This is a genomic window from Streptomyces albicerus, from assembly GCF_008905045.1.
Lineage (GTDB): Bacteria > Actinomycetota > Actinomycetes > Streptomycetales > Streptomycetaceae > Streptomyces > Streptomyces albicerus.
Window position 1 is genome coordinate 1 of sequence record NZ_VWMY01000016.1, and the last position, 57,671, is coordinate 57,671.

Annotated in this window: 46 protein-coding genes, 1 tRNA gene and 1 pseudogene; 17 read left to right on the forward strand and 31 right to left on the reverse strand. The window is 68.5% G+C overall.

The features are described from left to right. Positions 1 to 198: 198 nt before the first annotated feature. From GAS53_RS15705 to GAS53_RS15730, 6 genes are all read right to left on the reverse strand, one after another. A complete protein-coding gene (locus GAS53_RS15705; protein WP_151478211.1) occupies positions 199 to 1,209 on the reverse strand; it encodes a helix-turn-helix domain-containing protein in 1,011 nt (336 codons plus the stop codon). Positions 1,210 to 1,384: 175 nt separating this feature from the next. Next, the gene (locus tag GAS53_RS15710) at positions 1,385 to 1,660 is read right to left on the reverse strand and encodes a DUF1876 domain-containing protein (protein ID WP_151478212.1); all 276 of its coding nucleotides are present in this window, start codon (positions 1,658 to 1,660) and stop codon (positions 1,385 to 1,387) included. Between the two features lie 70 nt (positions 1,661 to 1,730). After that, positions 1,731 to 2,576 (reverse strand): DMT family transporter, encoded by an 846-nt coding sequence (locus GAS53_RS15715; RefSeq protein ID WP_151478213.1) that lies wholly within the window; start codon positions 2,574 to 2,576, stop codon positions 1,731 to 1,733. Beyond that, on the reverse strand, positions 2,573 to 3,085 hold the full coding sequence (locus GAS53_RS15720; protein ID WP_151478214.1) for a YbaK/EbsC family protein: 513 nt from the start codon (positions 3,083 to 3,085) through the stop codon (positions 2,573 to 2,575). The genes GAS53_RS15715 and GAS53_RS15720 overlap by 4 nt, the downstream gene beginning before the upstream one ends. A 146-nt stretch (positions 3,086 to 3,231) precedes the next feature. After that, positions 3,232 to 5,487 carry an MMPL family transporter gene (locus GAS53_RS15725; RefSeq protein ID WP_151478215.1) on the reverse strand — a complete coding sequence of 752 codons (2,256 nt, stop codon included), beginning with the start codon at positions 5,485 to 5,487 and terminating at the stop codon, positions 3,232 to 3,234. A 138-nt stretch (positions 5,488 to 5,625) separates the two neighbouring features. Continuing rightward, positions 5,626 to 6,216 (reverse strand): TetR/AcrR family transcriptional regulator, encoded by a 591-nt coding sequence (locus GAS53_RS15730; protein WP_151478216.1) that lies wholly within the window; start codon positions 6,214 to 6,216, stop codon positions 5,626 to 5,628. 506 nt (positions 6,217 to 6,722) lie between these two features. Between GAS53_RS15730 and GAS53_RS15735 the strand changes: the two genes are divergently transcribed. Continuing rightward, positions 6,723 to 9,974: a S41 family peptidase gene (locus GAS53_RS15735; RefSeq protein ID WP_151478348.1), complete on the forward strand. Its 3,252-nt coding sequence runs from the start codon at positions 6,723 to 6,725 to the stop codon at positions 9,972 to 9,974. Positions 9,975 to 10,144: 170 nt separating this feature from the next. Here GAS53_RS15735 and GAS53_RS15740 read toward each other — a convergent pair whose 3' ends face one another. The 4 genes from GAS53_RS15740 to GAS53_RS15755 all read right to left on the reverse strand — a co-directional run bounded on the left by GAS53_RS15740 (position 10,145) and on the right by GAS53_RS15755 (position 13,787). Then, positions 10,145 to 10,372 (reverse strand): hypothetical protein, encoded by a 228-nt coding sequence (locus GAS53_RS15740; protein WP_151478217.1) that lies wholly within the window; start codon positions 10,370 to 10,372, stop codon positions 10,145 to 10,147. 87 nt (positions 10,373 to 10,459) lie between these two features. Further along, the gene (locus tag GAS53_RS15745) at positions 10,460 to 11,344 is read right to left on the reverse strand and encodes an SDR family oxidoreductase (protein WP_151478218.1); all 885 of its coding nucleotides are present in this window, start codon (positions 11,342 to 11,344) and stop codon (positions 10,460 to 10,462) included. Next, entirely contained in the window at positions 11,341 to 12,264 is a 924-nt protein-coding gene (locus GAS53_RS15750) for an alpha/beta fold hydrolase (RefSeq protein WP_151478219.1), read from the reverse strand. Before GAS53_RS15750 ends, GAS53_RS15745 begins: the two co-directional genes overlap by 4 nt. Then, positions 12,261 to 13,787, reverse strand: coding sequence for a flavin-containing monooxygenase (locus GAS53_RS15755; protein WP_151478220.1), 1,527 nt, complete (start codon positions 13,785 to 13,787; stop codon positions 12,261 to 12,263). Before GAS53_RS15755 ends, GAS53_RS15750 begins: the two co-directional genes overlap by 4 nt. 155 nt (positions 13,788 to 13,942) lie before the next feature. Here GAS53_RS15755 and GAS53_RS15760 point away from each other — a divergent pair, with 155 nt between their 5' ends. Further along, positions 13,943 to 14,572, forward strand: coding sequence for a MerR family transcriptional regulator (locus tag GAS53_RS15760; protein ID WP_151478349.1), 630 nt, complete (start codon positions 13,943 to 13,945; stop codon positions 14,570 to 14,572). 125 nt (positions 14,573 to 14,697) lie between these two features. Here the strand turns inward: GAS53_RS15760 and GAS53_RS15765 are convergent, their stop codons facing one another. Next, on the reverse strand, positions 14,698 to 15,501 hold the full coding sequence (locus tag GAS53_RS15765; protein ID WP_225858939.1) for an exodeoxyribonuclease III: 804 nt from the start codon (positions 15,499 to 15,501) through the stop codon (positions 14,698 to 14,700). A gap of 80 nt (positions 15,502 to 15,581) precedes the next feature. Between GAS53_RS15765 and GAS53_RS15770 the strand changes: the two genes are divergently transcribed. The 5 genes from GAS53_RS15770 (at position 15,582) to GAS53_RS15790 (ending at position 23,553) form a co-directional block, all read left to right on the forward strand. After that, positions 15,582 to 16,058, forward strand: coding sequence for a GNAT family N-acetyltransferase (locus GAS53_RS15770; RefSeq protein WP_151478222.1), 477 nt, complete (start codon positions 15,582 to 15,584; stop codon positions 16,056 to 16,058). A 109-nt stretch (positions 16,059 to 16,167) separates the two neighbouring features. Further along, positions 16,168 to 16,536, forward strand: coding sequence for a hypothetical protein (locus tag GAS53_RS15775; RefSeq protein WP_151478223.1), 369 nt, complete (start codon positions 16,168 to 16,170; stop codon positions 16,534 to 16,536). A gap of 149 nt (positions 16,537 to 16,685) precedes the next feature. After that, positions 16,686 to 19,736, forward strand: coding sequence for a TnsA-like heteromeric transposase endonuclease subunit (locus tag GAS53_RS15780; RefSeq protein ID WP_151478224.1), 3,051 nt, complete (start codon positions 16,686 to 16,688; stop codon positions 19,734 to 19,736). Beyond that, positions 19,733 to 20,899 (forward strand): AAA family ATPase, encoded by a 1,167-nt coding sequence (locus GAS53_RS15785; RefSeq protein ID WP_225858940.1) that lies wholly within the window; start codon positions 19,733 to 19,735, stop codon positions 20,897 to 20,899. Before GAS53_RS15780 ends, GAS53_RS15785 begins: the two co-directional genes overlap by 4 nt. Beyond that, on the forward strand, positions 20,896 to 23,553 hold the full coding sequence (locus GAS53_RS15790) for a TniQ family protein (RefSeq protein WP_151478225.1): 2,658 nt from the start codon (positions 20,896 to 20,898) through the stop codon (positions 23,551 to 23,553). Before GAS53_RS15785 ends, GAS53_RS15790 begins: the two co-directional genes overlap by 4 nt. Positions 23,554 to 23,594: 41 nt before the next feature. Here GAS53_RS15790 and GAS53_RS15795 read toward each other — a convergent pair whose 3' ends face one another. Next, positions 23,595 to 24,809, reverse strand: a complete 1,215-nt coding sequence (locus tag GAS53_RS15795; protein ID WP_151478226.1) for an MFS transporter — start codon at positions 24,807 to 24,809, stop codon at positions 23,595 to 23,597. A 317-nt stretch (positions 24,810 to 25,126) separates the two neighbouring features. On the opposite strand from GAS53_RS15795, the pseudogene GAS53_RS15805 reads away from it, so the two are divergent. Next, a pseudogene (locus tag GAS53_RS15805) lies at positions 25,127 to 25,984 on the forward strand (PhoX family protein); the annotation flags it as partial. 94 nt (positions 25,985 to 26,078) lie between these two features. On the opposite strand, the gene GAS53_RS15810 reads toward GAS53_RS15805, so the two are convergent. The 8 genes from GAS53_RS15810 to GAS53_RS56280 form a co-directional block, all read right to left on the reverse strand. After that, positions 26,079 to 27,587 carry an FAD-dependent monooxygenase gene (locus GAS53_RS15810; RefSeq protein WP_151478228.1) on the reverse strand — a complete coding sequence of 503 codons (1,509 nt, stop codon included), beginning with the start codon at positions 27,585 to 27,587 and terminating at the stop codon, positions 26,079 to 26,081. A 295-nt stretch (positions 27,588 to 27,882) separates the two neighbouring features. Continuing rightward, entirely contained in the window at positions 27,883 to 29,397 is a 1,515-nt protein-coding gene (locus tag GAS53_RS15815) for a UvrD-helicase domain-containing protein (protein ID WP_151478229.1), read from the reverse strand. Between the two features lie 70 nt (positions 29,398 to 29,467). After that, positions 29,468 to 29,950: a hypothetical protein gene (locus GAS53_RS15820; protein ID WP_151478230.1), complete on the reverse strand. Its 483-nt coding sequence runs from the start codon at positions 29,948 to 29,950 to the stop codon at positions 29,468 to 29,470. Next, a complete protein-coding gene (locus GAS53_RS15825) occupies positions 29,947 to 30,831 on the reverse strand; it encodes a DUF6083 domain-containing protein (protein ID WP_225858941.1) in 885 nt (294 codons plus the stop codon). The genes GAS53_RS15820 and GAS53_RS15825 overlap by 4 nt, the downstream gene beginning before the upstream one ends. 159 nt (positions 30,832 to 30,990) lie before the next feature. Further along, complete coding sequence (locus GAS53_RS15830; RefSeq protein WP_151478231.1) at positions 30,991 to 31,254, reverse strand: helix-turn-helix transcriptional regulator; 264 nt, start codon at positions 31,252 to 31,254, stop codon at positions 30,991 to 30,993. A 1,293-nt stretch (positions 31,255 to 32,547) separates the two neighbouring features. After that, positions 32,548 to 33,291: a hypothetical protein gene (locus GAS53_RS15840; protein WP_151478232.1), complete on the reverse strand. Its 744-nt coding sequence runs from the start codon at positions 33,289 to 33,291 to the stop codon at positions 32,548 to 32,550. A gap of 199 nt (positions 33,292 to 33,490) precedes the next feature. Next, the gene (locus tag GAS53_RS15845) at positions 33,491 to 34,015 is read right to left on the reverse strand and encodes an ImmA/IrrE family metallo-endopeptidase (protein ID WP_225858942.1); all 525 of its coding nucleotides are present in this window, start codon (positions 34,013 to 34,015) and stop codon (positions 33,491 to 33,493) included. After that, positions 34,008 to 34,316: a helix-turn-helix domain-containing protein gene (locus tag GAS53_RS56280; protein WP_151478234.1), complete on the reverse strand. Its 309-nt coding sequence runs from the start codon at positions 34,314 to 34,316 to the stop codon at positions 34,008 to 34,010. Before GAS53_RS56280 ends, GAS53_RS15845 begins: the two co-directional genes overlap by 8 nt. Positions 34,317 to 34,437: 121 nt before the next feature. Here GAS53_RS56280 and GAS53_RS15855 point away from each other — a divergent pair, with 121 nt between their 5' ends. The 3 genes from GAS53_RS15855 to GAS53_RS15865 are packed head-to-tail and all read left to right on the forward strand — an operon-like array spanning position 34,438 to position 36,440. Continuing rightward, entirely contained in the window at positions 34,438 to 35,463 is a 1,026-nt protein-coding gene (locus GAS53_RS15855; protein WP_151478235.1) for a nucleotidyltransferase, read from the forward strand. Positions 35,464 to 35,466: 3 nt separating this feature from the next. Further along, positions 35,467 to 36,000 carry a hypothetical protein gene (locus GAS53_RS15860; protein ID WP_225858943.1) on the forward strand — a complete coding sequence of 178 codons (534 nt, stop codon included), beginning with the start codon at positions 35,467 to 35,469 and terminating at the stop codon, positions 35,998 to 36,000. 32 nt (positions 36,001 to 36,032) lie between these two features. Next, positions 36,033 to 36,440 carry a hypothetical protein gene (locus GAS53_RS15865; protein ID WP_225858944.1) on the forward strand — a complete coding sequence of 136 codons (408 nt, stop codon included), beginning with the start codon at positions 36,033 to 36,035 and terminating at the stop codon, positions 36,438 to 36,440. 65 nt (positions 36,441 to 36,505) lie between these two features. On the opposite strand, the gene GAS53_RS15870 is transcribed toward GAS53_RS15865, so the two are convergent. Together GAS53_RS15870 and GAS53_RS15875 are read right to left on the reverse strand one after the other, a co-directional pair. Continuing rightward, positions 36,506 to 40,957 (reverse strand): hypothetical protein, encoded by a 4,452-nt coding sequence (locus GAS53_RS15870; RefSeq protein ID WP_151478237.1) that lies wholly within the window; start codon positions 40,955 to 40,957, stop codon positions 36,506 to 36,508. A 205-nt stretch (positions 40,958 to 41,162) separates the two neighbouring features. Then, on the reverse strand, positions 41,163 to 41,576 hold the full coding sequence (locus GAS53_RS15875) for a hypothetical protein (RefSeq protein ID WP_192583127.1): 414 nt from the start codon (positions 41,574 to 41,576) through the stop codon (positions 41,163 to 41,165). A 207-nt stretch (positions 41,577 to 41,783) separates the two neighbouring features. On the opposite strand from GAS53_RS15875, the gene GAS53_RS15880 reads away from it, so the two are divergent. After that, on the forward strand, positions 41,784 to 42,596 hold the full coding sequence (locus GAS53_RS15880) for a hypothetical protein (RefSeq protein WP_151478238.1): 813 nt from the start codon (positions 41,784 to 41,786) through the stop codon (positions 42,594 to 42,596). Between the two features lie 25 nt (positions 42,597 to 42,621). On the opposite strand, the gene GAS53_RS15885 is transcribed toward GAS53_RS15880, so the two are convergent. The 8 genes from GAS53_RS15885 to galU all read right to left on the reverse strand — a co-directional run bounded on the left by GAS53_RS15885 (position 42,622) and on the right by galU (position 48,842). Continuing rightward, the gene (locus GAS53_RS15885) at positions 42,622 to 43,068 is read right to left on the reverse strand and encodes a GYD domain-containing protein (RefSeq protein WP_151478239.1); all 447 of its coding nucleotides are present in this window, start codon (positions 43,066 to 43,068) and stop codon (positions 42,622 to 42,624) included. Between the two features lie 85 nt (positions 43,069 to 43,153). Further along, a tRNA-Ala gene (locus GAS53_RS15890) sits at positions 43,154 to 43,227 on the reverse strand. Positions 43,228 to 43,357: 130 nt separating this feature from the next. Further along, positions 43,358 to 44,662 carry a divisome protein SepX/GlpR gene (sepX, locus tag GAS53_RS15895; protein WP_151478240.1) on the reverse strand — a complete coding sequence of 435 codons (1,305 nt, stop codon included), beginning with the start codon at positions 44,660 to 44,662 and terminating at the stop codon, positions 43,358 to 43,360. A gap of 177 nt (positions 44,663 to 44,839) precedes the next feature. Beyond that, entirely contained in the window at positions 44,840 to 45,469 is a 630-nt protein-coding gene (locus GAS53_RS15900; RefSeq protein ID WP_151478241.1) for a GNAT family N-acetyltransferase, read from the reverse strand. 26 nt (positions 45,470 to 45,495) lie between these two features. Then, positions 45,496 to 46,041 carry a MogA/MoaB family molybdenum cofactor biosynthesis protein gene (locus GAS53_RS15905; protein WP_151478242.1) on the reverse strand — a complete coding sequence of 182 codons (546 nt, stop codon included), beginning with the start codon at positions 46,039 to 46,041 and terminating at the stop codon, positions 45,496 to 45,498. After that, a complete protein-coding gene (moaC, locus tag GAS53_RS15910; protein ID WP_151478243.1) occupies positions 46,038 to 46,550 on the reverse strand; it encodes a cyclic pyranopterin monophosphate synthase MoaC in 513 nt (170 codons plus the stop codon). Before moaC ends, GAS53_RS15905 begins: the two co-directional genes overlap by 4 nt. 62 nt (positions 46,551 to 46,612) lie before the next feature. After that, positions 46,613 to 47,935 carry a molybdotransferase-like divisome protein Glp gene (gene glp / locus GAS53_RS15915; RefSeq protein WP_151478244.1) on the reverse strand — a complete coding sequence of 441 codons (1,323 nt, stop codon included), beginning with the start codon at positions 47,933 to 47,935 and terminating at the stop codon, positions 46,613 to 46,615. Positions 47,936 to 47,939: 4 nt separating this feature from the next. Continuing rightward, a complete protein-coding gene (galU, locus tag GAS53_RS15920) occupies positions 47,940 to 48,842 on the reverse strand; it encodes a UTP--glucose-1-phosphate uridylyltransferase GalU (protein ID WP_151478245.1) in 903 nt (300 codons plus the stop codon). A 94-nt stretch (positions 48,843 to 48,936) separates the two neighbouring features. Between galU and GAS53_RS15925 the strand changes: the two genes are divergently transcribed. Continuing rightward, the gene (locus tag GAS53_RS15925; RefSeq protein ID WP_151478246.1) at positions 48,937 to 49,551 is read left to right on the forward strand and encodes a 5-formyltetrahydrofolate cyclo-ligase; all 615 of its coding nucleotides are present in this window, start codon (positions 48,937 to 48,939) and stop codon (positions 49,549 to 49,551) included. An 89-nt stretch (positions 49,552 to 49,640) separates the two neighbouring features. Here the strand turns inward: GAS53_RS15925 and GAS53_RS15930 are convergent, their stop codons facing one another. Continuing rightward, on the reverse strand, positions 49,641 to 52,403 hold the full coding sequence (locus GAS53_RS15930; protein ID WP_151478247.1) for a penicillin acylase family protein: 2,763 nt from the start codon (positions 52,401 to 52,403) through the stop codon (positions 49,641 to 49,643). Between the two features lie 193 nt (positions 52,404 to 52,596). Between GAS53_RS15930 and GAS53_RS15935 the strand changes: the two genes are divergently transcribed. The 4 genes from GAS53_RS15935 (at position 52,597) to GAS53_RS15955 (ending at position 57,263) form a co-directional block, all read left to right on the forward strand. After that, positions 52,597 to 54,141: a potassium/proton antiporter gene (locus tag GAS53_RS15935; protein ID WP_151478248.1), complete on the forward strand. Its 1,545-nt coding sequence runs from the start codon at positions 52,597 to 52,599 to the stop codon at positions 54,139 to 54,141. Between the two features lie 342 nt (positions 54,142 to 54,483). Beyond that, positions 54,484 to 55,779: an MFS transporter gene (locus GAS53_RS15945; protein WP_151478249.1), complete on the forward strand. Its 1,296-nt coding sequence runs from the start codon at positions 54,484 to 54,486 to the stop codon at positions 55,777 to 55,779. 199 nt (positions 55,780 to 55,978) lie between these two features. Beyond that, on the forward strand, positions 55,979 to 56,320 hold the full coding sequence (locus GAS53_RS15950; protein ID WP_151478250.1) for an FmdB family zinc ribbon protein: 342 nt from the start codon (positions 55,979 to 55,981) through the stop codon (positions 56,318 to 56,320). Positions 56,321 to 56,420: 100 nt separating this feature from the next. Next, positions 56,421 to 57,263: an S-methyl-5'-thioadenosine phosphorylase gene (locus GAS53_RS15955; RefSeq protein ID WP_151478251.1), complete on the forward strand. Its 843-nt coding sequence runs from the start codon at positions 56,421 to 56,423 to the stop codon at positions 57,261 to 57,263. Positions 57,264 to 57,671: the final 408 nt, after the last annotated feature.

Sequence of the window (57,671 nt, forward strand, 5' to 3'; positions counted from 1 at the left end):
GGGGCGTGGCCAGGACTCCCCCGCGGTCCTGGCCACGCCCCCGATCCCCGGCCGCCGATCCCCGATCCCCGGTCCGCTCGTATGCACTCGTGTCACTTGTCACTCGTGTCACTCGCGGTGATCACAAGGATGCGCGGCAGGCGGCCCGCTGTCGTTGGCGGACGGTCCACACCTACTTGGCGGAGAGTCCACAGTCTTCTACTCGGCGGAGAGTCCACGGTCTGCCGCCTGTGCCCGGCGGTGCTCGGACACCGCCTGCCGGCGGAGTTCGCTCGGCGGAAGGCCGTAGGCGGTGCGGAAGGCCCGCGTGAACTCGGCGGGGCGGGGGAAACCCCAGCGGGCGGCGACGGCATGGACCGGCATCGCGCGCAGGGCCGGGTCGATGAGGTCGCGGTGGGCGCTCCGCAGCCGCTGATCGCGGATGTAGGAGGCCACGGTGACGCCCTCGGCCTGGAAGAGGCGGTACAGATAGCTGCGCGAGATGTGGTGCGCGGCGGCGATCCCGGCGGGTGTCAGCTCGTGGTCGCCCAGGTGCCGGTGGATGAACGCCTTGATGCGCAGGGTCAGCGTCCGGCCATGGGTCTCCGGCGGCAGCAGGGGGTCGGCGTCCACGGCGTGCGCGAAGACGGCCGTGACCAGATCGGCGACGACCGTTCCCAGCCGGGGCGCGTCGGACGGCTGGTAGGAGCTCGTGTCCGAGGCCAGCTGGACGAGGAACTGCCCCAGCAGGGCGCCGACTCCCTCGCGGCCCGATATCCGGCGCCCGATCACCTGGTCGGCCCGGCGCTCGGGCAGCGCCACCAGCGCCCGCGGGATCTCGACGCCCAGGATGGTGACCGGTTCGGAGCCGGTGACGATGTCGTACGACCGCGAGGACGAGTTCGTGTGGAAGTCGTTGATCCCGTACGCGGCTTGCTGTCGGCCCCAGCTGGCCGCGCCCTCTCCCCGCAGCAGGAGGGAGAGGTGGTAGACCTCGGGATCGGACTGGCGGACGAGCTTGGGTGTCCGGTGGAAGGCCAGGGGATCGAAGGTCGCCGGCCACACCGTCACGTCCCCGAGCCCGATCAGGCGCTGGTGTCCGCGGTAGTCCGCCGTGCGGTCACTGGTCAGCCGCATGGGCGCGTGCGTGTGCCCCAGTCGCTGCGACCATGCCTCGAACCGGTCGCCCGCCGACAGGTTCGCCGTCCGGAACACCGACTCCTGCAACACGGCCGTAGTCAACCACACGGCTCACGGCTCTCTTCGTGGGAAGCCGAGGGCCAGGACCCGCCCCGCGACCGCCATGTCAGAGCGTCGGCGTGACCGCGTGTCAGAACGTCAGGGTGACCGCCGTGTCGGAACGTCAGGGTGACCGCCGTGTCGGAACGTCAGGGTGGCCGCCCTGTCAGAGCGACAGGGAGTGCGACGTACGCCCCGTCTCCTCGTCGATCTCGTCGTGCGCCTTGGTCAGCATCTTCATCGCCAGCTCGTTCAGCGCCCGCGCCCCCGCGATCTCCTCCCCGACCCGGGGCTGGTTCCCGTCGGACCTGTGGCGGCTGGCGCGGCCGTGTGCCCGTATCTCGCTCCCGTCCGGAAGCCGTACGAGCGCCGCCGCCCTGGTGTGCTGCTCGTCCTCCTCGAATTCCAGCTCGACATGCCATCCCACCGCGATGTGCGTCATGACGATCACCTCCGGTACCGCTGCTTCCAGAGTGCCCCCGTCGGCGGGCACGCGCACGGTCTGTCCCGCGCTATCCCGCGTGCAGCATCAGCCCGATCCCGACCACCAGCAGCCCCGCGGCGGCAATCCGGGGCGCCCCGAAGCGCTCCTTGAAGAACACGGCCCCGATCGCCGCTCCGACGATGATCGAGGACTCGCGCAACGCCGCGATGGGCGCCAGCTCCGCCCTGGTCTGCGCCCACAGGACCAGCCCGTACGCCGAGACGGACAGTGCGGCTCCGAGGAGTCCGACGCCCGCGAACGGGCGTAGTACGCCGAGGAGTTGACCGCGCCACCGGTACAGCGCGTAGGCCGGGACCGCCACGCCCTCCACCGCCATCAGCCAGGCGATGTAGCCGAGGGAGGAGCCGGAGGCACGTACACCGAGCCCGTCGACGACCGTGTACGCCGCGATGGTCAGGCCGGTCGCCAGGGCGGCGCCGATCGCCGCCCAGTTGGGCCGGTGCCCGCGCAGGCCCCACAGGGCGACGCCGGTCAGGCCGGCGCAGGACACCGCGATGCCGGCCGCCGCCCAGCCGTCGGGGACCTCGTGCGCGAAGAGGGCGGCGAGGACGGTGACGACCAGGGGTGCGGTGCCGCGCGCGATGGGGTACGCCTGTCCGAAGTCCCCCAGCCGGAAGGACCGCATGAGCAGCACGTAGTACGCGACGTGGATGACGGCCGAGGCGATCAGATACGGCCACGCGGCGGCCGCCGGGAACGCCACGAACGGCACCATGGCCAGCCCGATGAGCGTCCCGCCGCCCGCGATCAGCGTGAACCCGACCAGCTTGTCGGTGATCCGATGTGCGATGGCGTTCCAGCTGGCGTGGGTGACCGCGGCGAGCAGGACGGCCGCGGTGACCAGCGGCGTCACGCGGGCTGCTCGCGTACGTCCACCGGCGTGCCGCCCGTGTGGGCGATCAGGGTCTTCGGGTCCATGGGGAAGACGGTGTACGGGGTGCCGGCCGCCGCCCACACCACGTCGTGGTCCAGCAGCGAACGGTCCGCGAGCACCCGCGTCTTCGTGCGGTGCCCGAACGGCGGCACGCCGCCGATGGCGTACCCGGTGGTCTCCCGTACGACGTCGGCCTTGGCCCGGGTCACCTTCTCGACGCCGAGTTCCCGCCGCACCAGTTCGACGTCCACGCGGGAGGCCCCGTCCATGAGGACGAGCACCGGGACACCGTCCGCCGCGAAGATCAGCGACTTGCAGATCTGGCTCAACTCGCACCCGATCGCGGCGGCGGCCTCGGCGGCGGTACGGGTCGCGTCCGGGAAGCGGCGTACCTGCGGCAGCAGGTCCTCGAGGCCCAGCTCCCGCAGGGCTTCGGCGAAACGGGGATGGGCTCCTGAGCCTTCGGTACCGATGTCGGTGGTCGTCATGAACCGCACGCTAGCGGTGGGTGTACGTGGCATGCGACCGGGTTACGCGGACGCCCCCGAAAGCGGACGCCCCCCGAAACACGAAGCCGGTGAGGGCGCCCGTCCCCACGGAGCCCTCACCGGCCGGCTTTTTCAGAGGCGGTGAGTCAGACCCGTACCAACTCCCGGTCCTCGTCCGCGTCCTTCGGGCTGTCGTTGTCGTGGGCGCGCAGGCTCTCGCCCTCGACATCGACGTTCGGCAGGGCGCGGTCCAGCCACTTGGGCAGCCACCAGGCCTTCTTGCCGAGCAGCGCCAGGACGGCCGGAACGATGGCCATGCGGACGACGAAGGCGTCGAAGAAGACGGCGATCGCGAGACCGAAGCCGATCATCTTGATCATGGACTCGCTGGAGCTGATGAAGCCTCCGAAGACGGCCATCATGATGACCGCGGCGGCGGCCACGACCCGGGCGCTGTGCCTGAAGCCGGTCACGATGGCCTGGCTCGGCGACTCGCCGTGGACGTACGCCTCCCGCATGCGGGTCACGAGGAACACCTCGTAGTCCATCGCGAGACCGAAGACCACGCCCACCATGAAGATCGGCATCATCGACATGATCGGCCCGGTCTCCTCGACACCGATCAGGCCGGAGAGCCAGCCCCACTGGAAGACCGCGACCACGGCACCGAGCGCGGCGAGCACGCTGAGCAGGAAGCCGAGGGCCGCCTTCAGCGGGACCAGGATGGAGCGGAAGACCACGATCAGGAGCAGGAAGGCGAGGCCGACCACCAGGGCCAGGTACGGGACCAGCGCGTCGGTGAGCTTCTGCGAGAAGTCGATGTTCATCGCGGTGGTGCCGGTGACCAGGACCTTCGCGCCCGTGTCGGCCTTGACGTCGACCCCCTTGTCACGGATGACCTGCACCAGTTCCTCGGTCTGGGTCGAGGACGGCTTGGAGTCCGGGATCACGGTGATCGTCGCGGTGTCGCCGGCCTTGTTGAACGCCGCCGGGGTCACCGTCACGACGTCCTTGAGACCCTTGATCCCGTCGGTGACCGTGCTGGCCGCCGCCTTGGGGTCGTCGCTGTCCTTGGCGTCGACCACGATCATCAGGGGGCCGTTGAAGCCGGGGCCGAAGCCCTCCGAGAGCAGGTCGTACGCCCGGCGCTGCGTCGTGGACGTCGGCTGCGAGCCGTCATCGGGCAGGCCCAGCTCCAGCTGGGTGGCCGGCACGGCGATCGCACCCAGACCGACCACGCCGAGCAGCAGCACGGCGACCGGACGGCGGATGACGAAACTCGCCCAGCGGGTGCCCATGCCGGGCTTGGCGGAAGCCGCGGGCTTGGCGGAAGCCTTGGACTTCTCGGGCTCCTCGGACTTGTCGCCGCCACGCCGCTTGCGCTTCTCGCCCGTCGGCCGGACCTTCCTGCCCGCGTATCCGAGCAGCGCCGGGATCATGGTCAGCGCGATGAGGACGGCGACCACGACCGTGCCCGCCGCCGCGAGGCCCATCTTGGTCAGCATCGGGACACCGACGACCGAGAGGCCCGCGAGTGCGATCACGACGGTGAGACCCGCGAAGACCACCGCGGAGCCGGCGGTACCGGTGGCCCGGCCGGCCGCCTCCTCGCGATCGCGGCCCTCGGCCAGTTCGCCGCGGTAGCGGGAGACGATGAACAGCGCGTAGTCGATGCCGACCGCAAGACCGATCATCAACGCGAGCGTGGAGGTGGTGTCGCCGAGGTCGAGTGCGTTGGCGAGGGCGGTGATGGTGGAGACGCCGATGCCGACACCGATGATCGCCGTCAGCAGCGGCAGTCCGGCCGCGACCAGCGAGCCCAGGGTGATGACGAGGACGACCGCGGCGATGGCGATGCCGACGATCTCGCCGGCCGCTCCCGGCTCGGCGCCGGCCTCCAGCGCGTCACCTCCGACGTCGACGGTCAGCCCGGTGGCCCGGGCCTCGTCCGCGGCCGTCTCCAGGGCGTCCCTGGTCGAGTCCGCCAGCTCCATGCCGGGGACCTCGTACTTCACCGACGTGTAGGCGACCGTTCCGTCCTTGCTCACGGCGTTCGTCGTGAACGGGTCGGCCACGGAGACGACTTCGGAGCCGTCGCCCAGTTCCTTGACGGTGTTCGCGACGATCGCCTTGTTGTCGGCGTCCGTCATCTTCTGGCCCTCGGGTGCCTTGAAGACGATGCGTCCGGTCGCTCCGTCGGCGCTGCCGCCGGGGAAACGCTGCTCCAGCAGGTCGAAGGCCTTCTGCGCCTCGGTGCCGGGGATGGAGAAGGACGTGGTGCCCGGGGCGGGCGCGGAGGCCGCGCCGACGCCCGCGAGCGTCAGCAGCGCCACCCATATCAGTGCGACGAAGTGCCGCCGCCTGAAGGCGAGTCGGCCGAGTTTGTAGAGAAACGTAGCCACGAGGGCGTACTCCCGGTCAGGTCGGTGATCATCAGGGCAGGGGTCATCGGCCCGACGACGTGAGCGGTCGCGTCAGGTGCAACTGGGGACTTGCTTGAGGGGGTTGAGGCTCGGGGCTTGAGCTTCGGGGCTTTGGGCTCAGGCGACGAGGGCGGGGATGACCACAGCGTCGACGTACGAGGACAGGAAGGCCTGTGTCGGTGGCTCGTTGTCGATGAACGACCGAGCCACGAAGGCACCGATCATCATGTGCAGCACGTAGTCGATCGCGGGGTTGTCCGCGCGGACCTCGCCCCGGTCGATGGCACGTTGCACCAGCTTCCGAACCTCCGCCAGCTCTGGTTCGATCAGCCATTCCCGGAGGGCGGCCAGCAGTTCGGGGTTCGTGTGCGCCGCCATGCCCAGGGCCCGCATCAGCGAGGAGTCCTGTTCCATCTGGCAGTCGTCGTTGCGGTGCGTCAGCCCTGCGAAGTCGCCGCGCAGGGACCCCGTGTCGACCTCGGCGAAATCGACCGGCTTGTTGTGCCGGATCGCCTTCGCGACCAGCTCGGCCTTGCCGCCCCACTGGCGGTAGAGGGTGGCCTTGCTGGAACGGGTGCGGGCCGCGACGGCGTCCATGGTCAGGGAGTCGTAACCGACCTCCCGGAGCAGGTCGAGCACGGCCCCGTACAGCTCGGCCTCGCGCTCGGGTGTGATCCGGCTGCGACGCGTCGCTGCAACCTCAGCCATCTCACTCACCACTTCCACTCCGAACGAAACCGTCTCGTACATCCATGAGGATAGCGTGGATGCGAACGAAACGAAACCGTTTCGTACGTGTGCTGAATCACGCGTCCTGCTCGCAACCACGAGTTGCCGGGCCCCGCCCACCGGAAAAGCATGGGTGGGTGAGCGACGAGTACGAGGACAAGGACGAGTACGGGCACGCGACCGGAGACGGATCCCCGGCCGGCGGCAACGGCACGGCCGGAGAGAGAGGCAACGGCACGGCCGGCGGCCACAGCACGGCTGGCGACAGGCGCTCGGCCGGAGAGGGCAGCACGACCGGAGGCACACGCTCGGCCGGAAGCGACAGCACGACCGGAGACGGCAGCACCGCCGGAGGCACGCGCCCAGCCGGAAGCAGCAGCACGGCCGGAGACAGCAGCACGACCGGAAGCGACAGCAGCGCCGGAGAGACACGCTCGGCCGGAAGGGGCAGCACGACCGGAGACGGCAGTGGCTCCGGCGCCTATCTGCGCTTCCCGCACCTCAGTGGTGACCGCCTCTGTTTCGCCGCCGAGGACGATCTCTGGCTGGCCCCGCTGGACAGCCCGGGCCGAGCCTGGCGGCTCACCGTCGACCGTACGAAGGTGGGCCATCCGCGCTTCTCGCCCGACGGGCAGCACATCGCGTACACGACCTGGCGCAGTCTCGTGCCGGAGATCCATCTGGCGCCGGTGGACGGCGGCCCGGCCCGGCGGCTCACCTACTGGGGGAACGCCGACACCCAGGTCTGCGGCTGGTCCCCCGACGGCGACATCCTCGCCGTCGCCTCGCACGGCGAGCCCTTCTCGTACTTCACCTGGGCCTACAGCGTGCCGGTCAACGGCGACCCCGGCGGCAAGCTCCCCTGGGGCCCGGCCTCCGCCATCGCGGTCGCGGACTTCGCCGGCGAACGCAAGACGCTGCTGCTCACCGGCACGGCCCCGCACGAGCCCGCCGCCTGGAAGCGCTACCGGGGCGGCGCCACCGGCCGGCTCTGGCTGCACGGGCAGCGCATCCTCGCCGACCTCGACGGCCATCTGAACTCGCCGATGTTCGTCGGCGACCGGATCGCCTTCCTCTCCGACCACGAGGGCATCGGCAACCTCTACTCCTGTCTGCACGACGGCTCCGACCTGCGCCGCCACACCGACCACGACGCCTTCTACGCCCGGCACGCGTCGAGCGACGGAACCCGGGTCGTCTACCAGTGCGCGGGCGACCTGTGGATCGTCGACGACCTCGCCGCGGACTCGCTCCCCCGCCGCCTCGACGTGCGCCTCGGCGGTCCACGCGCCGGACGCCGTCCCTACCAGGTGCCGGCCGCGCAGCACGTCGACGGCATCTCCGTGGACGAGACGGGCCGGGCCAGCGCCGTCGTCGTACGCGGCAGCCTGTACTGGCTCACGCACCGCGACGGCCCGGCGCGCACGATCGTGGACACCCCGGGCGTACGCGTCCGGCTGCCCGAGATGCTCGGTTCGGGCGGGCAGGTGGCGTACGTGACGGACGCGGAGGGCGAGGACGCCGTCGAGATCGCCTACCTGCCGCGCGCGACCGGCGAACGCGAGCCGCGCCGGCTGGCCTCCGGCGAGCTGGGCCGCGTACTGGAACTCGTCTCGGACCCGCAGGGCGAGCGTCTCGCGATCGCCTCGAACGACGGGCGACTGCTCCTGATCGACGCGACCGAGGAATCTGGGGGCACCTCCCGGACGGAGTCTGGGGGAGGCGAGGTCACGGAACTCATCCGGTCCATCAACGGGCCGGTCCGGGACCTCGCCTTCTCGCCCGACGGGACCTGGCTGACGTGGTCGCACCCGGGCATCGGCCGCACCCTCCGCCAGATCAAGATGGCGCGTATCGAGGGGCCGGGCGCGCGCACGATCGTGGACGTCACCAACGGCCGTTTCGAGGACGAGAACCCGGTCTTCACCCGGGACGGCCGCTTCCTCGCCTTCCTCTCCTGGCGCGGCTTCGACCCGGTCTACGACGTCCACACCGGCGACCTGTCCTTCCCGCTGGGCTGCCGCCCGTACCTCGTCCCGCTGTCCTCCGCGACCCCGTCCCCCTTCGCGGTGAACCCCGAGGGACGCCCGGCGGCCGGCGGCCTCGACCCGGTCGAGGACGACACGGGCGACGGCGGCACGGTGACCGTCGAGATCGAGGGCCTGGAGAGCCGTGTCACCCCCTTCCCGGTCACGGCGTCCAAGTACTCGGCGCTCTACCCCGTCGCGGGCGGCGGCCTCGTCTGGCTGCGCTGGCCGATCTCGGGCGCACTGGGCGAGACGTTCGCGAACCCCGACGACACCAGCGGCCGCCCCACCCTCGAGTACTTCAACATCACCAAGGCGAAGAAGTCCGAACTCGTCGAGCACCTCGACTGGTTCGCGCTCAGCGGCGACGGCAGCCGGCTGGTCGTGGTCGACGAGGGGGACCTGCGGGCCGTCCCGTCCACGGAGTCGGGCGACAGCGACACGACCGTCTGGATCGACTCGCGCCGCATCCTCCACGAGGCCGACCCGGCGGCCGAGTGGCGGCAGGCGTACGCGGAGGCGGGCCGCCTCATCCGCGCCTACTTCTGGGCGCCCGACATGTGCGGCATCGACTGGGACGGAATCCTCGACCAGTACCGTCCGCTGGTCGAACGGGTCGCGTCCCCCGACGAGTTCGCGGACCTGCTCCGCGAGGTGCTGGGCGAACTGGGCACCTCGCACGCGTACGTGTCCGCCGCGCGCCGCAACGAGGGGCCGCCGCACTATCAGCGGGCGCAGGGGCTGCTTGGGGCCAACTTCGTCCGGCGGGACGGAAGTTGGATCGTCAAACGCATCCTCCCCGGCGACTCGTCCGACTCCAAGGCCCGTTCCCCGCTGGCCGGTACGGGCATCCGCGAGGGCGCGGTGCTCACCCACGTGGACGGCCGCCCGGTGAACCCGGTCACGGGTCCGTATCCGCTACTCGCCGGCGCGGGCGGCACGACGGTGGAGCTGACGTTCACCCCGGCGGAGGGCGAGGGCCGCTCACGCAGGGTCGCGGTGGTCCCCCTGGTCGACGAGCGTCCCCTGCGCTATCAGGACTGGGTGGCCAAACGCCGGGAAGTGGTACGGGAGTTGAGCGGCGGCCGCTGCGGCTACCTCCACATCCCGGACATGGGCGGCTCGGGCTGGGCGCAGTTCAACCGCGACCTGCGCATGGAGGTGTCGCGGCCCGCTCTCATCGTCGACGTGCGCGGCAACGCCGGCGGCCACATCAGCGAGCTGGTCATCGAAAAGCTCACCCGTACGATCCTGGGCTGGGACCTGACCCGCAACGCCCAGCCGGTGTCGTACACCTCCAACGCCCCCCGTGGCCCGGTGGTCGCCCTGGCCGACGAAATGACGTCCTCGGACGGTGACATGATCACGGCGGCGTTCAAGTTGCTGAAGCTGGGCCCGGTGGTGGGCCAGCGCACCTGGGGCGGTGTGGTCGGCATGACCGGCCGCCACCGCCTCGGCGACGGCACCGTCATCACGGTCCCGATGAACGCGGCTTGGTTCGACGCGTACGGCTGGTCCGTCGAAAACCAGGGCGTCACCCCGGACTTGGAGGTCCTCCGCACTCCCCTCGACTGGGCAGAAGGCCGCCACGCCCAACTGGCCGACGCGGTCCACCTGGCCCTCGACCTCCTGACCACCCACCCGGCAGCCACCCCGCCGGGCTACCACCACACCCCGGACAGATCCCGCCCAAAACTGCCACAGCGCTGAGGCCTTTGGGGCCCGCAGGGGCCCTTCTTTTAGGGGCGCGGGGGGCGCCCTTCAGGGGCGCGGGGAACTACGCGACCAGCCACATCCGGCCCGCAGCCAACGAACAACCGACAACAAACACAAAGTTGGGGTGCCCTCACGAAAGAGGGCACCCCAAGTCACCGGCTCAGTCAGACGTCATAGTCCTGGTCGAACCGATCCTGAGCTTCCCGCTGCGCCCGCTCGGTCTCGTCCGGCGTCTGCCGGCCCCGCTGCTGACGCTCCCGCTGCAGCCGCTCGCGCTCCTCCGGCGACAGCTGCCCCCGCTCGCTCGTCTCGTGCTGACCCTCGCCGAACTTCTTCTTCGCGTTCTGCTGAAGCTGTTCAGACTTGTCCTTGAACTGGTCCTGCATGCCCATGCGGATTCACTCCCAATGTGGGTGAGGGGATCGGGCCGAAACCAGGCTTACACGCACGGACAAAGCACGCATTTCGATCAGTGACGGTCAGTGACCCAGAGTGCCCCGTGCCTGCTCATCGGCCTCCCCGCCGGCCCCGACAAGCCCCGTCCGCACCTGCCCCGCCCGCGGAGCGACCCGTCGCATCTCGCGCTGCCCGACCGTTCCGATGAGCCCCGGAAGATACCCGCGTACGCCCTGCATCCCCCGCAGCCACCACTGCCCGTACACATGGCTGGACCGCCGCTCGATCCCGGCCACGATCCGGTCGACGGCCGGCCCCAGCGGATACGTCTTGTTGGCCGGCCACGGCAGTCGCTGCCGCAACTCCCGCATGACGTCGTCCTGATCGGCTCCGCGCACCATGTCGGTGTCGGTCCACGACAGATACCCGACCCCGACGCGCACGCCCTTGTACCCGACCTCGGCACGCAGGCTGTGCGCGTACGCCTCGACGCCGGACTTGGAGGCGCAGTACGCGGTCATCATGGGAGCCGGGGTGATGGCCGCGAGCGAGGCGATCTGGAGCAGGTACCCGCGGCTCTCCATCAGCACGGGCAGGAACGCCCGGGCGGTCACCGCGGACCCGATGAGGTTCACCTCGATGACCCGCCGCCAGGCCCGGGGATCGGAGTCCGCGAAGGGCCCGCCGCTCGCGACCCCGGCGTTGGCGACCACGATGTCGACCTTCCCGAACCGCTCCTTCACCTCCGCCGCGACCCGTGCCATCGCCTCGTCGTCGGTGACGTCGGCGTACCAGTGGCCGCTCTCGCCGTGCAGCCGCTCGGCGACCTGCTTCAGCGCGTCCGGCTCGAGACCGACGAGCGCGACCGTGGCACCGCGGGCGGAGAGCTTGCGGGCGAGGAGTTCCCCGACACCGCGCGCGGCCCCCGTGACGACGGCGACCTGCCCTTCCAGACTGACCCTGCTCATGCGCCCTCCTTCAGACCGATCCGTACGTACGTGGAGACGAGTTCCCGGATCCGGCCGGTCACCAGTTCCGGCGCCTCGACCGGAGTCATGTGCCCCAGCCCGGGCAGCTCGGTGGCGCCGACGCAGTGCGGCAGCGCGGCGACGAGACCGCGCGCGTGCACGGCGGGGGTCAGCCGGTCGGCGGTTCCCACGACGACCGCGGTCGGCATGCTCAACTCCCGTACCCCGTGGTCGAGATCGAGTGTGTCGAGCACCTGCGACCAGGCGTACCGCACCCGCCGCGGACACGCGTGCACGATGCGCGCACACGCCTCCACCATGGCGGGCGCCGAAGCCGGCCCCATCGTCCCGTACTTGAGGATCCGCCGGGCGAGCGGCGTCACCGGCCCGAGCGGCGCCCGCGACCCGAGGATCTTCCTGGTCAGCCAGGTCCGCGGCCGCCCGGCCCGCATCGGCACCACCAGCGACTCGGCCACCAGCCGCGAACTGCCCGTACTGCACAGCAGCACGGCCGCCGCGTGCTCCCGGAACCGGGCCCGCCCGGCCGCCGCCATCAGCGTCATCCCGCCCATGGAGTGCCCGGCGAGGACGGCCTTCTCCCCCGGCGTGAGGGTCGCCGCGAGCACCGCCTCCAGGTCGTCGGCGAGCGCGTCCGCACTGCACGCGGGGCTCGCCGGACTGCGCCCGTGCCCCCGCTGGTCGTACGCGATCACGCGGTGGTCGGCGGCGAGGTCCCGTATCTGCGCCGCCCAGAAGGCGGTCGAGCACGTCCACCCGTGCGCGAGCACCACCGGGGGCGCGCCCTCGGGGCCGTGCACCTCGACGTGCAGCCGCGCACCGTCGGCGGAGACGGCGGTCAGCTCGCGGGCGGGAACGGGCGGGGCATAGGGGCCACTCGCCACATGCATGAGCCGGCTCACGCGCCCGCCTCCACCCTCTTCTTCGTGCGGCGCACGGGTGCCGCGTCGGGCACGGGCGCCCGGAGCAGGTCGTACTCGCCCAGGTCCACACGCCGCGTGGCGCTGCGGAACTCCGTCGTCGTGCCGGGCCAGATGGTCGTGTTGACGCCGTTGGCGTCGAGGTACCAGCTGGTGCAGCCGCCGGTGTTCCAGACCGTGCGCTTCATACGCTCCTGGACCCGGTGGTTCCAGGCGTCGACCGCGCCGGGGCGAGCGTCGAGGGCCACCCTGCCGCCGAGTACGTCCAACTGCCGTACGTAGTCGGCCATGTAGTTCAGCTGGGACTCGATCATCAGGATCATGCTGGAGTTCCCGAGGCCCGTGTTGGGCCCGATGATCGTCATCCAGTTGGGGAACCCGGCCGCGGTCGCGCCGCGCAGCGACTTCATGCCGGAGCTCCACACCTCGGCGAGGGTCCTGCCCTCGGCCCCGACGACCCGCTCGGCGATCGGCATGTCCGTGACGTGGAAGCCCGTGCCGAAGATGATCGCGTCGACCTCGGCCTCGCTCCCGTCGTCGGCGACGACGGTGGACCCGCGGATCTCGCTGAGGCCGCTCGCGACGACGTCCACATTGGGCTGGGCGAGGGCCGGGTAGTAATCGCCGGACAGCAGGATGCGCTTGCAGCCGATGCGGTACGTCGGGGTCAGTTTGGCCCGGAGGCCGGGGTCCTTGATGGAACGGGCCATGTTCCGCTTGGCCAACTGCTCGACCAGGCCCAGCTCGTTGGGATGCTTGGTGAACGCCTGGACCTGCAACTCCCGGATGCCCCACAGGAGTCCGCGCCTGAGTTGAGCGGTGAACGGGAGCATCCGGTGCAGCCGGCGCTCGGTCCCGCTGATGGCCCGGTCGACGCGCGGCAACACCCAGGGCGGGGTGCGCTGGAAGAGGGTGAGACCGGCGACCTCCGGCTGGACGGCCGGCACGATCTGGATGGCCGAGGCCCCCGTGCCGATCATGGCGACGCGCTTGCCGCGGAGGCCGTAGTCGTGGTCCCAGCGGGCCGAGTGGAAGACCTTGCCGGGGAAGGCGTCGATCCCCGGGATGTCCGGGATCTTGGGATCGGAGAGCGGCCCGGTGGCGGAGACGACGATGTCGGCGGTGAGGGTGCCGCTGCTGGTCTCGATCACCCAGAGCAGCTTCTGGCCGTCCCACGTCATCATCTTCACTTCGGAGTCGAAGCGGAGGTGCGACCGCAGCCGGAAGACATCGGTGATGTGCTCCAGATAGGCGCGGATGTGCTCCTGCCCGGAGAAGGTGCGCGGCCAGTCGGGATTGGGCGCGAACGAGAACGAGTAGAGGTGGGACGGCACGTCACAGGCGCAGCCGGGATAGCTGTTGTCCCGCCAGGTCCCGCCCACGCTGTCGGCCCGCTCCAGGACGACGAAGTCGGTGACGCCCTCCCGGCGCAACCGCACGGCGGCTCCCAGCCCGCCGAAACCGGAGCCGATCACAGCCACCCGTACATGCTCGTGCTCGGTCATCCCGACGCCTCCAAGCCACGTAGGACCATGCCAGTGAACACTGGCGCAATGGGGAGAGTAGAGCAGCTCCATACCGATGGGTAGGGGTCGGGCCCACGAAAGTTACCGGCGGTACAACATAGGCTGATCGCGTGGCGGACAAGCGGGAGTACCGGATGGAGGAGCTGGCCAAGGAGGCCGGCATCACCGTGCGCACACTGCGCTTCTACCGCGAGCGCAAACTGATCCCGCCACCCCGCCGCGAGGGCCGGATCGCCTGGTACGACGAGGACCACCTGGCCCGCCTGCGCACGATCGCCGCACTTCTGGAACGCGGCCACACCCTCAACGGCATCGCCGAACTCGCCGAGGCCTTCGACCACGGCCGCGACGTCGGCGAACTGCTCGGCCTGGGCGCACCCACCGAGGAGACCCCGGTCCGCCTCTCCCCCGAGGAACTGGCCGACGTCTTCGCGGGCCAGGCGACCCCGGAGAACCTCGCCGCGGCCCTCGACCTCGGCTACCTCGCCACCGACGGCACGGACCTCGTCCACATCAGCCGCCGGCTCCTCGACACCTCGGCGGCCCTCGTCCGCGAGGGCATCCCCCTGGCGGACGTCCTCTCCGCCGCCCGCCGCGTACGCGAACACGCCGACGCCCTGGCCGAGTTGTTCACCACCCTGGTCCTCACGGCCGACCGCACCCCGGAGGACCTCCAGCGGCTACGTCCGCTGGCGAAGAGCGTGGTGGAGGCGGAGCTGTCGATGGCTCTGGACCGGCTCCTCAGCCGACGGCCGGAATCCTGACCTCGGCGCATCGACGCCTCGGCACCTGGGCACCTGGGCACCTGGGCACCTGGGCACCTGGGCACATCGGAGCATCGGCGAGTCAGGGCCTCGGCGTATCGGCCCATAGGACGTCCCGGTCCGTGTCACATCTCGAAGACCGCCGTCACGGGGGCGTGGTCCGACCACCGTTCCCCATGACTGGCCGCGCGCTCCACGAACGCCTTGACCGCCCGCCCCGCGAGCCCGGCGGTCGCCGCGGCCAGGTCGATCCTCCACCCGGTGTCGTTGTCGAACGCCCGCCCGCGGTAGGACCACCATGTGTACGGCCCCTCGACATCGGGGTGCAGCGCGCGCATCACATCGGTGTATCCACCGTCCTCGGCGTCGAAGACCCGCCCCAACCACTCCCGTTCTTCGGGCAGGAACCCGGAATTCTTCTGGTTCCCACGCCAGTTCTTGAGGTCGGCCCGCTGGTGGGCGATGTTCCAGTCACCGCACACGACGACCTCACGCCCGTCTGCGGCGGCCCGCTCGCGCAGCCCCTTCAGATGGGCGAGGAACTCCTCCATGAACCGGATCTTCTCGTCCTGCCGCTCGGTCCCGACCTCACCGGAGGGCAGATACAGACTGGCCACGGTGACGCCTGGAAGGTCGGCCTCCACATACCGCCCGCTACCGTCGAACTCGGCCGACCCGAAGCCGACCTGGATCCGATCGGGCTCGCGGCGCGTGTAGAGGGAGACACCGGCCCGCCCCTTCGCGGCGGCGGGCGCGTGCACGACATGCCACCCCTCGGGCTGCCGCACGCCCTCCGGGAGCTGCTGGGGTTCGGCCCGTACCTCCTGAAGGCACAGCACATCGGCGGACGTGTCCGCCAGCCACTCCACGAAGCCCTTCTTGGCGGCGGCCCGGAGCCCGTTCACATTCACAGAGGTCACAGTGAGCACCCGGGCACGATACCGGCACACTGGACGAGCACACCGCACCCCTCTACTCCCGCCCACTGCATAGAAGTACGATACTCAGCATGGATATACGCCGGGTCGCCTTCGACCACCCCGACGCCGTGAAGCTCAACGACCAGGTCCAGGCCGAGTACGCCGCGCGCTACGAGGACGAGGGCGACGTCACCCCGCTCGACCCGACGATGTTCGAGCCGCCGCTCGGCCTGTATCTGATGGCGTACGACGCGGAGGGCCGCCCGGTGGCCACCGGCGGCTGGCGCACCCAGGACGAGAACGACGAGGGTTACTCGGACGGCGACGCGGAACTGAAGCGCATGTACGTGATCGAGGAAGCTCGCGGCAACGGCCTCGCCCGCCGCATCCTGGCGGCCCTGGAGGACGACGCCCGCGCGGCCGGCCGTGTCCGCATGGTCCTGGAGACCGGCGACAAGCAGCCCGAGGCCATCGCCCTCTACACCTCCAGCGGCTACGAGCCCTGCGCCAAGTTCGGCCACTACCGCTTCCACGAGAGCAGTTGCTGCTTCGCGAAGCTTCTGTGAGGACTCCGGCCCGGGGTCGCCGAGGCCACTAGCCTGTCGTGATCATCAGCCCGGAACCGCACCACCGGGCCACGCGATCACCGGACCACCGGACCACGACAGGGGACCCATGACTTCGCGCCATCGCACGCCCGGACTCGTACGAGCCGCCGTGCCCGCCACCGCACTGGCACTCGCTCTCACCGCGTGCTCCGACGGCGGGGGCGACGGACCGGACTCCTCCGGCGCGAGCGGCAAGGGCGGGTCCTCGGCGACGGCCGGCGTCATCTCCCTCAAGTCGGCGCAGGCCGTCCTCCTCAACTACGCGAAGGTCAACAACGCGGCCAACGCCGCGCAGGACCCGGAGAAGACGGCCGATGTGGAGGGCGGCGCTCTGCTGCAGCAGAGCCAGGCGACATTCACCCATGTAGGTTCCCATTCGATCAGTCCTTTTCTCGTGCTTGATGGCCCATGTACGGCCCATAGGACAAGAGAATGAGACGAACAGCTGTTTGACCGTTCGCTCGTACGGATGCTCATCGAACGGTCTACCTGTGCAGCGGCACTCCTCGGTGTGAACGTGATGGAGTCTTGGCTGGCAGGGAGTTCGCGGCTTCCGCTCCCAGCTCACGTTGCTCGGGGGTAGGCATGCCGCATGCATTGAGCGAGGTCTCGGTAAGTCATCGCCGCCTGGACGGAAAGATCGACGAGGACCGAGCCTGGTCGGCTACGGGCGGAAAGAATTTTCCGCCTGTCACCCCGTGGCGTACGTTCCGCTGGCGGTACGGACAGAAGCACTATTCGGGCACGTATTGGTCCTCAACGATGGGGGCACATGTCGTCTATGAGTCGCGACTTGAGCTGACCCGCCTGCTCTATGCCGACTTCGACCAGAACGTGACCGCGGTCTTCGCCCAGCCGTTCCTGCTCTCGGCCACGGTGGACGGTAGTGCGCGCCGCCGTCACGTCCCGGACTTCCTGCTTCTGCGTGACAACGACGTTCCCTTGGTAGTCAACGTCAAGCCGCGGCACCTGCTCACGCGGCCGAAAGTGGCTTTCTCCCTCAGGTGGGCACGCGAGGTCGTCATGTCGCGCGGCTGGGACTTCGAGGTGTGGAGTGAGCCCCAAGAAGCGGAGTTGGCAAACCTGCGCTTCCTCGCCGGCTACCGCCGGCATTGGCTCTTCGACCACCAGGTACTTACGGAAGTCCGCCAAGCCGATCTGCATGGGGCGACGCTGGGTGAGGCATTCGACGCGTTTCCGCACCGGCCCACCTGGCAGGTACGAGCCGCGGTGTTACGGCTGCTGTGGTGTCAGCACTTCGCAACCGATCTGAGCAGTCCGCTGTCCCTGCGCCACCAGCTGTGCCGAGGGCCGGTCACGGTGACGGGGGCCGCGATCAACACGCTTCCCGTCCCGCTCGAGGAATCGGAGCAGGAATCGGAGCACCACGATGAAAACTCAGCAGCACTGCTACGGCCATCGAGCACGGGAGGACGGGTGAACGGAGCCGCCGTACGTGTCGGCGTGGGAACGCGACTGAGGTACGACGGCGAAGTCGTCGTGGTGGAGGAGATGTTCGGCGCTCCGACCGGAAGCGAGGTCCTCGTCCGGGACGGCCCGGGCCGCCGGTTCCGGCTGGCCCTTCGTGAAGTTCTCTCTTCCGGTCGGGCCCAGGTGATTGCCGAGGAGCCCGGTCCGGCGTCCGATGATCCGTGTGAGACGGCTTCGGTGGTCCTGGCGCAACTGGGCGAGGAGGAACTGACCGAGGTCAGGGAACGAGCCGCTCACATCAACGAGGTCCTCTACGGCTTCCGATCGGGCACAGTCGAGCTGGCTGCACCCGACGAGCCACGGCCGGAGTACGCACCAACTATCCCCAAGATGCAGAGATATGAGGCCAAGGCTGTCGAGCTGGGCGTGAGTACCCGAACCATCAAGCGGTGGGTTCACGCGTTCCTCCTCGACCGGGAGGCTGGGCTGGTCCACGGAGGTCCTCAGCGGGCGGCGGACCTGGGAGGGGTGGGTCGGGCCGATCCGCGATGGGTGGAGATGGCCCTGGAGATCATGGCCGAGCACGAGGAGAAGTCGAAGCCGACCAGGGCCAAGGTGATCCGTAGCATCGGCCCGCGCCTTCAGGCCCGCTACGGTAAGGGCGAGGTAGAGCTGCCCACGCGGGCGACGGCGTATCGGTGGCTTCAGGAACTGGATCAACGATTGCCGACCTTCCGACTGAGCGCAAAACGCAACCGGGATATCGCCGCCCGGCCGGGCACCGCGTACGGGAAGTTACGGCCCACCCGGCCCGGCGAGTACCTGCTGATGGACACCACGCGCCTGGATGTCTTCGCTCTCGACCCGCTCACGCTCAAGTGGGTACAGGCGGAGCTGACGATCGCGATGGACTGGTACACACGCTGCATCACAGGGATCAGGGTCACCCCCGTATCGACACAGTCCATCGACGTCGCCGCAGCGTTGTTCCAGACCTACCGCCCTCGTCCGGCCGGGAAAGAGTGGCCGCCGCACGCGGTCTGGCCTGACCACGGCATTCCCCGCACGGTCTTCGTAGACCGTGAGGCGCTGGCCGGTCCGGAGGATGAGACGCGTGCCCGAGGTACGGGAGTTGCGAGCCCGGCCATGGTGCCGGAGACCATCGTGGTCGACCACGGCAAGGTCTACCTCTCTGAGCACATCACCAGCGTCTGCCAACGCCTGGGGCTGTCCGTACAGCCGGCCCGGCTGCGGACTGGCCGGGACAAAGGGCCGATCGAAAGGTTCTTCAAGACCCTACGCGAGGCGTTGCTGGAGTTGCTGCCCGGCTACAAGGGGCCGGACCTGTTCTCGCGTGGTCTCAACCCGGAGGGGGAGGCCTTCTTCTTTCTCAACGAGCTGGAAGCGATCATCCGTGAGTGGGTCGCCTGCACGTATCACCACCTGCCTCACAAAGGACTGGTGGATCCGAGGGTGCCGGGACTACGTCTGTCGCCCGCGATGATGTTCGAGCACGGCATTGCGCGCGCGGGCTACATCGAGGTGCCCCGTGACCCGGATCTTGGCTTCGAGTTCCTGAAAACCGTGTGGAAGCCGATCCACCACTACGGCGTGGAGACCCGCAAGTGCCGTTACAACGGACCTGGGCTGGACGGATACCGCAACACAACCAGCTCGTACGCCGGGCCGAGGGCCAAGGGTCGGTGGCCGATCCACGTCGACCCTGACGACATCAACCTCGCCTACTTCCGGCGCCCGGATACCCGCCGCTGGCACACCCTGACCTGGGAACATGCCCCGGCGCAGAAGTTTCCTATCAGCGAAGAGGCCATGGGCTTGGCTCGGACGCTGGCCGGGAAGAAGCATCGCTTCCCCGATGACGAGACCGCGGTTGCCGAGCTACTGGAGCGATGGAACCTCGGTTTGGGGCTGACCATGTCCGAGCGACGTATCGCGCTCAGGATGGCCCGTGAGCAGTCCGCCTTCGATCTGCCGGTGACGGACGAAGACGAGATCAAGGCCCTGCCGTCGGTTGCCCGGGTCCTTGCACTTGAATCCGGCCACACTCCGTCCGGCGATCAGGACGATGCCGAGGAGCCGGAGCCCTACGAGGGCCAGGCACTGGGTGATGACGACGAGGACGACGAACTCGATGCCCAGGACACTGCCGAAGACTTCTATGCCGACGCCCTGGAGGACGCGTGAGCCAGGCCCGTAAAGACAAAGCCGCCCAGCAAGCGCCGGTCAGGCTGGACAACCTCACTTTGTCCCGCAAAGAAGGCCTGCGGGCTATGGCCGATACACCTCCCCGTCGGCAGCCGGACGTGCTGACCGTCAAGCAGCTCGCCGGGCTGAGCGAAGCAGCCCACGAGGAGTACCAGGAGGCTCGTAGTGTCTGGCATGCCAACATCGGCCCGATTAAGACGCCCCAGCTCAAAGCCCTGCACGAGGACTTGTGGGACATCGTGGACAGCAACCAACAGGACGGCGACAAGGCGAAGGGCGCTGTGGCCGTGGATGCCTTCCCCGGGCTCGGGAAGACCACTGCGGTGCTGAATTTCGCACTGAAATACCACCGGCGCCAGATTCAGCGGGAAGGCGCCTTCACCGATGCCGGGCACGAGCGGTGGCCGGTCTGCCGGGTCGGGCTGACCAGCAACATCGGCATGAAGGACTTCAATCGGGCCCTGCTGGAGTATTACGCGCACCCGGGGCGGAACAGCGGCACCTCCGCCCTGTTTGTCCAGCGCGCGCTGGACTGCGTGCTGCAGTGTGAGACCAAACTGCTGATCATCGATGACCTGCACTTCCTCAAGTGGCAGGCCAAGAACGGCAAAGAGGTCAGTAACCACTTCAAGTACATCGCGAACGAGTTCCCGGTCACCTTGATCTTCATCGGAGTGGAACTCGAGCAACGTGGCCTGTACTCCGAGGTCGACGACAGCGGGGACATCGCCCTGGCCCAGACCGCACGTCGAACGACCCCGCTCACCTTGGACCCGTTCGACGTCGACAACGAGCAGCACCGCAAGCAATGGCGGAATCTTCTGCTGGCGCTGGAGCGGCGCATCGTTCTCAGCCGCGCCTTCCCCGGCATGCTCGCCGACGAGTTGAGCGACTACCTCTTCTACCGCACCACCGGTCACATCGGCTCACTGATGACTCTGATCAACAGGGGATGCCAACGCGCCGCACGAAGCAAGACCGAACGTCTCGATGAAGACCTTCTCGAGAACGTGAAGATCGATGCGGCCTCGGAGCGGGCGCGCAAGGCCATCGAGCAGAAGTTCAAGCAACACCGTCTGACCAGCAAACCTCGATCGGCCAATAAGCCGAGCACGAAGCCAGCGGGCGCCGGAGCAGCATGAGCGCGGTTCGTAGCCTGCCCATCCGCATTGCGCCGGTCCCGGGGGAAGCGCTGGACTCCTGGCTCGAGACCATGGCGCACTGCATGCGCACCTATCTGAGAGACCTCTCTCCCGCCCTGGGGCTTCTCCCGCGCCGCGGCAACGGGACCGATTTGGCGCATACCGCTCGGAACAAGACAGTGCTGCTGCATCCTGCCGAGGCTGAGGCCATAGCGGCTGCGACCGGTCTGGAAGTCGATCAGGTGCACCGGATGACGCTGAAGCACTACGACCAGAAGGCATTGTTGATCAGTCCCGAGGACCGGCACGTCAACCTGCATGCCGTGTGGGGACGAAGGCGAGGCTCTCGTTTCTGTCCCCAGTGTTTGTCCGAATCCGGCGGACGATGGCAATTGTCTTGGCGCCTGGGATGGTCCTTCGCCTGTCTGGCCCACAACAGACTGCTGGCCGACGAGTGTCCGGACTGCGGTCGCCCTCAGCGCATGCGGCAGCACAGCGCATACGGTGTTCCTGTTCCCGGCCTCTGTGTGAACACCAATCAGAGCAGTGGGAAACAGATCCGTTGCCGAGGAGATCTCACCCGAGCCGATACTCCTACATGGCCCGCGGGGGCCAGTGTTCTGGCGGCACAGCGGCTGCTTGACCGGTCCATCGCGGAAGGGAGAGCCAACTTCGGTATCTACGCCGAAGACCCACCGCCGACAGTGGTAGCACTCGCCGACGTCCGCGCGGTCGCAGCCCGCTTCCTGTCGGTGGCCTCACGCAACATCGACGTGTTGAAGGAGTCCGGTGTTCTTGCCGGGATTCCCGCACAACTCCTCGAAGATCTACCTGAATCCGATCGCGATTCACGTTTCCCTGCCCGGCCCGGGTCCATGACCCCGCGCCAAGCGTCGGCCACTGGGGCCGCCGTTCTCGCAGCCCTCGACATTCTCGGACAGCCCGACGTTCAGCAAGCGGGTGAGCGCATGCGTCCGCTCATCGATGCCACTAGCACCGCCCTCTCCATCGAAGCGGCGGTTCTTGTGCAGCACTGGGGTGGCGACATCAGCCCCCGCCTCAAGGCCGTTCACCTTGCCGCTTTGCGGCCCCTACTCACCCCCAACCTGCAACTTCGATATCGAACCGTCAGTAGCGCCCCAAGCCGACCGGCAACCGGCGTGATCGTGGCATCACGGCGAGCCCGCAAAGTCCCAACACTTCTCTGGCCACTGTGGTCGCTGCGGCTGTCGCCGCCGCAGGGTGCCTGGGAGTGGCACCTACGCCAGGGGCTGTCCGGCGCGCTCCTGATGGTCGGCAACAGGCTGGACGCTGGCGAAGCCCTCGCCCGGCTTGGCAGCACGACTGACCGGCAACGTGTAAGCCGTACGCTGCGACTCCTCGAACGTTCTGGCTCTTGGCTGGGGGTTCAGGAGGCCTTGGTTCGGCTTGCGGACTATCTCGATGCCACTGCCGTTCCCATCGACTACCACCGACGTCGCCGGTTGGACTATCGGGCCCTGCTGCCCGCCGAGCAGTGGAACGATCTATGCAACGAGAGGGGGATCAGAGCAGGCCGTCAGCGCCGAGCCCTAGTAGCTCGCGCTCTACTCACCGAACGGCTGAGCGGACTGCCTCCGTCCTCTCCGGATACCTCGTCCAGAAGCTCTTTCCGAAACCAGATGATTAAGTTCCCCTCTTGGCAGACGCCTGCTCTGGCCGAAGCTCTTGACCGGACAGCCCGCGAGTTCCTGGACCGGAACAATCTGCGCGATGAGCCCATTTCGTGGCTGCCTCCAGCAGAGTTGCTTCACCGTCTTGACCTTCCGGGGCCGGACCCGGAGGAGATCGACGTGACACGCCTTCACCAACTCCTTCGCGGTGAAGCGCCATCCGTCCCAGCGGCCGCGGATGCGCTCGGCGCAACGCGAGAAGCCGTCCGCCTAGTGCTCGCCATGCATCCTGCGCCGCCCACAAAGCACGTCCCGGGACTAAAGAGCACCAGCAGCGGAGCTTTCTTCTTCGCACGGCACACTCTCACTGCCGAAGAACTCACGCGGCTCTACATCGAAGAAAAGCAGACGCTCCTGGAGATCGGCCGCCGCATCGGCGTCAGCGCACCGATCATTGGCAAGCTTGCGGCCGAGTACGACATCCCTCTGCGCTATCCACGAGAGCCAGGTCGTCTTCGCACAGCGCACGTGCCGAGAGAGTGGCTCTACGAGCAGTACATCCTCAATCAGCGGTCTGTAACAGACCTAGCTGCCGAGCGGCAGATTGGTGTACAGACCATGCTGAACCGAATCAGAGAGAACGGCATCCCACTCCGTGAACGAGGAGGCCGCAGCCACCAGAAGACGTTGCATCGTGACAAAGAAGTGCAAGGTGCTCCACCCATCCTCCGGCCTGCGTTCACCGACGGAGGAGCAAGCCTTCGCCTGGAACGCTTTGCCGCAGCTTCCATCTATACCAGCTTCATCAAAGCTGGCAGAGCCTTGAAGCTTCACCCCTCCAGCCTCACCAGCGATGCCTGCAGACTGGAACGAGACCTGGGCACGCAGCTTCTCCAGCGAGCCACTCCCGGAGCACCCATGCAACTCACCGACTTCGGACTCCGTGTCGTGGAGGCGATCCGGGCATGGAAGGCGAATGAACCGTCAGGTAGAAGCCAATGAGCACCGACCGAGCAGCATGGAGTGATGAGCGAAGTGCGACTTCAATTCCCAGATATCCGCCGTTTGCGGGATGCGCCGGCGTCTATGACAGCCGCCAACACAGAAACTGTCGCCAGCACCGCGAAGAGCGTCGGGTAGCCGCCAAGTTCTGCCGCCAGAGCGGCGCCGACAAAGGGAGAAAGAGCACTGGCAACAGTCACGGGAGCCGCAAGAAGGCCAGAGAATCTGCCGTAGTGCGCAGCGCCCCAGCGCTCGGTGACCGCTGTGGCCTGGAGCAAGGTGAGGTTGCCGCGCACCATGCCCGCCACGACAGCAAGGGCGATCAAGAGCGGAATGGGCCCATGGATAGCGCCGAGCAGCGCGGTGGTTGCTGCGCTGAGGCCGATCAGTGCGACGGTGCGGGTGGCGACGCCGGTTCGGCGGACGAGGCTGGAGTAGAGCGTGCGGCCCAGGGTCTGGCCTGCGCCGCCGAGGCCTAGCGCCCAGGCAGCCGCCGCGGCGCTCGCCCCACGTTCCATGAGCAGCGGGACGAGGGCGATGACGACGGCATACATAGCGAAGCCATTGAGGGTGAAGGCTGCGGCGAGGAGCAGGAACGGCCGGCTGCGGGCGACTGATCTGCTGCCATCGACCTGGCGCGTGGGGTGTGATGGGGCTGGCGGCCAGGGCCCGCGGAGTGCGAAGGCATGAACGGGGATGGTGATGGCGGCCAGGAACACGGCAAGGACCGCGTAGGTGGTGCGCCAGCCGAGGTATTCTACAAGCAACGCTGTCAGGGGCGCAAAGACGGTGGAGGCGAGACCACCCGCCAAGGTGACGACAGTCAGGGCACGGACGCGGTCTTCGCCCCACCAGCGGGTGAGGGCGGCGAAGGCTGGCTGGTAGAAGGTGGCGGCCATGGCCACCCCGGCGAGCAGCCACGCAGCCGTGAAAATCGTCAAGTTGGGGGCGCGCGCTACCAGGAGTATTGCGATCACGCCCAGGACGGAACCCGTCGTCATGACTGCGCGGGGACCACGGTGGTCGAGGACCCGACCGACAGGGATGCCGATCAACGCGGAGACGAGCAGGGCGCCGGAGAACGCTCCGGTCGTGGCGGTGGTGGACCAGCCGGTGTCGGCGGTGATGGCCCTGTTCTCCCGAAGCCACGGCGAAGTGACAAGTAGCTCTCTGTAGCGGATCTGGGGTGTGCTTGTTAGCGTTTTTGATCTTCTGGGCTCATCGTGGGCCGTGCTCGGGGAGGTTGGTCCGGTCATGGCGACCGGAGGGAGCTCGGGGTGCGGCAGGAGTGGGAGCCGGAGGACCTGATCGAGGTCTGGACGCTGCTGGAGGAGGACCAGGAGCGGCTGCGGAACAAGTCGGGGGCGAAGCGCAAGGGACAGAACCCCTCCGTGGCCAGCATCTACCGGGCGCTCGCCGAGCACGCCAAGCGCGAGGCGTACCCCGAAGCCGTCGCCCAGGCCCGCCGCCCTCCAGGGCGGCGAAGTCTCCGAACCCCGTCTCGCTCTCCCGGACCGAGCGTCACTCTGATTACAGAGAGCTACTTGTCACTTCGCCGGGGCTTGGGGAGAACAGGGCCAAGAAGGGCAGCAGCCGCTCGGCCCGCGAGCACAACATGCGCCTGCTCGACGAAGGCACGCTGTACGTCGCCAAGTTCACCGGCGACAGTCCGGCCGCCGAGATCGACGGCGCCGGCAAGCTTCCGAGTGACGGTGAGTTCGACGGCACGGGCGAGTGGATCCCGCTCGCGACGGGCAACGTCTCGCATGTGCCGGGCATGACCGCCGCGGAGGTGTACGCCTTCACGCGCCTGGCCGCCGACAAGGCGGGCGCCACCAAGATGGACCGCCCGGAGGACGTCGAGCCCAGCCCGCGCACCGGCCGCGTCTACGTCGCCCTCACCAACAACTCCCACCGCGGCGCCACCGGCAAGGCGGGGCCCGACGAGGCCAACCCTCGCAAGGGCAACAAGCACGGCCACATCCTGGAGTTGGAGGAGCAACGGGGTGACGCCGCCGCGAAGAGCTTCCGTTGGAAGCTCCTGCTGGTCTGCGGAGACCCCGAGGACCCGTCGACGTATTTCGCCGGCTTCGACAAGTCCCGGGTCAGTCCGATCTCCTGCCCGGACAACGTCGCCTTCGACGAGCACGGCAACCTGTGGATCGCCACCGACGGGGCCGCGCTGGGCTATCACGACGGCCTCTTCGCCGTCCCGCTCAAGGGTGCCGAACGCGGGCACGTGAAGCAGTTCCTGTCCATACCGAAGGGCGCCGAGTGCTGCGGCCCCATCATCACCCGGGACCGCATCCTGGTCGCGCCCCAGCACCCGGGCGAGACCACCGGCGCCACTGCCGAGAACCCGGGCTCCGCCTGGCCGGACGGGCCGGGGAAGCTGCCGCGTCCGTCGGTGGTGGCTGTCTGGGCCGACTGAGGTGGGCTGACGCAGGGCCGATGTCCGTTGTCCGGGGAACTGATCGGTTGCCCGGGCAACGGCCCTGCGCCCGCCGGGCTACTGTCCGGGATCGTCACTCAGTGGGCAGCCAGCGGTCGAGATAGACGCACAGTTCCTCCAGGTCAGTACCGCCCGCCACGAAGCCGAAGTAACCGTCGGGACGGACCAGCCCGTGTACCGGGCCTCCTGCCCAAGGGCCTTCCGGGCCGAGCCAGTGGACGGTGAGCAGGCCCGCCCGTCCCCGGGTGACCGCGCCGAGCAACCGCTCGGGCCAGACAACATCCTGCCCGGCCAGCAACAGGTGCCAGCCCGGTATGGCGGTGTGACCCTGAAGTCCTCGGGGCACGTCGGGCAGCCGGTCACCGGCCCGCGGGCCCCGCCGCGGGGCATGCGGCCCGGCCACGGACGCGGGGCTGCTCCGATAGTGGATGGCGAGCTCGGACAGCGTCCGGAAGGCCGCTCCACGCAGCCGCGTCGAACGCAGCGCCAACGGGGCCAGGAGCGGAGCGAGTCGGTTCCGGGCGAGGCGGATGAACGGATTGCGGCTGGTGCCGATCGTGAAGGCCCGGTCGGTGAAGCGGAGCACGTTACGGCCCACCGGCGCCCGCTCCGCTTCGTAGGTGTCGAGAAGCTCCTCCGTCCCGTTCCCCCGGCACACCGCCGCGAGCTTCCAGCCCAGGTTGAGCGCGTCCTGGATGCCGGTGTTCATGCCCTGCGCACCGGCCGGGCTGTGGATGTGGGCGGCGTCCCCCGCCAGAAAGACCCGCCCGCAGCGGTAGCGGGCGGCACCGCGGTTGTGCAACCGGAACACCGTCATCCACACCGGGTCCCGCAGCCGCAGGCCCTCACCCACGTACCGGTCGGTGATCTCCTGGAGCTGCTCCAGATCGACATCACCATCCGGGGCGTCGGGCGGACGTATCGCCAGCATCCGCCAACTCGCGGGCGAACCAAGAGGGAAGAAGAACAGCATGCCGACGGCCGTCAGATACGCGTGCGCGGCACCGGCCTCCAGCCCGTCCACCTCCAGGTCGGCCAGAAGGAACGTCTGCGGATAGGCACGCCCTTCGAAGGCGATGCCCGCCTGCGTGCGGACCGTGCTGTGCGCACCATCGCAGCCGACCACGTAACGGGCCCGCACCTGCTCCTCCGTACCGTCGCTACTCCTCACCACGCATACAACCCCGTCGTCTTCAGCCGACAGCTTGACCAGCTCGGTGCCGCGCTCCGCCTGTCGCCCGCCCAGGACGTCCTCTGTCTCGGCCTGGGAGAGGAACAGAAGGAAGGGGTACGGGGTGTCGTCGCAGCCGATGTCGAACAGCGGAAGCGACAGGACACGGCGCGGCAGGTGCATCCTGAGCTGCACGGCTTGGCTGCCGCGCGCGACCAGCTCGTCGGCGAATCCGAGTCCGGCCAGCGCCTCCAGCGTGCGCGGCTGGATGGCCAGAGCGCGGGACTCGTGGGCCAGGTCGAGGCTGCGGTCGATGACCCGGAACGTCACCCCATACGAGCGTAGCTGCGCGGCGAGCGCAAGACCGGTCGGCCCAGCACCGACCACCAGGACGTCCAGCGGTTCCGTCACGCTTCCACGGTAATGCGGAGAGAGCTCCAGGGGGCACTAATGCATCGACCGCCGTCGATGCATGGTGAACAGCCTGGTGAACGCTCGAGGACGGCTAAGTGATGTGGGCAAGATCTATGTACGCGACGTGGCTCGAAGCTCCGGCGGACCCATTACGCGCGCGCAGGCGTACGCGCGCCCACTTTCCGAGCGGTCTTGCTGCTCCTTTGGACCACACCACCTCCCAGACGCCAGGCACCGATGACTCAGCCCTGGCGCCCACCCCGCCATGGCCGAGAGCCTACTGACCTTGTTTTCAGGCACCCACCAAGCTACGGCCGCCGGGCAACTCGGCATCCGGGATCGCGCCCGGGCGCTGAGTCAGGTAGTCGTCGATCCATGACAATCCGCCGAGGTCGAGCCGGCTACGTGCGCGGGTGACAGCGACATAGGCGAGGCGGGCATCAGCGTCGTCAACTGGTTCCGGAATCGGGCGGCCTTGGTCATCTTTCTGTTCGGAGTCTTTTGGCGGGGAGAAGTCACCGGCAATCGTGACGGTGGACCATTCGCGGCCCTTCGCCTTGTGGGCGGTGGAGACGGTGACGTCGGCGCTCTCCTCGTCGGTGAGCTTGTCGACCGCCGCGAGGATGGCGTCAGGTCCGTGGGTGTCCACGAGATCGATGAAAGGCTGGAGGTCTCTGCCAGCAGGGTCGTGCTCTGCGTAGTCCTGCAATTCGCCCCAGGAGGCGAACAGCACGAGTTCGGGGTGGGTGGTCCGACGGCCGCTCTTCAGCTCACGCGCGGCGAGCGCCAACGCGGAGAGAGTGTGCCCGCCACGAGCCAAGGCGACTTGGTAGCCACCCGCAAGCAGGCGCATGACCTCGGTCATGGCGCCAATGTTGGTGCGGCAGAGCACTGCGTCGGGGCACGCGATATGACCTACCTCGGTAGGGATCTCCTTGGTGCCGGTCAGACGGATGGGGGCGCTGGCGAGGGCAAGCCATCGGTTGGCCTGCTCGGCCAGGCGGGGACCGAAGCGAAAGGAGCGAGTCAGGGTGAGGTGCGTGGCCTCGAAATCGGTCATCACGTCACGTGCGCCGCGCCAGCCGTAGATGGCCTGAGCGGAGTCTCCCACCATCACCAGCTGGGCGTGGTTCCGCTGAGCGGCGAAGACTTGTTCCAGAACGGGGTTGGTGTCCTGGGCCTCGTCGAGGAAAAGGAAGTCCGCTTCGACCTTCGGTTCGGTCAGGGCCCACATCTTGAGGTAGTGGTCGTGTTCGAACCGGACGACGCCGCAGTCTGGGTTGTGCAGGTCGGCCCATGCTTTCGTAGCGAACGGCATAACTGCGTCGATGAGTTGGCGGTGCTCATCAGCTGTGCTCAGTCGGCGCAGGTGGGGTACGTGATGGCTGGCCAGCGCTCGATCGGCGGAGTAGCAGAAGCGGGTCACGGTGCGCAGCACGGTGTGGGAAAGCGTTCTGTGACTGACGTCGTGGTCGCCGATACGGGTGTGTTTGGTGATGCCAAGTGCCTGTCCGGTCCGCCACGCCGGCTGTCGAGGGCTGTTCAGACGGCGAACGTAGCGGTGGCCAAGGGCTGCGTAGGCGGTGGCGTGGGCTGTTTTGCACAGCACGGTGCCGGGAAAGCGGGCGGCAGCATCGCGTGCGATGTCCTTGTTGAAGGCGAGGTATCGGCCGCGGTGCCGCGTGCTCGCGGCGAGTAGAGCCAATGTGCTGGTCTTCCCGGCTCCGGCGCCCGCTTGAAGGACCACGTGGTGGCCCGCGCGGAAAACGTCGACGGCTTGGGCCTGTTCGTCTGTGGGCGTGTGCAACGAGGGCTCCGCGGGATGGAGGGAGGGCGATGGGGCTGCGAGCAGTCCGCCGACGGGCGTCGGCAGCTTCTTAAGGTCGGGGCGCTACCAGGCGCCGGTGAAGTAAGGCGCGGGCTGTGCACACGAGTACGTCTTCAGACGAGTGCTGGGCGAGCAGGGCTTCAAGCTGTTCTGTAAGTCTCCGGGTGTGGTCGCGTTCCTGCCGTGCGAGAGACTCGGTCATGCTTCGGCTCAGGAATTGCTCCGGCCGCTCGCTGTGTGCGGCTGCGGCCTGGTTGATCTCGGCGCGGACGGCCCGGCTCAAGCTGATGTTGAGCAGGACTTGCCCCCGCTGATCGGGATAGTGGGTGGTCAGGACGTCGATGGGCAATAGTCCGTGCAGCCGGCGGCGAATCGATCGCAGGGCGCGGCCAGGTGTCTTGCCCTGGTAGACGGTCATCAGTCGTGTGCGGTCCGCGTTCGTGGCGAGCGGCACAACACGGCAGGCGCGCTGGATTTCGCGGGCAGTAGCGGGCCGAGTGAGGATGATCTCGGCGGCGAAGTGGTGGTTCACAGCCTGATCGGCCTCGACGCGCGGCCTTCCGGGCCTGAGTGACGGTTGCGGGTGGGCAGTCGGGTGCAGATGTGCTCGAGGTGGAGGTAGGGGTCAAAGCGTTCCCACTCGGCCACTGCCAGATCGGCGGCCGCTGGGGTGGCCGCGTGCTGAGCGCAACGCTGCGTACGCCAGCGCAGTTGCTCCTCGTAGGGCAGAGCCGTGAGGTCGTAGACAGCCATGGCCGTGGCTGGCAGGGCAAGTTGCCCTCGCTCGGCGGTAGCTGGCACCAGAGTCCAGCGGCCCGCCGGGCCATCGGAGCCGGCCAGTGTGTGGGGGCATCGCTGTCGGCGCCGGGTCTGGGCGACACACTGGATTTCGTCGACGGGACGGGCGGCGAGGTAGCGCACATACAGGAGCTGCACGATTGGCCGGGCCGGGCGGCAGACAGCCGTCGGCATCGTTCGGTTGTCCGGTGAGGCGGACGGTTCGAAGACGCCGCTGTCGACCAGGCGACGCATGTTGACGGCGAGACTGCGACGCAATGCGGCCAGCCCGGACACCGTTGCGGGATCGGCGTCGCGGGCGGGGCAGACGACTGCGTGCGGGAGGCGGCACCAGGCGCTGCCGTCACCGGCGGGATGGGCGACTCCGGAGCTGACGTGCCAACGGCAGGATTCAGGCACCGCGGCCGCCGGAAGTTCGCGTGGGTGGAGTCGGACGGGCTGCTCGTTGCCGCGGAGATACCACTCGATCGGATTTCCGCAGTCCCGGCAACGGTCGCGTTGACCACAGCGCAGAAGCCGACTGGCGCCGCCGGGGTCGAGGCGCAGTGACCGACGGTGGTGGACGCCCCGAGAGCTCCGGTCCCAGCGGCGAGGGGAGGAAGATGAGGAAGGCATGCGCGCGAAGGTGCCAGGCAACACGCCGTATCGGCGGCGCCAGGGCCGAAAGAGTCCCCCGGGCGGCCTCAATTCATAGAACGCCCGCGCGACATACTGCTCACGGGTTCGCTCTGGATCGCCGGTTCGGGTGGTTGGTCCGAGCCCTGCAGGTGGCGGTCAGCCGCCCGTCCGGCCTGGGGCGTCATGCCCTTCACACAGGGCCCCGAAGAGCTCGTCGAGCGGGGTGCCCAATGCGTGGGCGAGGGCGTGCCAGGTCTTGAGGGAGCCGAGGGTGCGGCCCTGCTCGATCTCGATGAGAGTCCTCCTGGCCAGGCCGCTTTGGGCAGCGAGCTCGTCATAGCTCCAGCCCCGCGCCGCCCGCAGCCGCGCGAGCTCCAGACGCAGCGCCTCGAAGTCCGGGTCGGGCGGGAAGATCGTCACCCGACAATCCGACGGTGCAGACTACTGCCCTGTCAGTGCAGACCTCTGCCCTATTTCTGCAGGTGGCGACATCAACGACAGGGCAGGGGTCTGCACTACCGTGTGCGGGCCGCCCTCATCTTCTGCGGGTACGGCGCGGAATATGACGGGAGGAACACGCCCCCCATGAGGCTTTGCACCACACGATTCGGGGTCCGGCGTACCTGGACCGTGGAGCTGCGCGCACTGCCCGGCGGACCGATTCTCGTGTGCCAGCAATGCCCCCATGGTGGGCGTCCGCTCAGCGGCTCATCCGCCAGGTCGGAGCTTCTCGCCCACCTGGCGCGACACGCCCAAAGCGAGCTGCTCCCCGCTCACCTCCGTACATGCCAGTGCCACGAGCGCGGATGCAGCTGGCACCCGCGCCACCGCGGCTGCAGCGGCCCCATCCGGCTCGTGCTCACGCGCGATCGCGGCGGTCGGATGTGGCGACTGACTGACGCCTGCACGGCCTGCGCCATGGCCACATCACAGGCTGCGGTGGTCCCGGACACGCTTCTGTCATCCGCGGCATCCACAACGCTCGGGCGTGAACGACGTGGAGTACGCCGCCCCAAGGAACCGGACCGGCAGACCCGAGTTCGCGAAATGCTCAGCTACCTCGCCGCCGCACTGCCGGCAGAGACCAGCGCCGCCGCCCGACTCATTGCGTTGCAATGCGCCCTGCGCATACGCGACTCAGGACACGTCAGCCTGTCGACAGGCGTGCTGCGCAGCCTGCGGTTGGGATCTGTTTCGGCGCCATGGCGGGAGCTCGAACGGGCGCGATGGTTGCGCGCGAGCCTTCCGCTGCCGCCCTGTGCCGGGCCCGTTGTGGCCGCGCAATTGCTCGACGCCGGGCTATACACCCAGCACCCAGCACGTCCCGATCGGCTAAACGCCGCCGACTGGGCGCTGCGTACCGCCTCCCGCGCTCGTGCGGGCTCCGCGCCGCTTCCCCGGCTGGCTGCGGTGTGCCTGGCGTGTTACACGGCGCCCGAGAACAGGCACGCAAGCGCGGAACTCGACCGACTGGCACACGAGTGCGGGCTGACAGGCACGGCATTCACCGGTGCTCTTGGCCAGTTGGCGGGCTCAGGCTTCCTCAGTTCCTGGAACCTTGCCTCGGCATCGGGCGATCTCGAATGGACACTGGCAGGGTCCCTCGGGCACGGACGCTCAACGGCGAATCAGGCATGCAGTGACCTCCGTCAACTGTGATCCGTCCGAGGGGCCGCCGACTCAGCGCGCGGACCCTCGTCGGCCTGCGAGCGGTCAGGTCCCAACGGGCTGCCACTGTCCGCAACTCTCGCTGTTGAAGGAGTAGTCGCTTGCGCTGATGGTTACTTGGGCTCGCTTCGCGGCGGTGATGAAGTTGTTGTCGATCGTCTCGCCGTTGGCATCCATTCGTTCCCAGTAACACCCTTCGACATCGATCACGTAGTAGGTGCCGGGCTTGATTTCAGTGCCTACCCGGTAGACACCGGCGCCGAAGACGCGCCCTTCGCCTTCCAGCTTGTTGCGCTCCTCGGCTCCTCCGATCAGCTTGTGGAGCTTGCTCTTCTGGGGGTGCTCCGGGCAAAGGACGAGGGCGCCTCGGACCTCCTGCAATTGCTCTTCGGAGCCTGCCTGCTGGAGGTAGTCCCAGCTCTCCGGCCCCGCCTGTGCGCACATGCCGTACAAGGTGCCGAGACTGCCCAAGTCGCCCCCTTCGCCATAGGCGGTCTCCACGGCCTTCGTCTCGGTAGCGCTCATTTCCGAGCCGACGACTTCGGCCTCACACATCTCTTGCTCGTCCGGCCACGCCTCCTCAGCAGAGGAGTAGTAGGCGTCCCCGTAGCAGTCGATCTCGACGGTGACGGGGTCTGGCTCAGCCTCGAGAACTTCGGCTTCTTCAGCAGGTTGACTCTCGATGGCGGTTGTTTCCGGTGCCCGCTCAGCGCCCTGTGTCTTCTCCGATGCACTGGAACATCCCACGAGCAGCAAGCTCGCTATAGCTGCGGCTGCGATCTTCTTCATGTGACCCCCCACGGGTGATTTCAGCGGCCCACGTCCCACCCCTGGAAGGCTGCTGATCGGGGTCACACTAACAACGGCCCGAACGATGAACTGCCCTATCGGTGGCGCCAGAAGACAGCAGGGCATCAGCCTGCGGCCAAGGGCTCCGCCTAGCGAGCCGCTTTGTCGGAGTCGCCGGAGGCCGGTCAACCAACCTGCGTCAGCTCACGAGCCCGAGATTGATGAGGCGGAATCCCATCGCCGGTTCACTGACGTCGAAGATGTCAGCCAACGCGCTGGTACAACGATCCGGATCCTGACGGACGACCGCGGGCAGCCCTTGCAGTGCCGATCGGACGAGGCCGGCCGGCATCAGCAGGCTCGCTGCGAAGGCGTTCGCTTCGATCTCCTCTCGGTCGGTCGCCATGCTGGAGGTCTTGTCGCGGAGATTGACCCGGACCGGCCGGTCGAGCACGACATCGCGCCCGGGGTGCAGCAAGAAGTGCCCCAGCTCATGGGCGATGGTGAACCGTTGACGGTGATCGGAGTGAGTGTCGTTGACGCCTACGACCGGAGACTGGCCGTCCTGACGGACGAGCATGCCGGAGACGTCTCCGTCCTTGAAGGTGCTCCGGGAGACAACGATGCCGAGGTGAGTGGCCAGCCGCTCCACATTGACCGGCGGTACGACCTCGCCCGCCTCCGCCAGCAGCCGCCCCGCCGCCTGTTCCGCTCGCCTAGCCACGGTCTGCCTCCTTCTGCGCGTTGGCCAGCACGTTCTGGGCCCAGCCACGTGCGTCTTCCGGCAGTTCGTCCAAGACGTCCGAGCGGCCGTCGGGCGCGGGCAACAGCGATTCAGCATCCACCTGCAGTACTGCGGCGAACTCGAAAAGCATGTGCAACGCGACCCTCTGGCGCCCCTTCTCAATGTTGCTGATCGACGTGCGGTTGAGCCCGACGGCGCTCCCCAGCTCCTGCTGGTTCATCCCTTGAGCGGCACGCGCCTTCCGGACCCGCTCTCCGAACGCCTCGTAGAACCCGTCCATCTGTTCGCATCCTCTCGCACTCACGCCCCTTCTTCCAGTCTCACAAACACTGTTGCCAAGAATGGAATGCGTATGGTTTGCTAAAGTGGAAACAGGGGGGCCTGAGTACAGAGAGGTACAGATGGTTCACAAAGAGTCCCTTGCGTCGCTCGTCGACGAAGGACGCCGCAAGATCCAGGTGACCGACGAAGAACTCGACGAGGCCAAGCGCCGCCGTCGACTCCTCGCCACGTCCGCCCGCCGGGCTTTCCCGGGCTCGACCTCCTACTTCAACGGCAGCGTCGCGCACGGCGACGCCAACACCCCTCTGACCGACGTCGATCTGGGCGTGGTCCTCGCCGAGGAGGACGCCGAGCCGTACGGACCGGGCAAGAAGAGCGCCCTGGCCCTCATGGAAACGGTGCGGGACGTGATCCACGACGATCTTGACGAGGAATTCCCTGCGCTCACGATCGAGGTGATCGGCCGTCGCCGTGCCGTCCTGGTGCGTTTCGGAGAGCCGGTCACGGACGGACAGCCCGACTTCACCGCGGACGTCATGACCGCGATCCCCCACCCGTCGGGCCGCGGGCTGTACATCCCGAACACGAAGACCGCGGACCAATGGGACCGCGCTGACCCGATCACCCACACGAAGATGGTGCTGAAGGCCATCAAGGACACGAAGGTGGTCTTCGCACGTACGGTCCGGCTGCTGAAGCACTGGAACGGGACCCACAGCAAGCCCATGTGCTCGTGGAACATCAAGGCCCTCGCTCTCGGATGCCTCGATGAGCCGATGCCGCTGATCGACGCGCTCCAGGTCTTCTTCACCTACGCGGCCGCCGAGATCGACAAGGGACCGACACCGGACCCGGCCGGCGTGGCGGGGCCAATCCCTCTGAACATGCCGCGCCACGAGGTCCACAAGCGGCTGTGCACTGCACGCGACTACGTCGATCTGGCGATCGAACACGAGGCAGCCGGGCGCCCGCTCAGCGCCCAGCACGCCCTCCACCAGGTCCTCCCCGAGCTCGTCCCGGACGCGGACGCCACGCAGGAGGAGGCCGACCGACTGGCATCGACCGTCCGCTCGGGCGGCACGGCCGCCACCGGCCTCGGGCTCGCCGTCGGACTCGTCACGCCCACCCGGGCCTGGGGAATCTGAGCCATGCCCGTCTGGTACGGGGCCCAGCCTGCCTGGTGGGCCCCGCTCGAACGCGACGCCCGGCGGCGCTTCGGCTCCGCCCTCCGGCACACATACCGTCGCGACTCACTGACGTATGAACTCACCGGACTCGACGTCATCGGTGAACCCGACCCGATCGACGTCAACATCAGCTTCTACAAGGAACCGCCCTACCTGACGTACGGCCTCAAGCCCCAGGACTTCCCGCGCGTCCACGCCAAGCCGAGGGCTCCCTCGAAGCATCGCTACTCGGAGGACGACGCCCTCTGCCTCTGGCACCCGCTCGATCCAGAAGAGCGAAGGTGGACGAGTTCGAAGGGACTCCTGGACCTCATCGAGATAGTCCGCACACACTTGTTCCTCGAACACTACTGGCGGCTCACCGGCGGTGAGCACGGCGGCCAGTGGCTGGTGGAGGATGCCCCACACGGCATGCCGGGGAGTGGTGCGTGGAGGTCATCGCGGCGACAGCGACAACAGGTGGCGGGTGGACGTGGGCCCAGACCACCGCGCTGATCGTCCCTTTCATCGCTGTGTTCGGCGCGTTCTTGACCTACGCCCTCAACCAGCGGGCGGTGCGACGAGAGCGCCGGGCCAAGACCTTCGCGGAAGCCCTGACGGCGGTCGAGGAGTACCTGGAGATGCCATACCGCATACGGCGCCGCCCCGAGTCCTCGGCCTCCGTCCGGCAGCAGCTCACGGACGAGGTGAGCGGCCTTCTGGCGCGCATGGCGTTCCACCAGGCGTGGCTCCAGATCGAAGCGTCGTCCGTGGCGGGACCGTACGCGGCCCTCGTCGCCACGGCCCGTGCGGAAGCTGGCACACAGATGAGTCTCGCCTGGCAGCAGCAGCCCCTCACGTCCGACGACAGCATGAACCTCGGCTCCGCCTACCCCCGCGACCGGTCAAACGCAGCCCGAGCCGCCTGCATCGAAGTGATGCGCCGTCACCTCTGACGACGGAACCACCCGTGGTACCCCTCTTGCGGGTCTCCCGGAGGGGCGGGGGCACCGCACGGCGCTCAGACGTCGGCTTGTCGGTGCGGTCGTGGAATGGTGATCACCATGGGGCGAAGGTGAATCGCCTCTGCCTGGGCGAGGCGCAGCGCTTGGGCCTGCAGATCGGAAAGCAGGGTGTCGCGCTCCAGCTTCTTCGCCTGTGTCTTGCGGCTGTCCTTCTCGGCGTCCCAGAGCTCGACTGGGTACCAGCCGACGAGGTAGATACCTACGTCCGTCATTGCCTCGGGAAGGTACCTACCCGCCAGCTGCTCTGCCTGGGAGGTGGCAAGATCCGGGTTCCAGGATCCCTTGACCTCGATGACGAGTTTCACCGGCCCGCCGGGAGTGGGGCCGAGTTCGTCGCCGGGTGAGGGCAGGGCGTCGATGAGGATGTCGGTGCGATCACCTGCGCCGTATGCATCGGTGGGGTGGATCAGCACCTCCCGGTTCACCGCGACCCGGTGACCGCCCAGCCGCAAGGTCAGCTCATGGGCGAGGTAGGCGCACAGGGCTGCTTCAGGTTTGGGGCGCCAGGTCTCTGGGACGGACTCGGTGCCCGTGGTCGAAGTGGACTTCGTCCGAGAGCGTCTGCCGGGCGTGCGGTCCCACAGCAGCTCACCGTGTGAGGGAATCTCGTTGCCCATTTGGTCTAGGACCTCGTACACGGCATCGAGGAGGTCCGTACTTGTACGGATCACGCGCCGGGCGGGGTCCTGCAGGACTCGTATGACGTCTTCCAGCCGCACCTGGCTCCAGGTCGCGGCGGCGTGTTGCTTCGTTCCCGCGACGAAGGCCGCGGCGATGGAGAGCCGCTCGGGATACCGGTCCGACAGGTGTCGCAGCTGCCGGACGGCCTCCACGGTGGCCCGTCGGCTCAGTTCGCGAGGCAGTCCGTCTCTCCACTCCTGCGCCTCCTGCGACGCGCTCACTCTATGCACACCGAGACGCGATTCGTCCTCCTCGGGGGCATACAAGTCACTGAGCCACAGGTACAGCTCCACAACCTCGGCCTCATTGAGGGAGCCCTGGATCTGCTTGCAGATCTCAGTGCGGGCACACGCTTCGGCCAGGCGACGGCCAAGATCCGCGTCGGTCGCCGTGAACGCTTTTACACGGGGCCAGTTCGCCTCGGCATCCGTCGTCAGTAGGGTGTGGGCGGCCAGCACGGCGACCTGCACGGCACCGGGGGTTTCCGGATGCTTGTGGAGCGCGGCGTCGATGATGCCGCTCGCGGTCGTGCTTCCCGCAGCCAGGAGGGCGCCCAGCAGACTGTGCCAGGTGCGCAGTGCGGCGTCCTGTGCCGCATCGCCAGCAGGCAGGATCAGGGGTTCGCCCTGGCTTGCCGGGCCGCCCTGTTCTTCCCCGATATCTGCTCTCGGCCCGGCTTCTAGACAGGTCTTGAGCTCGAGGACGAGGTCCTCCATGGCTGAGCGCAGCTCCGTGGCCCAGCGCGGGTCGACGGCGTCGAGCTCAATGGGCTGCCGAGATTGTGCGAGTGCCGCTGGCACCAGCTCGGTGATGCGGCGGGCGAGGGATTTGGGTGCGTGGACGGCGGACAGGCGCAGCAGATCGCGACGAGCAGCTTCCGTGTAGCTGGTCGACGTGCCCACGAACTCGGTGAGAATTGCGGCAGTCCACGAGCTCCACGCCGACTTCGGCAGTTCGGCCAGCCGGTCGTCGCGGTGCAGTTCTATCAGGAGGGCGTACCCAGTCCAGGAGCGCTTGTCGTGGTGCGACTGCACGAGCCACGAGTCTGCCTGGTCGTGTTCCGTGGTGAGGTAGCGCAGTGCGAGTTCAGGCAGGTCCGACAGATCATCGGCAAGGACAGCGGCTCCCGGCCAGGTCCGCATGGCATCGGAGGAACTCTCCAGCTGGCCCGTTTGCGTATCGACACGCAGGCGCCACAGGAACTGCCACAGGCTGTGGTTGTCACCGCCTCTGGCCTGGGCGAGGAGCCGGGCCTGCTCGGCGATGAACTCCCCTGCCTCCGGCCAGAGGCTGCTCTCCGCACGATGATTCCGGCGCAGCGCCGTCGCCAGGGGGCTGTCGACTTCTATCGCATCGTAGAAGGAACTCAGATGCGGCCAGGCCGGGTGCTCCTCGTCGTAGGCCAGCTCGAATGCCTCGTCATCGTCGCGCGGAAACAGCTGGGCGGCCAGCTCGCCGTACGCGGCGACGAGTTGCTCGCTTCCAGACGCCGCTGCCAGATTCGTCTGCCTCAGTGCCCATGTGAAGTCCGCTCCGTCCACCAGTTGGTGACGCATGAGTGGTTGGGGTGCCGAGGCAGTGTTCCGTCGCAGCGACGCGGGGAGTTCCCAGTCGTACGCGATGAACCAGGCCGCTTCACGTGGATCAACCGCCGCGTGGACGGCCTCAGTTACAAGTGCCTCGGTCAAGAGCCTACGCAGTGACTGTGTACTGGGGGGCTCTTCTCCGCGCTCGTTGGGCTGCAAGCAGTCGGGGAGGTGCATCTTCTTGTGGTCGCGAAGGAGGTGCAAGACGATCTTCGACATGGGGCCAAGGTGTTGTGCCGGCTCTCGGCTGCGAAGGACGCGGTCCATCAGAGAGTCGATCAACGACGTCTCAATGCGATGGGAGGCGAAGACGAAGTCGGTGGCTGAGGGCTCGGGTTGCAGGACGGCCTTCTGCGCCCAGTCCAAAACGGCTGGCAATTGGGCGTCCGGGCAATCGCTGGGCATGGTCCTGAAGAAGTGGGCGTTCATGCCGTATGTGTGCGGGGACGGAGGGCGTAGTGCAGCCAGCATGGTCACCGCATCCAGGTGGTTCGGCCACAACAGGGTGAGTACGGTGCCCCGGAGGTCGTGGTCAGGGTCCGTCTTCTCCGCATAGGACGACTCGGCCAGCGAGGCGAGAACTCGCGAGAGGACGGGCGCTGCGCGGTCGGCATCGCAGTCGAAGGCAGCGCGCGCAGCCAATCGGCGCTCCGCCTGGTGCCAGGCGTCGTCCTCAACCAGTCGCAGAAGCGCCTCCGCCAGCCTGGGGTGAGCCGAGCCGGCGTCCTGCGCCAGTCGGACAGCCACGCGGATGCGCGCTCTGATCTGCCAGTCGGCGGCTTGATCGCTTGAGACTGCTTCCAACGCATCGGCGAGTTGGTCCGCCAGCAGCGGATGGCGCAGATCCCAACGGGACAGCTCCCAGCGCGTGTCGCCGAGTTCGACCTGAGACGCACGTTCCAGGAGCCTCGCCACGGTCAACCGACGCGCCTCATCGGAGCGCACCAGCGCGCTGTGCACGGCAAGGCTCTCGGGATCGGCATCAGCGAGCCAATCGGTGGCCGTGGGGTTCAGCGCTACCAGCCAGGCGGCGGTCTCCCGCAGCGGAGAAGGGATGCTCGCGGTACCTCCGACCGGTGCGCCGACCAGGAAGAGATTCTCGAGCTGCGGCTGTGTGGTTCCGCGCTCAGTGAGATACCGGGCAGCAAGGTATGCGGCCACAGACGAGTGCCGGAACGCCACCCTGTTGTCGTCCGGCGTGGTGAACAGAGCCGTCGCCAGCGTCTCCTCCAACACTTGGGGCGTGACCTCGTAGGAGCCCGCGGCGGTTCGCTCCTTACCGCCGGCCAGTGCGCCACCCGGCAGGTCGAATTCTCCAGCGGTGAACGCAGCGCCTCGCCACACGGTGCGACGACCGGACAGCAACATCCAGGCGGCGACTCGTCCCGCCGCCTGCAGGCGCTGCGGAGCGGTGGTGATCACGGCCCTGCTGAGGCGATGAGGATCAGGGTCCTCCGCGAGCCACCCCACGCCACGGGCGAAGAGAACCTCCGGTGTACCGTGCAGCCGCCCGTCGGCTCGATAGGTCAGGACCAACAATTCCAAGGTCAACGGGACACCGGCCAGCACCGAGGCGCCTGCTGCCTCTGCCGCCGACACCAGCTCCTTGCCAGCCACCTTGGCGCTGTCCGCGAGCGCCACGGCCTCATCCCGGCTCAGCGGAGCCAGGTCGACACACCAGCACGCCCCAAAGGCGTCAGAGAGTACGGGCGTCATCGCGGCTGGATAGTCGGCAGTCCGGCAGGCCATGAGAAACCGGACCTGGGTCGTGTCCCGGTTGCGCAGCGACTTGTTCAACCGTCTTGAAAGGTACGGACGCAGCGGACTCTCGTCGGTCTGGTCCAGAACCACTGTCAGCACGCCGGCATCCCCAGCAGCCTCTCCGGCCGTCGGCAGCGCGTCGAGATGTCGGCCCAGCTCGTCCTGGTAGGAAACCTCAGTCAGGTCCGCGCCCGATACCCACAAGCAGGCGTCGGTGTCACCTGCCCACGAGTCGACGACGCGGGGCAGCCCGTCGGTGAGGTCCTCCAGCACCGAGGTCTTACCGGCACCCGGCTCGCCCAGTACGACCGTCGCCCCAGCAGCAGCCACGACAGAGGGCAGCGCCAGTGCTCCTTCGCGCAGTCCCGCACCTTCCGTGACCACCTCCTCGTCGCCTGAGCGAAACGCCTCGGTGGCCAAGGGAATCAGGTCCTCAGCAGTGGCACTCTCGCCGCGGACCCGGCACACACGAGGTACATGAAAACCAAATACGTCACCCGCCATGTCGCAATCCTCTCAGCGCCCACTGACAACAGACGCCCCGATCAGCCGGTGCCCTGCTGCGGTGGGAAATCGTCAAAGTGCATCGACCATCGTTGGGGAGATCACCCCCCTGTGACGCTGGCTAGGCCAGGCCGGGCTCACGCCTGTGCACCACCCCATGGATGATCATGATGGTGCGGCGGGACCATGCGGTGTGGCAGCTGTCGCACACCGTCTTGATCCATCCTCCCGGTTTGTCCCCACGTCCTCGGCGACGTCCCGGGGTTCCACAGAACTCACAAGTAGTCGCGGATTGGGCCTCCGCCGCGGCGAGCAGGACCTGCGTGTCGAGGCGCGAGGAGACGGAGTCGCTTGCGAGATAGACCCGAACTGTGCCGAACTTCTCCTTCAGATCGTCCACCCGATAGCCCGGTTCCAGGATGAGAAGTTGCTCGTGCAGACGTAGGAGCAGCGCATGCCAGCCCGGCCCGACCGCATGGAGCCGATCCGGCATCTGGGACAAGGGAGAGCTGCAACCAGTCTGGGGATCGTTCACGGCCCCATATTGCTCCCTTGCCAGCGCCGGGCCTGCCGACCGACAGAGACGTACGGCTCGTCCGGCCCAGCCGCCGCACGACTGTCAGCCCGGATACCCGGGATCCGTGTCTGAGAAGGAGGGCGTTCTCACGGGACAAGATCGTGAGACGAAATCCTGGTGTCCCCGTATGAGACGGCGCAGGAAAGCCCAGGCCGTCGAGACGGAATGGGACATTCCGAATGCGGACCTACAACCCAGTTCAAGGCCCTGCCGAAGAAGGAACAGGCGAGCTTCCAGACCCCGTTCCACTATCCGCTCGAGGGCGCCCGCTTCTACATCCCCCGCAAGGGCTCGCCGCAGGTCTTCATGGTCGACACCCGCGTCACGGGCGAGGACATCGGCAAGAACCGCCGCCGGCTCCTCGTCTTCGAGCACGTGAAGGACTACGAGAAGAAGACCGCCACGAGCGCCACTTGGAAGGCGGTGGCCGTCGGTGAGGCCGACGGCAGGCTGCCGGCCGTCGAGCGCGACGACGACGGCTTCGCCACGATCCTCAAGTCCTCGGACACCGTGGGCAGGACAAAGCTCGACGACCTGCGCGACCTGTCGAAGGACTTCTACGTCACGGGCGGCAAGAAGGCCGGCTCGACCTTCGTGAACACCGCGTCCGTGAAGGCCTGGAAGAAGGCGTACACGAACCGCGCCGCCTTCGACGACGGCTGCGTCGACGGACGCTACGAACCCGGCTTCACCGCGGCCGAAACGGCCTACGGCCTGAAGACCGCCGACGGCGGCGCCCTGGCCCTCTACGACTTCGGGGTCGACTACCGCAACTGGCCGAAGGCCGAGGGCCCTCGCTGCTCCACCCAGCTGAACATCGACGACCTCCCCACGGTCACGGACATCTACCTGGACGGCAGGACCACCACCAGCGGCCTCACCCGCACGAATTCCCTGATCACCATGGCTGTGGTCCCTCCGTCAGGCACCGGCATCCGCGTCACCGGACACCACTCCCAGCTGATCAACGCCCAGTAGCCGGGATCACGTCAGGGGCGGTGCGTCAGGCGCCGGGTGCCCGGTACTCCACCTGCCGGCGGACCGCCTCGTCGATCTCCTCGGGCGTCAGCAGCACGACCGTGCTCGTGCGAACGCCACCAGCCGCCGACGTGACCAGACCCATGGCCGCGGCGGAGGTGTTGTCCGGCATTTCCACCGTGACGTAGACGTCGTCCTCACCGAAGGCCCAGTAGATCGACTCGAGCCGGCCGTCCAGGCTCTGGACCATGCGCTCGACGACCTCGCGGCGCGCTGCTGCGCCCTCTTTGAGCAAGCCCTTGAGTCCATCCACGGTCAGCTTGACCCTGAAGAGGTACTTCGGCATGGGTGTCCGCCTTTCGCCTACGTCTCGGTAGTCACTCCTGTCCGAATCCTCCTTCTGCTCCCCGCCCAGCGCCGCGTGGACCACCGCCATACGGATGACGCCGACGGCGTGCACCTCGGCCGGCAAGATCGAAAGTAGTGGCCGTACTCCGCTGCGGTACGACGCCAAAGAACCCCTGCCGGATCTCTCCGACAGGGGTTCTGAGCTGCGGTGGACCTGAGGGGATTTGAACCCCTGGCCCCCTCGATGCGAACGAGGTGCGCTACCGGACTGCGCCACAGGCCCTTGCAACGAGTGAAACTCTAGCATCCCCGTCCGGGTGCTTGGAAATCCGTTCCCAGCCGCTGGCCCGCTGGTCAGGGGCGGGGCTCTCGAAGGACTCCTGAGGGATTGCCGAGGGGCTTCTGAGGTTCCGTCACTCGTTGGCCGCGCGGGGGCGGTCGCCGTCCTCGTACTGGTCGAAGAGGGGCGTGCGGCCGCGTTCACGGGCGCGGCGGGCCGAGGCCGCGCGCCGGGCGTCCGCGGCACTGTCGGAGGCGTCGTCCGCGTCGGACTCGCCCGGCTCCTCCTCCACCTCGGCCGTGGGGCGGCCGGCGGCCGGCTCCACCGTGCTGGACCGTGCCGAGCTCCACGCGTCCGGTGCGCCCAGGTCGACGTCGGACGTGGCACGCGGGGCGACCGGAGCGGTCACATACGTCGGCAGCGGCACCGGGACCGGGTCCCAGCTGTCACCGCGGGCGGGCCCGCGCTGCCGCTCGCGCTGCTGGTCGACCCACTCGGCGTGGTCGGTCTGCTCGACGAGGGCGCGACGGTCGGCGGCGAGCGCGGACATTCCGGGGTCGGTGTCGGCCTCGGGTCCGTCCTCCGGCTCGTCCGCGGTGCCCGGCTCGGCGGGCGGCCGCCGCCTGGGCTGCCGCTCCCGCAGCCGCTGCGCCGCGACCTCGGCACGCCGGCGGTCCATGACGTACGTGAACCGCCGCCGCTCCTGGGAGCGCAGATACGCGATGTAGACGCTCAGCAGCACCGCGGGCACGCCGGGCGCCCACAGGAACGCGAGCCCGCCGACGGCAGCGACGATCGCGCCGAGCGTGAAGGCGAGGAAGAGGACGACCGTCGTACGCCGCCGGCGCGCGAGCACCTTCGAGCGCCGGGCGCGTGCCGCTGCCTCCGCCGCGGCGGCCCGCCGCGCGGGGGACGACCCGGGCGCCGCGTTCGACGACGGCTTGGCGCCCTGCTGGGGCACCGGCCGGCCACCCGCCGACCGGCCGCCCGGCTTGGGCGCCGTCGCGGACGACTGTCTCGACGCCTGCTGGGCCGCCTGTTGCGCGGACTGCGAGGTCTGCTTCGCCGCGGGCTGAGCCTGCGCCTGGGACCGCGCGTTGTCCCGCGCGTCTCGTCCGTCCCGTCCGTCCCGTCCGTCGTTGACGTCGGCCCGTGCCTCGCGGCGCGCCGGAGGCATGGCGAAGGCCCGGACGTCCACCGAGTCGGTGACGCCGTCCGGGTCGGCGTGGTGCTCCCCCTCCTCGGTGGAGCGCGCCCGCAGGTCCTTGGCGTACCGGCGCTCCATGCCCGCCCGTCCGGACAGAAGCCGGATGGCGGTGCTGAAGCGTTCCGTCGGACGGGCCTCATTCAGCTCGTCCTGCCTACGGAGCCACATAGGCACCAAGTAGGCGGCCCAGGCCCCGACAATGACTGCGTAGATGAGGCCGCTGCTGCTCACGCCTCACACGGTAGAGGGGTTTGCGTGAGGCCATCTGCCAATTGGGCCGGTGTGTCGCACGATCTGGCTGATATTTCGAGCTTTTTTTGTGACCGATGCGATCAGCAGGCCACCGGGAGCGCGAAATTAATGCCCGATGATGGTCGATCACCGATCATTTTCGAACACCTATTTCATTTACGCGGTGTTCCGGGGTGTGTCCCGCGGTGAGTTTTCGGACGTGTTCCGAGAGCGTGTCCGTCGCCAGCGGGCCAGCAGTCCTTCGGGTACCTCTTCGGCGGTGAGCGCGAAGACGAGGTGGTCGCGCCAGGCTCCGTCGATGTGAAGATAACGTGGACGAAGGCCTTCCTCGCGGAATCCGAGTTTCTCCACGACGCGTCGGCTCGGTGCGTTCTCGGGGCGAATGCAGACCTCGATGCGGTGCAGACCAACGGCGCGGAAGCAGTGGTCCGACACGAGTGCCACGGCCGTCGGCATCACTCCGCGTCCGGCGACCGCCTCGTCCACCCAGTAACCGATATGCCCCGAACACATCGAGCCCCAGGTGATTCCGGCGACCGTCAACTGTCCGACGAGCCGCCCCTTGTACTCGATGACGAACGGCAGCATCCGACCCGCGTTGGCCTCGGCGCGCAGGTGCCGGACCATCTGGCGGTACGTCGGCCGGTGGGCGATCGGCCCGGTGGGCGTGGGTGGCGGGATGGTCGCCTCCCAGGGGCGCAGCCAGTCCCGGTTGCGCCGGTTGACCTCGCGCCAGGCGCGCTGGTCGCGCATCCTTATGGGCCGGAGGACGACGTCGCCGTCCACCAGCTCGACCGGCCAGGATGAGCTGTTCAGCTCGCACCCCCACTGCCGCTGGGTCTGGGGTGGTCGCCGCCGCGGATCTGGTCGACGGCGTGGATCAACAGGGGCTCCAGCACGGCGAGGCCGTCCCGGACGCCGCCGGTGGAACCCGGCAGGTTCACGATCAGCGTCTCCCCCGCGACGCCGGCGAGCCCGCGCGAGAGCACCGCCGTGGGCACCTTGTCCCTTCCGAACGCCCTGATGGCTTCCGCTATGCCCGGGATCTCGTGGTCGAGCACCCGGCGGGTGGCCTCGGGTGTGCGGTCGGTGGGCGAGACGCCCGTGCCGCCGGTGGTCACGATGGCGTCGTACCCGGCCTGGACGCCCACACGCAGCGCGTTCTCGACCGGGTCCCCGTCGGGAACCACCCACGGTCCGTCGACGGCGAAGCCGAAGGCGGTGAGCCCCTCCGCGATCAGGGGCCCGCCCTTGTCCTCGTAGACACCCGCCGCGGCGCGGTTCGAGGCCGTCACCACCAGCGCGGCGTACGGAGCGGTCAGCGCACCGCCGAGCGGCGGCTCGACCGGCGCCGTCATGCCCGGCTCCAGTCGCCCGACTTGCCGCCCGTCTTCTCCTCCACGCGCACGTCCGTGATGACCGCCCCCTTGTCGACCGCCTTGACCATGTCGATCACGGTGAGAGCCGCCACGCTGACCGCGGTGAGGGCCTCCATCTCGACGCCCGTACGGTCGGTGGTCTTCACGGTGGCCAGGATCTCGACGGCGTCGTCCGCGACCGACAGATCAAGTTTGACACCCGACACCGACAACGGGTGGCAGAGCGGGATCAGATCCGGTGTCCGCTTGGCGCCCATGATGCCCGCGATGCGCGCGGTGGCGAGGGCGTCGCCCTTGGGCACTCCCTCGCCGCGCAGCAGCTCGATCACGCGCGGCGAGACCAGGACCCGGCCGCTCGCGCGCGCGGTGCGCGCGGTCACGGCCTTCTCGGACACGTCGACCATGCGGGCTGCGCCCGCGTCGTCGATGTGGGTCAGTCGGTCCTGCACAGGGGGTCCGGGGGTCTCCCCCCGGGAAGGCACAGTCATGTTGTCGCGGCGCTCCCGGTCGGGCCTGTTGTCCGCGACAGGGTACGCCCAAGCCGGGGCCCTCAGCCGAGCAGGACCACTTCCACCTCGGTGCCGGGCTCCACGGACTCGACGGACTCCGGGACCACGATCAGCGCGTCCGCGTGCGCGAGGGCCGCGACCAGGTGGGATCCGGCGCCGCCGACGGGGGTCACCTCCCCGTCCGCGTACCGCCCGCGCAGGAACTGACGGCGTCCGGCGGGCGAGGTGAGGGCCTTGTCCGTACGAAGGGTGGCCCTGGTGGTGGGCCGGTGGATGTCGTCCACACCCATCAGCGTGCGGATGGCGGGGCGCACGAACAGCTCGAAAGAGACGTACGACGACACGGGGTTGCCCGGGAGCGCGAGCAGCGGGGTGTGCTCGGGGCCGATGGAGCCGAAGCCCTGAGGCTTTCCGGGCTGCATGGCCAGCTTGCGGAACTCGATGCCGCTGCCCGCCTCGTCCTCGTCGCCGACGGAGGAGAGGGCCTCCTTGACGACGTCGTACGCGCCGACGCTGACGCCGCCCGTGGTGACGAGGAGGTCGGCGCGGATGAGCTGGTCCTCGATGGTGGCGCGGAGCGTCTCGGCGTCGTCGGCGACCGCGCCGACCCGGTAGGCGATCGCGCCGGCGTCGCGGGCGGCGGCGCACAGCGCGAAGCTGTTGGAGTCGTAGATCTGGCCGGCGCCCAACTCCTCGTCGGGCTGGACGAGTTCGCTACCGGTGGACAGGACGACCACGCGCGGGCGCGGGCGCACCCGTACGGTGCCTCGGCCGATCGCGGCGAGCAGGCCGATCTGCGGCGGGCCGAGGACGGTGCCCGCCGAGAGGGCACGGTCACCGGCCTTCACGTCGCTCCCCTTCGCGCGCACGTGCGCGCGTGCCTGCGCCGGGCGGTGGACCTGCACCTGACCGGAGGCCGCCTCGGGGGACGCGCTGTGGGCGCGCATCCCGGAGACGGGGCCCTCGCCGAGGCCGCCGTCCGTCCACTCCACGGGGACGACCGCCTCGGCGCCGGGCGGCAGCGGGGCGCCCGTCATGATGCGGGCGGCCTGGCCGGGGCCCACGTGGAGCAGCTCGGACTCGCCCGCCGCGACGTCACCGACGACCGTGAGGACCGCCGGGTACTCCTCGCTCGCGCCCGCGACATCCGCGACCCGGACCGCGTACCCGTCCATCGAGCTGTTGTCGAACGGCGGCAGGGAGACCGGCACCGTGACGTCCTCGACCAGGACACAGCCCTGGGCGTCGAGGAGCTGCAGCTCGATGGGTTCGAGAGGGCGGACGGTCGCGAGGATGTCCTCCAGGTGCTCGGACACCGACCAGAGGTGGTCCTGGCCGGTGACACGGGTCGCGGCGCTGCTCAAATTGCTACATCTCCTCGGTGACGTAACTGCGAAGCCAGGTCCGGAAGTCCGGGCCCAGGTCTTCACGTTCGCACGCGAGTCTGACAATGGCACGCAGGTAGTCGCCGCGGTCGCCGGTGTCATAGCGGCGGCCCTTGAAGACGACGCCATGCACCGGGCCGCCGACCTTCTCGTCGTCGGCGAGCTGCTGGAGGGCGTCGGTGAGCTGGATCTCGCCGCCGCGGCCGGGCTCGGTCTTGCGGAGTATGTCGAAGACGTGCGGGTCGAGTACGTAGCGGCCGATGATCGCGTAGTTGCTGGGGGCGTCCGCCGGTTCGGGCTTCTCGACGAGGCCGGTCACCTTGACGACGTCGCCGTCCTCGGTGGTGTCGACGGCCGCGCATCCGTAGAGGTGGATCTGCTCGGGATCGACCTCCATGAGCGCGATGACGCTGCCGCCGTACTGCGCGTGGACGTCGACCATGCGCTTGAGCAGCGGGTCGCGCGGGTCGATCAGGTCGTCGCCGAGGAGCACGGCGAAGGGCTCGTGGCCGACGTGCGGGGCGGCGCACAGCACGGCGTGGCCGAGGCCCTTGGGGTCGCCCTGGCGGACGTAGTGCATGGTGGCGAGGTCGCTCGACTCCTGCACCTTGGCGAGCCGGTCGGCGTCACCCTTCTTCTGAAGGGCCGACTCCAGCTCGTAGTTACGGTCGAAGTGGTCCTCGAGGGGGCGCTTGTTGCGGCCCGTGATCATGAGGACGTCGTCGAGGCCGGCGGAGGCGGCCTCCTCGACCACGTACTGGATCGCCGGCTTGTCGACTACCGGCAGCATCTCCTTGGGAGTGGCCTTGGTGGCCGGCAGGAACCGGGTGCCGAGACCTGCTGCGGGGATGACAGCCTTGCTGATCCTGGGGTGCGACTGAGTCATGCCCGACACCATATCCGGTGCCTTTGTATGGAATCTGCAGCTCCGGTTAGTTCACTCTCATATGAGCGCATTACTAAGGATACGGAACATGCCCATGAGTCACCCGGGACCCGAAGCCGAGTCTGGCAAGCGATTGTTGCGGCGAGAGTTCCTCACGGTGAGAAGCCGGTTGACGGCCGGTGACGTGCGGGAAACCGAGGCCGCACTCGCCGCCCGCGCCCTGGAACTGCCCGAACTGGCGCACGCGCGCACGGTCGCAGCATACGTCTCCGTGGGGAGTGAACCGGGCACCCGTGCGCTCCTCGACGCCCTCCACGCGCGCGGGGTGCGCGTCCTGCTCCCGGCACTGCTCGAGGACAACGACCTCGACTGGGGCACGTACGACGGAGAGGGCTCCCTCGTCCACGTACAACACCGGGGAAAGATGGCCCTCTTGGAGCCCGCGGGCGAGCGTCTCGGCCCGGACGCGGTGCTCACCGCCGACGCCGTGCTGCTGCCCGGCCTGGCCGTGGACGCGCGCGGGATGCGGCTCGGCCGCGGCGGCGGATCGTACGACCGGGTGCTCGCGCGCCTCGAGCGGGCAGGCGCGGATCCGGCGCTGGTGGTGCTGCTGTACGACTCCGAAGTGGTCGACCGCGTCCCCGAGGAGCCGCACGACCGGCCGGTGCACGCGGTGGTGACCCCTTCGGGAGTACGCCGCTTCCGGTAACCCCTCCGTAAGACCCACTGTGCGCGAAGACCCACTGTGCGCGAGAACGGCCCTCCACGCGCGCGTGGAGGGCCGTTCTCATGCGGTACTCAGGGTTTCAGCAGCAGCGTGTCCGACGTGGCCTTGTCGACCGCCTGCTTCGTGGACGGCCAGGACAGCAGCTCGCCCTTGACCCACTTGCTCGTCTGGTCGACGTAGTGGGCGCTGTAGGCGTGCCCGGAGGCACCGGTGAGGTTGATCCACTTCGACTTGTCGAAGTCGTCGAGGTTCACCACCATCCGCATCGACGGCACCCAGACCACCGAGTAGCCGCCCGCCGCGTTCCAGCCGGTGGCGTTCACCGCCGCCTCGCCGCCGCTCATGTTGTACGGGCCACGGTTGAGCATGTACTGCAGGAAGCCGGGGCCCTCGGTGCCCAGGGTCTGGTTCTCCAGGTAGAGCCGGTGCAGACGGCCCCAGCTCCAGGTGTCGATGTCCTTGCCGAGCTTGGCGGTCAGCTCCCAGCGGGCGTCCGTCAGGGCCCGCTTGAAGAGCTCGTCACGGGTGTCGACGGCCTTGTCCAGGCGCGTCCTGGGCGCCGACCACCAGTTGTTGTCCTCGTCGTCGAGGATCTTGCGGACCACCTCGAACCAGCGGTCGCCGCCGTCCGGCTGCGCGCTGTCCGCGTCGCGCTGGCCGCACTCGCGCACCTTGGCGTCCTCGTCGTCGACGGGACCGGTGGAGTCGGCCGGCTCGACGTACAGGCACTGGCCCTTGACCCGCAGCTCCTTGGGCAGCTTGTTGCCGAAGGCGAGCTTGAGGATGTTGCGCCAGGTCGCGTTGAAGTACGCGGCTGCCGCAGAGTCGGCGTCCTGGGTGTAGTTCCAGCCCTCCAGGAGCTTCTGCGCCTCACGGACGTCCTTGTCGGCCACGTCGATCTTGAGCAGGTGGGGAACCAGCAGCTTGGCGATCTCGCTGCTGTTGTCGAGCTGCATCTGGCGCATGTCGTCCGTCGAGACCTTGCCGCCGTTCTTGGTCTTCGACGCGATGAGGTCGGCGATCCGCTGACTGCGCGTGCCGTAGCCCCAGTCCGTGGTGAGCGTGTACGGGTACTTGTCCTTGTCGACGACGGCCTGGTTGGCGGTGACGATGTAGCCGCGCTCCGGGTTGTACTCGTACGGCAGCTCGGACTGCTTGATGTAGCCGGTCCAGCGGTACTCGGAGTCCCAGCCCGGCGACGGGAGCGAGCCGTCGCCCTCGCCGCGGATCGGGATCCGGCCGGGCAGCTGGTAGCCGATGTTGTTGTCCCTGTCCGCGTAGACCAGGTTCTGCGAGGGCACGTCGAAGAGGGCGGCGGCCTTGCGGAAGTCCGTCCAGTCGGCGGCCTTGTTCATCGCGAACACGGCGTCCATCGAGGTGCCGGGGTCCAGGGCGGTCCAGCGCAGCGCGATGCCGTAGCCGTCGCCGCGGTCGGGTGCCGACTCGTCCACGGTGGCCTTCTTGCCGACCTTCACGAGCTCGTCGTCGCGGTCGGACAGCAGCGGTCCGTTGTTGGTCTCCCGGACGACGATGGTCTTGGCCTCGCCGCCCGCGACGTTGATCTTCTCCTCGCGGGTGGTGAAGGGCTTCACCTTGTCGTCGTACTCGTAGCCGTTCCCGGTGAGCTTCTCCAGGTACAGGTCGGTGACGTCGGCGCCGGAGTTGGTCATGCCCCAGGCGATGTTCTCGTTGTGGCCGATGACCACACCCGGCATGCCCGCGAAGGTGTACCCGGAGACGTCGTACTGGCACTTCTCGGAGACGCTCTTGCAGTGCAGCCCCATCTGGTACCAGACCGAGGGCAGCGAGGGCGACAGGTGCGGGTCGTTGGCGAGCAGCGGCTTGCCGGAGATGGTGTGCGCACCGCCGACGACCCAGGAGTTGGAGCCGATGCCGTTGCCGTTCACACCGACGGCCGCCGGGACGTCGTCCAGCACGTCGTAGAGGCCCGACAGCTGGCTCTGCAGCCCGGAGGGGGCCGTCGCGTCGTTCGTCAGCCCGGTGCCCGCCGCGGATTGCGTACCGCCGGTGCCGCCGCTGTCGCCGCCCTGCTCGTACTCCCCGGTGACGTCGTTGTACTCGCCCTCCTGCACGATCGGCTTGTTCCGGTCGTACGGGTACTGCGGGTACAGGTCGGCGATCTGCTGCGGGCCGAGTCGGCTGGTCATCAGGGAGCGGTCGATCTCGTCCTGCATGTTGCCGCGCAGGTCCCAGGCCATCGCCTTGAGCCAGGCCACCGAGTCGACCGGAGTCCACTCCTTGGGCTCGTAGTCGTTGGAGAAACCCAGGGCCGCATACTCCAGGGAGATGTCCTCGCCGTCCTTGCCCTTCAGGTAGGCGTTGACACCCTTGGCGTAGGCCTGGAGGTACTTCTTCGTCTCGGCGGACAGCTTGGTCTTGTACTCCTCCTCCGCGACCCGGTGCCAGCCGAGTGTGCGCAGGAACTCGTCGTTGTCGACCTGGTCCTCGCCGAACATCTCCGAGAGCCTGCCCGCCGTCATGTGACGGCGTACGTCCATCTCGTAGAACCGGTCCTGCGCCTGGACGTAGCCCTGCGCCATGAACAGATCCTCGTCGGTGGAGGCGTAGATCTGCGGGATCCCATGGCCGTCCCGCTTGACATCCACAGGGCCCGAGAGGCCGTCGAGCGTGATCGAACCCTTGGTCTGCGGGAAGGAGGCGCGGACGGTGCTGATGCTCCAGTAGGACCCGTAGGCGACGCCCCCGATGATGGCCAGAACCAGGACGATCAGGATCAGACGGGCTCTGCGCCCCTTCTTCCTGCCGGACTTGCCGGGCTTTTGACCGGAAGATGCGGTGGTGTTGGGGGGCATCGCTGTCCTTGCTGTCCTAACGCGAGCGGCAGGCGGGCTTGTCCATTTGACTGAGCGCTGGAGCAACCATAGGCGCAGGGCCAACTCACACTTGACGCGGAGTCGGGAACCGGGCGGGCAGGGGTTCGATCTTGCCTCGGCAAGTGTCAAGAAAGCGTCAAGAGTTAGGTAAGGTAACGAAGTAGTTGGGCCGATGTACTCGGATCGACGAGACGAGAAAGGAATCCCGCTGACTGTCCACCACCTCAACCAGCTCCTGCTCGTGTGCTCACTCGTTCTGCTCGTCGCGGTGGCAGCGGTTCGGATCTCTTCGCGCAGCGGGCTCCCCAGCCTGCTCGTCTACCTGGGCATCGGCGTCGCCATGGGCCAGGACGGCATCGGCGACATCCACTTCGACAACGCCGAGCTGACCCAGGTCATCGGGTACGCGGCCCTGGTCGTGATCCTGGCCGAGGGCGGTCTGGGCACGAAGTGGAAGGAGGTCAGGCCCGGGCTCCCGGCCGCCTCCTCACTGGCGCTGGTCGGTGTCGCGGTGAGCGTCGGCGTCACGGCGACGGCCGCGTACTACCTGATCGGGCTGGAGTGGCGGCAGGCGCTGATCATCGGCGCGGTGGTGTCTTCGACGGACGCGGCGGCGGTCTTCTCCGTACTGCGGAAAGTGCCCCTCCCCGCGCGCGTGACGGGCATTCTGGAGGCCGAGTCCGGCTTCAACGACGCCCCGGTGCTCATCCTCGTCGTCTCGTTCTCCATGGCCGGTCCGGTGGAGCACTGGTACCACCTGCTCGGCGAGATAGCGCTGGAGCTGTCCATCGGAGCGGCCATAGGTCTCGCGGTGGGCTTCCTGGGAGCGTTCGGGCTGCGGCATGTGGCACTGCCCGCCTCTGGCCTCTACCCGATCGCGGTCATGGCGATCGCCGTCACGGCGTACGCGGCCGGGGCCCTGGCCCACGGCAGCGGCTTCCTCGCCGTGTACCTGGCGTCGATGGTGCTGGGCAACGCGAAGCTGCCGCACTGGCCCGCCACACGTGGCTTCGCCGACGGGCTCGGCTGGATCGCCCAGATCGGCATGTTCGTGCTGCTCGGCCTGCTGGTCACACCGCACGAGATGGGCGACGACATCTGGCCCGCGCTCGTCATCGGCCTGGTGCTGACCATGGTCGCGCGCCCGCTGGGCGTCGTGCTCGCCCTGCTGCCGTTCCGCATGCCCTGGCAGGAGCAGGCCCTGATGTCCTGGGCGGGGCTGCGCGGCGCCGTGCCCATCATCCTGGCCACGATCCCGATGGTGAGCGGCGTCGAGGACAGCCGCCGCATCTTCAACATCGTCTTCGTGCTCGTCGTCGTCTACACCCTCGTCCAGGGACCTACGCTCCCCTGGCTGGCCCGGAAGCTGCGGCTGGGCAAGTCCGCCGCGGAGGCCGCCGACCTGGGCATCGAGTCGGCGCCCCTGGAGCGGCTGCGCGGCCATCTGCTGTCCGTGGCCATCCCGGAGGGGTCGAAGATGCACGGCGTCGAGATCAACGAGCTGCGGCTGCCGGCGGGCGCCGCGGTCACGCTGATCGTCCGCGACGGCGAATCATTCGTCCCGCTTCCCACGACCGTGCTGCGACGCGGCGACGAACTGCTCGTGGTGGCCACCGACCCGGTCCGCGACGCCGCCGAGCGGCGACTGCGCGCGGTCGGCCAGGGCGGCAAGCTGGCGGACTGGCTGGGGACGGGCGGGAACGGGGCGGAGGCCTGAGCTCCGGCATTCCGGAGCTTCGGCACTGCGCAGCTCCGGCACTGCGCAGCTCCGGCACTACGGAGCTCCAGCACTGCGCTCACTTTGGTGAGTAATCGCAGGCCCTGGACGAAAGAGTGCTGGTTTTCACAGGTGCGGAATCGTTCGGCCCTGTATCATCAAGGCGCATTCTTTGAACGAACCAACTCTGTCTGACGCAGAGCTGGCGCGACCGTATGGCGGCCGCGGCACCCTCCCTGTGGGCGGCCCGGTATCTACCGCAGTTCCGCGCAAGAGGACAGCTCTCGGCGCCCGAGCCCCGTCCAAGGGGCCGCGCTACCAGGCGGCAGAAAGGCACGGGCCGTGGCATCCACGGTCACTCCGGAGTCCGCGAGGACTCCGGTCTCCTCCCGCCCGGGATACGGACAGCTGCTGCGCACACGCGGCGCCTGGACGTTCCTGCTCCCCGGCTTCGCCGCGCGACAGCCGTTCGCGATGCTGACCCTCTCCATCGTGCTGCTCGTGCAGCACACCACCGGCTCGTACGGGGCCGCCGGCGCCGTCGCCGCCGTGACCGGTGTCTCCATGGCACTGTTCGCACCCCTCACCGGCCGTCTCGCCGACCGTCACGGCCAGCGGGCCGTGCTGCTCCCCGGCGTCCTCGTACACACGCTGGCGGGTCTGTCCCTGACCGCGCTGGCGCTCGCGGACGCTCCCCTGTGGGCGCTGTTCGCGGCAGCCGTGCCGACCGGTGCGTCGGTGCCGCAGATCGGGCCCATGGTGCGCGCCCGCTGGGGCGTCAAGCTCCAGGGCTCGCCCCTGATGACGACCGCGGCGGCCTTCGAGTCCGTCACGGACGAGCTGACCTTCGTGTTCGGACCGCTGCTGGCCACTGCGCTGTGCACCGCCGTGGACCCGGCCGCCGGCCTGCTCACGGAGGCCGCGCTGACCCTGGTCGGCGGTCTGCTGTTCGCGGCCCAGCGCGGCACCCAGCCGTCCGTCGGTCTCAAGGGGCACGCGCGCGTGGAGCACGCCTCGGCCCTGTCGGTCCCCGGAGTGCGCGTTCTGATCGTGGCCTTCCTGGGCATCGGTGCCGTCTTCGGCGGCATGCAGGTCTCGCTCGCCGCGTTCAGCGAGTCGATCGGCCGGCCCGGTCTGAACGGTGTCCTGTACGGCACGTTCGCCGCGGGCAACATGCTCTCCGGCATCGTCTGCGGCGCCATCGTCTGGAAGGTGGCCCCGCGCCGTCGCCTCGTCATCGGGTACGCGGCGCTGGCCCTGGCCGCCTCCGGACTGTGGGCGGCGCAGTCGGTGGTCGTCCTCGCCGGTGTCGGCCTGCTGGTCGGCATGTGCATCGCGCCCGCCCTGATCACCGGCTACACCCTGGTCGAGGGACTGGTGCCGGCGGGCGCCCGCACGGAGGCCTTCACCTGGCTGACCGGAGCGGTCGCGCTCGGACAGGCGGCCGCCGTCATGGTCGCCGGGCAGCTGGAGGACCGCCTCTGGGACGGCGCGGGATTCCTCGTTCCGATGGGCGGCACGCTGCTGGCCCTGGCGACCCTGGTTGCCTTGCGCTCGCGGCTGATGCCGCCGCGCGTGACCAGAGTGGTCACGCGCGGCGCAGGCCATCGCGAACCTGTCGCGATCGGTGAGACGTGACCGTGTATTTCCCGAGGAATACGTCACTGTGACTCCGCCGCTGACGCGGCTTCCCACTCGGCCCGAAGGCCCTCATGGCGGTCAAGCCCTGACCGCTGCCCGTGGGCAGGTGACGTACGTTACTCCAATTGCTGGCAGCACCAGGTTAATATGGACGATCGTTAGCACTCACTGAGTGAGAGTGCCAGGAGGAAGACAAGTGCCGACCTACCAGTACCAGTGCACCGAGTGCGGCGAGGGCCTCGAGGCGGTGCAGAAGTTCACCGACGACGCCCTCACCGAGTGCCCCAGCTGCAGTGGACGCCTGAAGAAGGTGTTCTCCGCGGTCGGCATCGTCTTCAAGGGCTCCGGCTTCTACCGCAACGACAGCCGCGGCTCCTCGTCGAGCAGCAGCCCGGCGTCGTCGTCCGGCAAGTCGTCTTCGTCGGGTTCGTCGTCCGACTCGGCGTCGTCCGCTTCGTCGTCTTCCTCGTCGTCGTCTTCGTCGGACTCGAAGTCGTCGTCCACGGGCTCTTCCTCGTCCAGCAGCAACGCCGCGTAGGGCTTTCTGAGGCTTTCCCGCGCAAAGGCTTTCTTACGAGACCCTGTCGTCTACGGCGGCAGGGTCTTCGGCGATCTCCGTCCCGGTTAGGGTGCCGTCCATGGCGAACACGGAGAACGTCGAGATCGGCGTCATCGGCGGGTCGGGCTTCTACTCCTTCCTTGACGACGTGACCGAGATACAGGTGGACACCCCGTACGGGCCGCCCAGCGACTCCCTCTTCCTCGGCGAGCTCGCCGGGCGGCGGGTCGCCTTCCTCCCCCGCCACGGTCGCGGCCACCATCTGCCGCCGCACCGCATCAACTACCGCGCCAATCTGTGGGCGCTGCGCTCCGTCGGGGCGCGCCAGGTGCTCGGGCCGTGTGCGGTGGGCGGGCTGCGGCCGGAGTACGGGCCCGGGACGCTGCTCGTGCCTGACCAGTTCGTGGACCGTACGCAGTCCCGGACGCAGTCCTACTTCGACGGGCTGCCGTTGCCCGACGGCAGCGTGCCGAACGTGGTGCACGTGTCGCTGGCCGACCCCTACTGTCCCGTCGGGCGCAAGGTGGCGCTTGAGGCGGCGCGTGGGCGGGGCTGGGAGCCGGTGGACGGCGGGTCGCTGGTGGTGATCGAGGGGCCGCGGTTCTCGACGCGTGCGGAGTCGCTCTGGTACCGGGCGCAGGGCTGGTCCGTGGTGGGCATGACTGGGCATCCCGAGGCGGCGCTCGCTCGTGAACTGGAGCTCTGTTACACGTCGTTGGCGCTGGTCACCGATCTCGATGCGGGTGCCGAGAGTGGGGAGGGTGTCTCGCATGAGGAGGTGTTGAAGGTGTTCGCGGCGAATGTGGATCGGCTGCGGGGGGTGTTGTTCGATGCGGTTGCGGGGTTGCCGGGGGGTGGGGCGCGGGACTGCTTGTGTACGACTGCGTTGGGTGGGATGGATCCGGGGTTCCAGCTGCCGTAGTCGGCGCCGCGCCGAGCCGCGAGCGTCGGCGTGTGTGTGGGGGGCGGGGCCGTGCCGGTACGTCGAGTCCGCCACCACTGGGTATCCGGCTGTGGTTTTGGAGGGTGCCGTTTCCTGGAGGAGCCCTACGTGGCGGACTGCGACGTACCGGCACGGCCCCTCCCGTGCGATGGCGACTGCGGGTGCGTGGGGGGATGGATGCGGGGTGCGGGTGCGTCGTGTGCGACTGCCGGTGCGTTGTGCGTGGGGGTGTACGGCGACTTTGGGCTGCGGGTGCGTTGTGCGTGGGGGCGTTGTGCGTGGGTGTGGGTGGGGTGGAAGTTCACCTTCGGGTGAGTGAGTTGTCCACAACTGGCTGGTAGTCCACGGGTTTCGGTGGGAATCGGTGCGGGGGTGCAGTCTGGGGTC

Excerpts from the sequence above, each read along its gene's own strand:
- GAS53_RS15710 (WP_151478212.1), bottom strand. The coding sequence starts at position 1,660 with ATGACGCACATCGCGGTGGGATGGCATGTCGAGCTGGAATTCGAGGAG.
- GAS53_RS15720 (WP_151478214.1), bottom strand. The coding sequence starts at position 3,085 with ATGACGACCACCGACATCGGTACCGAAGGCTCAGGAGCCCATCCCCGT.
- GAS53_RS15730 (WP_151478216.1), bottom strand. The coding sequence starts at position 6,216 with ATGGCTGAGGTTGCAGCGACGCGTCGCAGCCGGATCACACCCGAGCGC.
- GAS53_RS15740 (WP_151478217.1), bottom strand. The coding sequence starts at position 10,372 with ATGGGCATGCAGGACCAGTTCAAGGACAAGTCTGAACAGCTTCAGCAG.
- GAS53_RS15745 (WP_151478218.1), bottom strand. The coding sequence starts at position 11,344 with ATGAGCAGGGTCAGTCTGGAAGGGCAGGTCGCCGTCGTCACGGGGGCC.
- GAS53_RS15755 (WP_151478220.1), bottom strand. The coding sequence starts at position 13,787 with ATGACCGAGCACGAGCATGTACGGGTGGCTGTGATCGGCTCCGGTTTC.
- GAS53_RS15760 (WP_151478349.1), top strand. The coding sequence starts at position 13,943 with ATGGAGGAGCTGGCCAAGGAGGCCGGCATCACCGTGCGCACACTGCGC.
- GAS53_RS15770 (WP_151478222.1), top strand. The coding sequence starts at position 15,582 with ATGGATATACGCCGGGTCGCCTTCGACCACCCCGACGCCGTGAAGCTC.
- GAS53_RS15775 (WP_151478223.1), top strand. The coding sequence starts at position 16,168 with ATGACTTCGCGCCATCGCACGCCCGGACTCGTACGAGCCGCCGTGCCC.
- GAS53_RS15780 (WP_151478224.1), top strand. The coding sequence starts at position 16,686 with ATGCCGCATGCATTGAGCGAGGTCTCGGTAAGTCATCGCCGCCTGGAC.
- GAS53_RS15790 (WP_151478225.1), top strand. The coding sequence starts at position 20,896 with ATGAGCGCGGTTCGTAGCCTGCCCATCCGCATTGCGCCGGTCCCGGGG.
- GAS53_RS15795 (WP_151478226.1), bottom strand. The coding sequence starts at position 24,809 with ATGACCGGACCAACCTCCCCGAGCACGGCCCACGATGAGCCCAGAAGA.
- GAS53_RS15825 (WP_225858941.1), bottom strand. The coding sequence starts at position 30,831 with ATGCCTTCCTCATCTTCCTCCCCTCGCCGCTGGGACCGGAGCTCTCGG.
- GAS53_RS15840 (WP_151478232.1), bottom strand. The coding sequence starts at position 33,291 with ATGAAGAAGATCGCAGCCGCAGCTATAGCGAGCTTGCTGCTCGTGGGA.
- GAS53_RS56280 (WP_151478234.1), bottom strand. The coding sequence starts at position 34,316 with ATGGACGGGTTCTACGAGGCGTTCGGAGAGCGGGTCCGGAAGGCGCGT.
- GAS53_RS15855 (WP_151478235.1), top strand. The coding sequence starts at position 34,438 with ATGGTTCACAAAGAGTCCCTTGCGTCGCTCGTCGACGAAGGACGCCGC.
- GAS53_RS15860 (WP_225858943.1), top strand. The coding sequence starts at position 35,467 with ATGCCCGTCTGGTACGGGGCCCAGCCTGCCTGGTGGGCCCCGCTCGAA.
- GAS53_RS15880 (WP_151478238.1), top strand. The coding sequence starts at position 41,784 with ATGGGACATTCCGAATGCGGACCTACAACCCAGTTCAAGGCCCTGCCG.
- GAS53_RS15905 (WP_151478242.1), bottom strand. The coding sequence starts at position 46,041 with ATGACGGCGCCGGTCGAGCCGCCGCTCGGCGGTGCGCTGACCGCTCCG.
- moaC (WP_151478243.1), bottom strand. The coding sequence starts at position 46,550 with ATGACTGTGCCTTCCCGGGGGGAGACCCCCGGACCCCCTGTGCAGGAC.
- galU (WP_151478245.1), bottom strand. The coding sequence starts at position 48,842 with ATGACTCAGTCGCACCCCAGGATCAGCAAGGCTGTCATCCCCGCAGCA.
- GAS53_RS15925 (WP_151478246.1), top strand. The coding sequence starts at position 48,937 with ATGAGTCACCCGGGACCCGAAGCCGAGTCTGGCAAGCGATTGTTGCGG.
- GAS53_RS15930 (WP_151478247.1), bottom strand. The coding sequence starts at position 52,403 with ATGCCCCCCAACACCACCGCATCTTCCGGTCAAAAGCCCGGCAAGTCC.
- GAS53_RS15935 (WP_151478248.1), top strand. The coding sequence starts at position 52,597 with ATGTACTCGGATCGACGAGACGAGAAAGGAATCCCGCTGACTGTCCAC.
- GAS53_RS15955 (WP_151478251.1), top strand. The coding sequence starts at position 56,421 with ATGGCGAACACGGAGAACGTCGAGATCGGCGTCATCGGCGGGTCGGGC.